This window comes from Pseudomonas sp., from assembly GCF_017744435.1.
Taxonomy (GTDB): Bacteria; Pseudomonadota; Gammaproteobacteria; order Pseudomonadales; family Pseudomonadaceae; genus Aquipseudomonas.
The window spans coordinates 1-56,605 of the sequence record NZ_JAGIBG010000020.1 but is presented as its reverse complement, the minus strand read 5'-3'; the positions used below and the strand labels follow the sequence as shown (position 1 = coordinate 56,605).

The window sequence follows — 56,605 nt, the reverse complement described above, 5'->3', positions numbered from 1 at the left end:
CCTGCCCGCGGGGCAGCTCAGCGACCGGCCATCGTGCCAACAGGGCCTTTTGCCTTTTCAACGAATTGACGGACAACCGTGCACTGCGGACGCCGTTATTGACCGTGTAGGTATCCCAGAACGCCGAGCGTACAACGGGTATCCCCCCCTCCTCCGGCGGTGCACCACCCAATAGTCGCGGTGGTGCCAACAACTCCCATTCACCTGATGCATTCAGCCGCACGGGCTGCAGTGATACAAACGCAAAAGGGTTGTCCGCCGGCACCACCAGCCAGATCGCCAGTTCGTGACTGTAGCGCACACGATAGGTCAGGCGATTGAGGGTGATCCAGCAGCTACCATCCGGACTGACCTGAATACCACGCAAACGGCCGCTGTGGGCCACCTCGCCAGCAGGCAAGGCATTACTTGCCCGGTCTTCCACCTCCAGGCTGGCCGACTCTACCGACTGCCATTCTTCAAGGTCGACGCCCACCTCATGAGGCGGGGCTTCAAAAGCCAGTGAAGCGAACATCGAGGTGAAACCGATATCCACCATATTGAAGGTCGCATACACACTTTCCAGCATCGCCGAGCGCAAGGCGCTCTTGCGTTCCTGCTCATCGGTGGCATGCACCGCAGTGTCCACGTCCAACCCGACCTTGGCGAGCGTGGCCCCGAGCAAGATCAGCGTCATTGGCCAACCGAAGGGGGCAAAACTGCCGAAGAGGTTGAGGAAGGCCGACAGATAGCCACTGTACATGGCCCTGCGCAGCCTGGCGTTGTCCTGCAGAAGCCTGCCATTACGCCGCAGCTCCGCGACAGCCTGGTCAGCCAGCCAGGCAAACAGCTCGCTGCCGAGCGCACGCTTGAACAGTGACAGCGCGACCAGCCCGGCCTCATCCGAACGGCTGTCGGCGATGCCTTGCAGATGCACTCTGATCAACTGGTTGGCCGACCGGTCACGAGGGTTGCTGTGCGCCACCATGGCGAAATTGTCCAACGTACCCGCGACCTGCAGCTGCGCGCGCAACCAAGCGGCCATCGCCAGCTCAGAGTCGAACCCTCTCAACGCTTCGTCTGCCCATGGCAGATAGGCGATGAACCGGCCGCCCGGTGCCTGCATCGAGAACAGGCAGCCCCGGTCTCCCTCGCCGAATGTGTATCGGCTCAAGATCAAGGCATGATCACCGCTTTGCCGCTGCAGCATGGCAAGGGAAGGCATGCTGATGTCAGCCAGCTCAGCTGACACCAGGGTGCGCAGATGCCGCGCGTCCTCGGCCGTGATCCGCCCTTTAAGCAAGGCGCCCGTCACTTGCCCAAGCAGGTTGACCTTAGCCAGTACACGAAACTGCTCGCCATTGGCTGACCAGAAACGCTCGATCGCCTCGCGGTAGAGCACTGCGAAGTCCAGCGCCCAGAGATCCTTCTGCACTTCGCTGCCGAGCATTCGCACTTCATGACGCTCATTGTAGGTCGCGGCATGTGGGCCCTGCAGGTAAAAGCCGCCTCGCTGATCGAGTTCATCGGCGGCGTCCTGGTAATACAGGTCGAACCGCTCAATCACCAGTTCGCTCATCACCATCGATTTCTGTGGCGGCCCGCTGTGCTGCCAGCCCGTGAAGCTGCGCGCATTTGAGCTTGAGCTGTTGAACTGGTGCCACCAGACGAACCGCGGGTCCATCTGTTTGCCGGTGTGCCTGCGCAGGATCCGTGCAGCCTGCTGACTGGCCAGATCATGCAGGTCAGGGAAGTTCGCGATAATCTGATCTATCAGCCCCACCAGCGGACGCGCGGCATCCAGTGCGCTCAGGCTGCGGATCATTCGTTCATTGACGGTATTCATGGCCCACTCCAGAACGTTGCAATCGGAGGCACATGCTGGTGCCCCTCAAGCAACGCGGAGTGGTATATGTGTGTCGTCGCCGCAGCGGGCGAGCAATCAGGGGTTCTGCGCCAGATGCCCTTGCGGGATGACCCGCTTGGCCTGCAGGTAGGCTTTGGACCAATAGCTGTTGGACAGGTAATCCAGGCGTACCGTACCGCCCGTGCGCGGCGCATGCACGAAGCGCCCTTCCCCTACGTAGATGCCGGCATGGCTGACCTGTGAACCGCCACCAGTGGCGAAGAACACCAGGTCACCCGACTGCAGTGAGTCGATGTTCACGGTCGGCGCGCGCATGACGATCATCTCGCGCGTCGAGCGCGGCAGGCTGATGCCCGCGGCATCGCGGTACACGTAGCCGATCAGGCCGCTGCAGTCGAACCCGGAATCCGGTGTATTGCCACCCCAGCGATACGGTGTGCCGACCAGGCCGATCGCGCGCATCAGCACGTCGTCAGCCAGCGGCGAGCCTTCGGGCTGGCTGTAGGTAATGCGGGGTTGGACCACTGGGGCCGGTGCCGGGGCACGGCTGGAGCAGGCAGCAAGCAATGCCACCAGAGAAAGGAATGCGAAGCGCGCCATCATCGCCATGGCCAGAACTTCCTGTCTGAGACCGAACGGCCGCAGCCGAAAAGAGTTGAGAATTTAGATTAGACGCTTTCTGTAAATGCGCACGGCGGCGAGCTTTTCAGCTACGCCGCCGCGGCAGGATATATCATTTTGATATCAGTTGCGCGCGATATTGGTAGTCGGCGCCATGGCCAAGGCACGCTTGGCTTCGATGAAGGTCTTGCTCCAGTAGCGATCACCGAGACTGTCGATGCGCACACCACCGCTGCGGCGGCTGCTGGAGTGGATGAACTGATTGTCACCCAGGTAGATGCCCGCATGGCTGACACGGCCACGGCCATTGGTGCTGAAGAACAGCAAATCGCCTGGCTTGAGCTTGTTGCGGGCCACCTTGGGCGCATCGACGTTGATCATTTCGCGGGTCGAGCGCGGCAGGTTCATGCCAGCCTCTTCGCGGAACAGGTAGCCGATGAAACCGCTGCAGTCGAAACCGGAGGCTTCCGAGGTACCACCGAAGCGGTAGCGGGTGCCGATCAGCGACATGCCACGCTCGAGGATGCTGTCAGCCAGCACCGGGAGCTGATAAGGCTTGCTGCTGGAGAAGGCCTCCAGGTCATCTTCAGTGGCCTGTTCTTCTTCGCCGAAAACGGACGAAGCCGAAGCCTTGACCTTGTTGGCCGATTGCGAGGCAATCGGAGTGTGATCCTGGGGCTGGGAATCCGGGCCGTGGGCCGCGCAGCCAAAAAGCAGGGTCACGAGTGCGAGTGGCACGAGGGGTGCGAAGCGCTTCAGCATGGGCACGACCGTGTCTGTAATCCTTTAGAAGGGTGAAACTATGCCCTCTATCATGGCCATTTGCAAATTTTATCGAAAAAGATGTGACTTTTTCGTTTTGCACCTCAGAGCCCAGTGTTTGCAGGCCTTACCAGCCGAGGGTTTCCTTCAGGAAGGGGATGGTCAGCTTGCGCTGAGCCTGCAATGAGGCTTGGTCGAGGCGCTCGAGCAGGTCGAACAGCGCGCTCATGCTGCGCGTGCCACGGGTCAGGATGAAATGGCCGACTTCGTCAGTCAGGTGCAGGCCGCGGCGCGAAGCACGCAGTTGCAGGGCTCGCAGCTTGTCTTCGTCGGACAGGCCGCGCATCTGGAAGACCAGCGCCAAAGTCAGGCGCGACTTGAGATCGGGCAGCTTGATCGGCAGTTCGCGAGGTGACGCGGAGGCCGCCAGCAACAGACGCCGGCCGCTGTCGCGCAAGCGGTTGAACAGATGGAACATCGCCTCTTCCCAGTCTGCCTTGCCAGCGATCACGTGCAGGTCGTCGATGCACACCAGTTCGTATTGAGCCAGATAATCGAGCAGCTCCACGCCGCGATCGAGCAATTGCGCCAGTGGCAAGTACACGGCGGGTTCGCCGCGCTGCTGGAAACGATGGGTGGCCGCCTGCAGCAGGTGACTGCGCCCCACGCCCTGCTTGCCCCACAGGTAGATGAGGCTCTCGGTCCAGCCGGCGTCGGCTTCGCATAACCGCTCGACATAGCCCAACGCCGCGGCATTGGCGCCCGGATAGTAGTTGATGAAGGTGGCGTCATCGCGCAGGCGCACACCCAGGGGCAACTGGATCGGTGGTTTCATGCTCGCGGGCGGTCGTCAGGACCGCAGGGGGCCTTTGGTGAACAATGTGCAAAGTCTATACCCGCATTGCAGGGCGCACAATCATGCAGGCGGATAGCGCAAGCAAAATCAACGAGTTGCGCCACATCGGAGGAGACGCAACTCGGCCCTCGGGTCACAAATCCGGGTCGACATCCCCGGCATACATGTCCGATTCCTTGTAAAGATCATGCACATGTCGCAGCAGGACCATGATCACCGCCGCCACCGGCAATGCCAGCAGCACGCCGGTAAAGCCGAACAGTTCGCCACCGGCCAGGATGGCGAAGATCACCGCCACCGGATGCAGGCCGATACGGTCACCCACCAGCAGCGGGGTCAGCACCATGCCCTCCAGCGCCTGCCCGACCATGAACACGGCAACGATGCCAAGCATCGGGTACAGGTCACCACCAAACTGGAACAACCCGGCCACCAGCGCCGCGCCGATGCCAATGATGAAACCCATGTACGGCACGATGGCCGCCAGCCCGGCGAGCATGCCGATCAGCAGGCCCAGTTCGAGCCCGACCAGCATCAGGCCGGCGGAATAGATGACGCCCAGCGCGAGCATCACCATCAGTTGGCCGCGAACGAACGCCCCCAGTACCTCATGGCATTCACCGGCCAGGCCCACCACCTGCGGTTCGCGCTGACGCGGCAGCAGGCCACGCAGCTTGGCCATCATCAGGTCCCAGTCACGCAGCAGATAGAAGCCCACTACCGGGATCAGCACCATGTTGGCCAGCCAGGCGATCAGCGCCAGGCTCGAGGCAGTGGCATGGGACAGCAGCATACCGACGATGTCGGTGGTCTGGCCCATGTGTGCGCCAATGGCAGCCTTTATCTTGTCGAACTTCCAGAAGCCATCGGCCAGGCCCAGGCGGCCCTGCACCCAGGGCAGTGCCACATGCTCGAGCCAGTCGAGCATCTGCGGCGCCAGCTCATACAGGCGCAGCAACTGTTTGGCCAGCAGCGGCACCAATACCAACAGCAAGGCCATCAGCACCAGGGTGAACAGGCCGAATACCACCACCACTCCCCAGGTACGCGACAGGCCAACGCGCTCCAGACGGTCGACCAGCGGGTCGGCCAGGTAGGCCAGCAAGATGCCGACCAGGAAGGGTGTGAGAATGTTGTGCAGGCTGTAGAGCAGCACGGCGATCAGCAGCGCAGCGCCCCAGCCGATCCAACGACGCATGTCAGTCATGGATGGCACCCCTTACCAACGGAATCGCAGGCCGTCGAACGGCTTGGCGGCGACAGGAGCGGGTGCGCCAGGCTGGCCCGGAGCAGCACCCGGGGCCGGAGCAGGAGTGGCCAGAGCCTGCTCAGGGGGCAGTTCCTGCAATTTGGCCAGGCCCAGCTGGGCACGTAGCTGCTCACGATTACCGGTGACCGCATAGGTCAAGGTGCCGCCTTCGGCCAGCTGCAGGCGTGGGCCGTAAGGCTCCAGTACGCGGCTCAGCTCGGCATAGCGTTGCAGGTTCATGCCTTGCACCTGCAATTGCAACTGGCTGCTGGCACCTGCCTTGATCACATAGCGCGGCGCCAGTCGGCTGCTGACCGCCAACATGACGGCGTCCGCCAGGGCCGCCTGGTCAGCGCCTTCGGCTTTGCCCTGCTCGCGCTGGTCGCCCAGCCACAGCTGCCATGTGCCTTGCCATTTGCCATCGGTTTCATGGGCATGCACCGCCAGCATGGCGTCGGCGCCGTAGCGCTCCGCAGCTTCGCGCAGCGGCGCCGGGTCATTGCCTTCAAGCTGCTTGGCATTGGCCACCAATTGCTCTTGCAGGTCGGCCAGCGGCAAGCGTAGCGGCAGGCCACGGTGCTGGGCAGCTCGACGCAGCGGCTGGGCGCTAGCCTGGCCGTCACCGACCAGGTTGCTGCCTTCGGCACTGTCATTGAGCCACCAGCCGAGGATGGAGGGCCGGTTACTGCCCCACAGCGCCAGGCCGGCCTTGCGCAAGGCACGCTCGGTGCTGCCAGGGTCGAACTCGACCAGCACCGATTCCGGCGGCCCGGCCTCGGTGCCGACCTGGTTGATGATCTGTTGCGGGTCCTTGCGCACGTCGGCCAACGCCGGGCTCTGCGCCGCCTTGGGGTCGCCAGTCAGGCGCAGCACCAGGGTATCGAAGGCCTTGGCAGTGGCTGCGGAACGGGCTTCGGCACCCTGCCCTTCGACCGGCTCGCGCACTTGATAGAGCCCGGAGACGGTTTCGGCCTGCGCAGTGAGGCAGGCCAGTGCAAGGCACCCAGCTGCCAGATAATTGAATAGTCGCATGGAGATTCCTGTCCGATTGCGCATGAAGCATGTGGCTTGCAGCTTATACAGAAGGAGGCCCATCAACCACCCACACACCTTTTTCAGCAATTTACCGCCCTGCCCGTCGGCCTGAGGATGGCCGCTGCACGGCAACCCTGATAAAATCGCGCGCCTTCACAGACCACTGACGTTTCAGGCAGCCGCCGCTTCACAGCCGGACTTGGCCGTCATGGTCGTTTTTACGAATCCCTCCCTCTTAAAGGCCTGGATCAATGAGCAAGCAACCCTCCCTGAGCTACAAGGACGCCGGTGTAGACATCGACGCCGGCGAAGCACTGGTCGAACGCATCAAGGGCGTGGCAAAACGCACCGCACGCCCTGAAGTCATGGGTGGCCTGGGTGGCTTCGGCGCCCTCTGCGAGATCCCGGCCGGCTACAAGCAGCCGGTGCTGGTCTCCGGCACCGACGGCGTCGGCACCAAGCTGCGCCTGGCACTGAACCTGAACAAGCACGACAGCATCGGCCAGGACCTGGTCGCCATGTGCGTCAACGACCTGGTGGTCTGCGGCGCCGAGCCGCTGTTCTTCCTCGACTACTACGCCACCGGCAAGCTGAATGTCGACGTGGCTGCCACCGTGGTCACCGGCATCGGCGCTGGCTGTGAACTGGCTGGCTGCTCCCTGGTCGGCGGCGAAACTGCCGAAATGCCGGGCATGTACGAAGGCGAAGACTACGACCTGGCCGGCTTCTGCGTCGGCGTCGTGGAAAAGGCCGAGATCATCGACGGCTCCAAGGTTGCCACCGGTGACGCGCTGATCGCCCTGCCGTCCTCCGGCCCGCACTCCAACGGCTACTCGCTGATCCGCAAGATCCTCGAAGTGTCCGGCACCGACATCGAGAACACCCAGCTCGACGGCAAGCCGCTGACCGACCTGCTGATGGCACCGACCCGCATCTACGTCAAGCCACTGCTGCAGTTGATCAAGAACACTGGCGCAGTCAAGGCCATGGCCCACATCACCGGTGGCGGCCTGCTGGACAACATCCCGCGCGTCCTGCCGAAGAATGCCCAGGCCGTGGTTGACGTGGCCAGCTGGCAGCGCCCGGCGGTGTTCGACTTCCTGCAGGAAAAAGGCAACGTCGACGAGCACGAGATGCACCGTGTGCTGAACTGCGGTGTCGGCATGGTCATCTGCGTGGCCCAGGATCAGGTCGAAGCGGCCCTGAACGAACTGCGCGCCGCCGGTGAGCAGCCTTGGGTCATCGGCCACATCGCCGAAGCCGCCGAAGGCGCCGCCCAGGTCGAACTGCAGAACCTCAAGGCACACTGATGCCGAGCAAGCCCTGCAATGTAGTGGTACTGCTGTCGGGTTCCGGCAGCAACCTGCAAGCCTTGATCGACAGTTGCCGTGCGCAGGACAGCCAAGTGCGCATCGCCGCGGTGGTCTCCAACCGCGCCGATGCCTATGGCCTGCAACGGGCCCAGGCGGTCGGTATCGACACCGTGGTGCTCGACCACACCCAGTTCGACGGCCGCGAAGCCTTCGATGCCGCGCTGATGGCGCGCATCGACGGCTTCACCCCGGACCTGGTGGTGCTGGCCGGCTTCATGCGCATCCTCAGTGGCGACTTCGTGCGCCACTACCAGGGCAGCCTGCTCAACATCCACCCGTCGTTGCTGCCCCGCTACAAGGGCCTGCATACCCACCGTCGGGCACTGGAGGCAGGCGACGCCGAGCATGGCTGCAGCGTACACTTCGTCACCGAGGAACTCGATGGCGGGCCTCTGGTCGTACAGGCTGTGGTACCGGTGCTGTCTGATGACACGGTGGAAAGCCTGGCCCAAAGGGTCCACCATCAGGAACACCAGATCTACCCGCTGGCGGTGCACTGGTTTGCCCAAGGGCGTTTGCGCCTGGGTGAACAGGGTGCGTTACTGGATGACCTGCCGCTGCCGGCCAGTGGTCACTTGATCCGACCCTAGGAGAACTTATGCGTCGCGCCCTGCTATTGGCTCTCACCGTGCTCGCCCTGCCCCTCCAGGCAGCTGACCTGAAGCCGTTCTCGGCAAGCTACACCGCAGACTGGAAGCAACTGCCCATGAGCGGCACCGCCGAGCGCAGCCTGGTCAAGAACAAGGACGGCAGCTGGAACCTTGATTTCAAGGCCTCCATGATGATCGCCAGCCTGACCGAGCAAAGCACCCTGCGCATGGACAACGACACCCTGCTGCCGCAGAAGTACCACTTCGAGCGCGGCGGCCTGGGCAAGGCCAAGACCGTCGACCTGACCTTCGACTGGAACGCCAAGAAGATCACCGGTACCGACCGCAAGGATGCCATCAACCTGCCGCTCAACCGCGGCGTGCTGGACAAGTCGTCCTACCAGCTGGCCCTGCAGCACGATGTGGCTGCCGGCAAGAAGAGCATGACCTACCAGGTGGTCGATGGCGACGAGATCGACAACTACGACTTCCGCGTGCTCGGCACCGAGAAAATCACCACCAAGACCGGCCAGGTCGAGGCGGTGAAGGTCGAGCGCGTGCGTGCCCCAGCCCAGAACAAGCGTGTCACCGAGCTGTGGTTCGCCAAGGACTGGGACTACCTGCTGGTGCAGTTGCGCCAGGTCGAGACCGATGGCAAAGAGTACGTGATCGTGCTGCAGAATGGCACGGTCGACGGCAAAACGGTGAAGGGTAACTGATCCGCTGCAGCCCGCAGTATCCGGAGCCCCGCCCTGTGCGGGGCTTCTTTTTGCCCTGCTTTCATGAAACTTGTTTCATGCCTGTTTTATTTACTTAGCCTGCTAACAAACTCTATAAAGGGGTTGTGCGACACAGTGTCGCAGTCAACTCAAAGCAGTGGAGTTTACCGATGACAGTCCAAGTAACCGAACGTGACGAATCGAGAATGTCCCACGAAGGCCTGGCCGCTGGCGTGCGGATCTGGGATGTGCACCAACAAGGCCAACTGGTAGGGATGTTCCACCAGGAACATGAAGCTCACCAGTACCGGGCAGAGCTCGAAGAGCTGGAAAACCAGCGCACCACGCAGTAACCCGAACCTTGATACAGTCTTCCAGTAAAAAACCCCGCCAAGGCGGGGTTTTTCGTGCTTACCACATCAGATCGTCTGGGATCTTGTAGGCTGCGTACGGATCGTCCTCGTCCGCTTCCTCGACATGGGTATTGAGCAGCAGAATGCGGCTCGGGTCGCGTTCCTGGATCTTCACCGCCGCCTCGCGCGGGATCACTTCGTAGCCGCCGGCATGCGACACGATGGCCAGCGCGCCGTTGCTCAGGCGGGTGCGCATCAGGGCGTTGACGGCAATGCGCTTGACCTTCTTGTCGTCGACGAAGTTGTAGTAGTCCTCGGTGGTCAGCTTGGGCAGGCGGGTGGCTTCGATCAACTGCTTGATCTGCGCCACGCGGGCCTTCTGCTCGGCCTTTTCCTGCTGCTGGCGATTCAGCTCCTGGTCACGTTTGGCCTTCTCGGCCATGGCTTCCTTGGCCATGCGCTGCTGGCTGTCGTCGACCTCGACCTGGCCTTTGTGCTCCATGCGCTTCTGTTTCTTTTCAGCTTTGTTGGTCTGCGAGACCTGTTTCTGGTTGACCAGACCGGCTTTGAGCAATTGGTCGCGAAGGGAAAGGCTCATGAATGTTCACTCACTTATGCAACAGCTCAGCCGCAGCTGGGCAGGTTCTTTTCCTGACGCTTGGCTTCACCCCAAAGGGCGTCCAGCTCGTCAAGGTTACAATGTTCAATCGGCCGGCCGCTGTCGCGCAATGCCTGTTCGATGAAGCGGAAACGCCGCTCGAACTTGCGGTTGGCGCGGCGCAGGGCGTTTTCCGGGTCTTGCTTGAGGTGGCGGGCCAGGTTTACGGCGGCAAACAGCAGGTCGCCGACTTCATCCTCGAGGGCGTCGGCGTCGTTGTCGGCCATGGCCTGCAACACTTCGTCGAGTTCCTCGCGCACCTTGTCCAGCACAGGCAGCGCCGCTGGCCAGTCGAAACCGACGGTGGCCGCGCGCTTCTGCAGTTTGGCCGCCCGCGACAGCGCCGGCAATGCCGTCGGTACGTCATCGAGCAGCGACAGTTGTTCAGGGGTGCTTTTCTCGGCACGCTCCTCGGCCTTGATCTCCTCCCAGCGTGACTTGACCTGGGCCTCGTTCAGGCTGGGGGTGTCCAGCGGCGCGTACAGCTCGCCCGTCGGGAATACGTGGGGGTGACGGCGGATCAGCTTGCGGGTGATGCTGTCGACCACGCCATCGAACTCGAAACGCCCTTCTTCCTGGGCCAGCTGGCTGTAGTAGACCACCTGGAACAACAGGTCGCCGAGCTCGCCCTGCAGGTGTTCGAAATCGCCGCGCTCGATGGTGTCGGCGACTTCGTAGGCCTCTTCGATGGTGTGCTGCACGATGCTCGCGTAGTTCTGCTTCAGGTCCCACGGGCAGCCGTACTGCGGGTCGCGCAGACGGGCCATGAGGTGCAGCAGGTCTTCGAGGGTGTAGGTCATGGTTAAGCAGGTCCTTCGGTGGTGCCTTCTTCGCGGGTAAGCCCGCTCCCACAAGATGGATGCAGGTTTCGAAATCTGCACCGTTCCTGTGGGAGCGGGTTTACCCGCGAAGCAGGCGCCGCGGCTTCAAGGGGTACGATTACGCCGCGTTTCGATGATGTTCGGCAACTGCGAAATCCTGCCCAGGAGGCGCCCCAGCGCATCCAGGCCCGGAATCTCGATGGTCAGCGACATCAGCGCGGTGTTGTCTTCCTTGTTCGAGCGGGTGTTGACCGCCAGCACGTTGATCTTCTCGTTGAGCAGAACCTGCGACACGTCGCGCAGCAACCCTGGGCGGTCGTAGGCGCGGATGACGATGTCGACCGGGTAGGTCTGCACCGGGATCGGCCCCCAACTGACCTGGATCATCCGCTCCGGCTCGCGCCCGGCCAGCTGCAGCGCCGAGGCGCAGTCCTGGCGGTGGATGCTGACGCCGCGGCCCTGGGTAATGTAGCCGACGATGGCATCGCCCGGCAGCGGCTGGCAGCAGCCGGCCATCTGCGTGAGCAGGTTGCCGACGCCCTGGATCTGGATGTCGCCACGCTTGCCGGTACGCGGGCCGGTAGGCTTGCGCGGCACCAGCTCAATCTGCTCGATGCGCTCGGGCTCAAGCAGTTGCTGGGCGGCGTTGACCAGGTGCGCCAGGCGCAGGTCACCGGCACCGAGCGAGGCAAACATGTCCTCGGCGGTCTTGACGTTGGTCTTCTCGGCCAGGCGTTCGAAGTCCACCTGCGGCAGGCCCAGGCGGCTGAGTTCGCGTTCGAGCAAGGTCTTGCCGGCAGCGACGTTCTGGTCACGCGCCTGCAGCTTGAACCAATGGACGATCTTGGCCCGGGCCCGCGAGGTGGTGACGTAGCCGAGGTTGGAGTTCAGCCAGTCACGGCTCGGGTTGCCGTGCTTGCTGGTGATGATCTCCACCTGCTCGCCGGTCTGCAGGCTGTAGTTGAGCGGCACGATGCGCCCGTTGATCTTGGCGCCACGGCAGTTGTGGCCGATCTCGGTGTGCACGCGGTAAGCGAAGTCCAGCGGCGTGGCACCCTTGGGCAGGTCGATGGCGTGGCCATCCGGTGTGAACACGTAGACCCGGTCGGGTTCGATATCGACCCGCAGCTGCTCGGCCAGGCCACCGATGTCGCCCAGCTCTTCATGCCATTCGAGCACCTGGCGCAGCCAGGAGATCTTCTCTTCGTAGTGGTTGGAGCTCGGCTTGACGTCGGTACCCTTGTAACGCCAGTGGGCGCAGACGCCGAGTTCGGCTTCCTCGTGCATGCCGTGGGTACGGATCTGCACTTCCAGCACCTTGCCCTCGGGGCCGATCACCGCAGTGTGCAGCGAGCGATAGCCGTTTTCCTTGGGGTTGGCGATGTAGTCGTCGAACTCCTTGGGGATGTGCCGCCACAGGGTGTGCACGATACCCAGCGCGGTATAGCAGTCACGCACCTCAGGCACCAGCACGCGCACCGCACGCACGTCGTAGATCTGGCTGAACTCCAGGCCTTTGCGCTGCATCTTGCGCCAGATCGAATAGATGTGTTTCGCCCGACCGCTGATATCGGCCTTGACCCCGGTGGCCAGCAATTCGTTCTGCAGCTGGTTCATCACGTCGCTGATGAAGCGCTCACGGTCCAGTCGGCGCTCGTGCAACAGCTTGGCGATCTGCTTGTACTGGTCAGGCTCCAGGTAGCGGAAGGACAGGTCTTCCAGCTCCCATTTGATGTGGCCGATGCCCAGCCGGTGGGCCAGCGGCGCATAGATGTCGAACACCTCGCGCGCCACGCGCAGGCGCTTTTCGTCATCAGCGGACTTCACCGCCCGGATCGCACAGGTACGCTCGGCCAGCTTGATCAGCGCCACGCGTACGTCGTCGACCATGGCCACGAGCATCTTGCGCAGGTTCTCGACCTGCGCCTGCGAGCCCAGCACCAGCGACTGGCGCGGGCTGAGACTGGCGCTGATGGCGGCCATGCGCAGCACGCCGTCGATCAGCTTGGACACCACCGGGCCAAAGCGCTGACCGACTTCGGCCAGGGTCACCTTGCCTTCACGGACCGAGCGATAGATCACCGCCGCGACCAACGAATCCTGGTCGAGCTTGAGGTCGGCGAGGATTTCAGCGATTTCCAGACCGGCCTGATAACTGGACGTTCCATCGGCCCACGAATGCTTGGCAGGGTTGCCCTTCTTTTCGATTTCCTGGGTGAACTCGCAGGCTTCTTTCAGCGCCACGCGATCCAGTGCCGAATCGACGCTCACCACATGATCCAGCCATGCTTCGAGATTGATACTGCCGTCCGTGTTGACCGGCTGGTGCACTCTCACCTGTACCATCTTTGTTTTACCTTTCCATACAGCGCACCACACGGGTGCGCTGGCTATCACCGTGCAGCTTCGCGTCCGTGGAAGCCGCACCAAGGGGCCAGCCTGCTAGCCCGCTTCGAATAACGCCATGGCTTCGACATGCGCCGTCTGAGGAAACATGTCGAGAATCCCGGCCCTTTTTAACCGGTACCCCTGGCCGACCAGCACCTGGGCGTCTCGCGCCAGCGTGGCCGGGTTGCACGATACATACACCAAGCGCTTGGCGTTGAGGCGGGCGATACCTTGCACCACCTCGTATGCACCGTCGCGCGGTGGATCCAAGAGTACCGCAGAAAAGCCCTCGGCGGCCCATCCGGCGCCTGCCAAAGGCTGCGATAAATCGGCCTGAAAAAACGCGGCGTTATGCACATCGTTGTTCCGGGCATTGGCCGCGGCCCGATCGACCATGGCCTGTACACCTTCCACCGCCACCACTTCACGTGCCTGACGCGCCAGCGGCAGGGCGAAGTTGCCCAGGCCGCAGAACAGGTCCAGCACACGCTCGTCAGCTTGCGGTGCGAGCCAGGCCAGGGCCTGCTCGATCATTGCCGTGTTGACCTGGGCGTTGACCTGGACGAAATCGCCCGGGCGCCAGGCCAGTTCCAGTTGCCAGGGTGCCAGGGCAAAGCCCAGTTTCGCCTCGGCATCCACAGGGGCCGGCTCACCTTCGCCCTGCAGCCAGAGCTGGGCCTTGGCCTCGTCACAGAATGCCTGCAAGCGCGCCAGGTCGTCCGCCGGCAGCGGCGCCACATGGCGCACGAGCACGGCTTCGGCGGTACCACTGAACAGCTCCACATGGCCGATCGCCTGCGGTTTGCCCAGCGAGCGCAGCACGGTCGGCAAGTGGCGAAGAATAGATTGCAAAGGCTGTACCAGCACGGCGCAGTCATCGATGGAGACAATTTCCTGGCTGGCTTCGGCGCGGAAGCCGACATCCAGGTGCTTTGCCTTCACGTCCCAGCGCACGGCCACCCGCGCCCGGCGCCGGTAGCCGAATTCCGGCCCGCTCAGGGGCGCGGCCCATTCTTCGGGCTGCACGCCGGCTACCCGTTGCAGCTGTTCGGCCAGGGTGCGCTGCTTGAGCGCCAGCTGGGCGTCGTGCGGCAGGTGCTGCAGGTTGCAGCCGCCGCACCGCTCGTAGTGCCGGCACGGTGCCTGACGGCGTTCGGGGCTGGCTTGCAGCACACGCTCCAGGCGCGCCTCGACGACCTTGCCGCGAGCATTGAGCACCCGCGCCTCGACCGCTTCACCGGCCAACGCGCCACTGACGAACCAGGTGCGCCCCTCCAGGAAGGCGATGCCGCGGCCGTCACCGGCCAGGCGCTCGATATCCAGGCGCTGCTTCTTGCCCACGGGGACCTGGGGCGTACGGTTGCCGCCGGCCGGCTGGAAGCGCAGGCCGCTGTTGCTTTTCTTCTTGGACATTTAGCTCGGGTCAAACAGGCCGGTGGACAGATAACGGTCGCCGCGGTCACAGATGATCGCGACCATCACGGCGTTTTCCACTTCGCGGGACAGGCGCAGCATGGCTGCCACCGCACCACCGGAAGACACGCCACAGAAAATGCCCTCTTCGCGCGCGAGGCGGCGAGTGGTGTCCTCGGCCTCCTGCTGGGACATGTCCATCACGCGGTCGACGCGGGTGGCATCGAAAATCTTTGGCAGATACTCCTCGGGCCAGCGACGGATCCCCGGAATGGCCGAGCCCTCCATCGGTTGCAGGCCAACGATTTGCACGTTGGGGTTCTGTTCCTTGAGGTACTGCGAGCAGCCCATGATGGTACCGGTGGTCCCCATGGAACTGACGAAATGGGTAATGGTGCCCTGGGTCTGCTGCCAGATTTCCGGGCCGGTGCTGGTGTAGTGGGCGATCGGGTTGTCGCCGTTGGCGAACTGGTCGAGGACCAGGCCGCGGCCCTCGGCCTGCAACTTCTCGGCGAGGTCGCGGGCACCTTCCATGCCCTCTTCCTTGGTTACCAGAATCAGCTCGGCGCCGTAGGCGGTCATGGCTGCCTTGCGTTCGGCGGTGGAGTTGTCGGGCATGATCAGGATCATCTTGTAACCCTTGATCGCCGCCGCCATCGCCAGAGCGATGCCGGTATTGCCGGAGGTGGCTTCGATCAGGGTGTCGCCTGGCTTGATCTGGCCGCGCAGTTCGGCGCGGGTGATCATCGACAGTGCCGGACGGTCCTTCACCGAGCCGGCGGGATTGTTACCTTCGAGCTTGAGCAGGAGGGTATTGCTGGTTTCGCCAGCGATGCGCTGCAGGCGAACCAGGGGCGTATTGCCGACGCAATCGGCGATGGTTGGGTACTGCAAGGTCATGGCGTATTTCACAATCCGGACGGCAGGGGTGCCTATCATACCGGCAAACACTTCCCGGCCATATCACGCAATCTGTGGTCGCTATAGCTACAAGCTATAAGCGGTAAGCTACGAGCAGCTTATCGCTGTCTCTGTTGGCGCGGGCTTGTCCCGCGAAGGGGCCGGCACATGAAGCGGCAGCCTCATGCACAGCCGCAGCCCGCGCTTGCCATTCTCCGCCCACAAGGTCCCGCCCTGACGCTGGATCGCACTGCGGGCAATGCTCAGCCCCAGGCCAAATCCGCCATCCCCCGGTCGTGAGCCATCGAGTCGGGAGAACGGTGCAAAGATCCGCTCCAGGTCTTCATCGGCCACACCCCCGCCCTCATCCTCCAGCCACAAACGCCAATACCCGCCCTCGCGCTGCCCACCCAACCGCACCAGGCCGTTTTCCGGCGAATGGCGGATGGCGTTGCGCAGCATGTTCTCCACGGCCTGGGCCAGGTGGTTGAGGTTGCCCTGCACCCAGCAATTGCCCGGCAGCTCGCAGCGCAACCGCTCGGCCGACCAGCCGCTTTCATAGCTGGCGTCCTCGGCCAGCAGGTCCCACAGCGCCTGAACCTGGATCGGCTCAAGGTTCATCGGCGTACGCTCGGCATCCTGCCAAGCCAGCTGCAGCGTGTTCTCGACCAGCTGTTGCATGCAGTCCACCTCACGCCCCAGGCGCTCACGCAGGCGCGCAAGGTCGGTCTCGCCGTCGCAGGCCACACGCAGGCGGCTGAGCGGAGTACGCATTTCGTGGGACAGGTCTCGCAGCAGTTGCTGCTGCATCACCACAGTGCCTTGAAGTCGCTCGGCCATCTGATCGAAGGCTCGGGCCAGCTCGCCCAGCTCGTCGTGGCGGGCTGTGGTACGGGAATCCAGGCGTGCCGAAAGCTGGTCGGCGCGCCAGGCATTGGCCTGCTCGCGCAGTTGATTGAGCGGGACGATCAGCATGCGGTACAGGCCGACGCACAGCAGCAAGGTGAACAGGCCGGGAATGATGCCATTGGTGACGACCTGCCAGGCAAACCGATATTGGCCAGGATTGAGCCGTTGCGGCAGCTCGATCACCAGCATGCCCTGCTCCGGCGCACCGGGGAACGGAAGGCGCAACCAAGGCTGGTCGACGCTGCGCCGGCTCATCGGCCAGTCGACGCCCCGCAGACGGGTGAGCCGCTGCATGATCTCGGGGCCGAGAATGGCGCTGTCCATTGGCCGCAGATTCAGGTCGAGCACACCGATCCAGACATGCTCACGCTGGTGCATCGCCGCCACCCAGCGGTCCAGCCCTTCACGCCCGCCGCCGCGCCAGGCCTTTTCCGCCTCGCTGGCATAGTCGCGCAGTACCTGGCGGGCCGACGGGTCAAGAAAGGCGTTCTGGGTCTCCATATGACGGCCCCAGGTGTAGCTGAGGCCGATCATCAGCAGGCAGAACCCCACCAGCAGAATGGCCAGCTTCCAGAACAGCGAGTGGCGATCGAGCATGGCTTACTCCGCTTCGCCAGCACTGAGCACGTAGCCTTTGCCCCACACAGTGCGGATCTGCCGCTCGTGGTAATCGATACCCTTGAGCTTGCGGCGAATCTGGCTGATGTGCATGTCGAGGCTACGGTCATGCCGCGAGTAGCCGCGCTGCAGCACCTGCTGATAAAGGAAGGGCTTGCTCAGCACTTCATCGACATTACGGTAAAGGATGTCGAACAGGCGGAATTCGCTCGGCGTCATGCCGGCCGGCTGACCGCCCAGGCTGACGTCGCACAGGTCCTCGTCGAAGTACAACTCGTCTCCGGCGACCTCCAGCGGCGGCTGATGACGTCGCTCAAGGGCGACCCGACGCAGTATCGCCTCGATCCGCACTTGCAGCTCGGCCATGCTGAAGGGCTTGGGCAGATAATCGTCGGCACCACGCTGGAAGCCGCTGATGCGGTCGGCCTCGGCGCCCAACGCCGACATCAGGATCACTGGCGTGGCGCTATGCTGGCGCAGCCGGGCCAGGGCATCCAGGCCATTGAGGCCAGGCAGCAGGATATCCATCAGTACCACGTCAAAGCGTTGCCGACCGGCCGCCTCCAGGCCATCCAGGCCATTGCGGCACCAGGTGACCTGGAAGCCGCCCCGCTGCAGCTCTTCGTGCAGGTACGCACCCAGGACCAGATCGTCCTCGATCGCCAGGATGCGGGAGGTGTAATTAGCTACAGGATTCATTGGCAACTGCCATCCATTCTCAGTTGCGCAATTATTGTGCATGCTCTCCTTCCAGGCAACCGCCCTGCGACCAATGCCTTGGCCAGGCAACGAAATGACATTCAATGGGTGCATTAGCGCAGCCAGCGGAGTAACTTTCCGCTTTGTTCCGTCGCTGCGACGACGGCGTCCAGGCACATCACAGGAGGCGAGTGTGCTCGATCGTTTGGGAATCAGAAGCCGGGTGCTGCTGCTGGCACTGCTGCCGGCCAGCCTGATGGCACTGGTGCTGGGCAGCTATTTCACCTGGCTGCAGCAGGACCAGTTGCGCACCCAGTTGCTGCAGCGCGGCAAGATGCTCGCCGAGCAGCTGGCACCGCTGGCCGCACCGGCCCTGGCACGGCAGGCACCCGCCCAGCTGGAGCGCATCGCCGCGCAGACCCTGGAGCAGGCCGACGTGCGCGCCGTGGCATTCCTCGCCCCCGACCGCAGCCGCCTGGCCCATGCCGGGCCGAGCATGATCAACCAGGCCCCCAGCGGCGGCACCGGCACCCAGTTGCTGCAGCGCACCGGCAACGACGCCACCCGTTACCTGATGCCGGTGTTCGGCCACCACCGCGACCTGGCCACCGATGCCGTACCGGCCGAGGCCGAGCGCCTGCTGGGCTGGGTCGAGATCGAGCTGTCCCACGACGGCACGTTGTTGCGCGGCTACCGCAACCTGTTCACCAGCGTGTTGCTGATCCTCGCCTGCCTGGCCCTCAGTGGCCTGCTGGCGATGCGCATGAGCCGCACCATCAATGACCCGATCGCACGCATCAAGCGTGCGGTCAACCAGCTCAAGGACGGCCACCTCGACGAACGCCTGCCGGCCATGGGCAGCCATGAACTGGACGAACTGGCCCGCGGCATCAACCGCATGGCCGAAACCCTGCACGGCGCCCACGAGGAGCTGCAGCACAGCATCGACCAGGCCACCGAGGACGTGCGCCAGAACCTGGAAACCATCGAGATCCAGAACATCGAATTGGACATGGCGCGCAAGGAGGCCCTGGAGGCCAGCCGCATCAAGTCGGAGTTCCTGGCCAACATGAGCCACGAGATCCGCACGCCGCTCAATGGCATCCTCGGCTTCACCCACCTGCTGCAGAAGAGCGAGATGACCCCGCGGCAGCTGGACTACCTGAGCACCATCGAGAAGTCCGCCGACAACTTGCTGGGGATCATCAACGAGATCCTCGACTTCTCCAAGATCGAGGCCGGCAAACTGGTGCTCGACAGTATCCCGTTCAACTTGCGCGACCTGGTCCAGGACACCTTGACCATCCTCGCCCCCGCCGCCCACGCCAAACAGCTCGAACTGCTCAGCCTGATCTACCGCGACACGCCAACGTCGCTGATCGGCGACCCGTTGCGGCTGAAACAGATCCTCACCAACCTGGTGAGCAACGCGATCAAGTTCACCCGCGAAGGCACCATCGTCGTCAGGGCCATGCTCGAGGACGAACAGGATGACTGCGCCCAGCTGCGCATCAGCGTGCAGGACACCGGCATAGGCCTGTCGCCCCAAGACGTGCGCACCCTGTTCCAGGCGTTCAGCCAGGCCGACAACTCGCTGGCCCGCCAGCCCGGCGGTACCGGCCTGGGGTTGGTGATTTCCAAGCGCCTGATCGAGCAGATGGGCGGCGAGATTGGCGTCGACAGTACACCGGGTGAAGGCTCGCAGTTCTGGATCAGCTTGAGCCTGCCCAAGGCCCACGACGACATCGAGGAGCAACCGCTGCAACCATTGCTGGGGCGCAGAGCGGCCATTGTCGACGGCCATGAGCTGGCCCGCCAGGCCCTGGAGCACCAGCTCGAGGACTGTGGCCTGAGCGTCAGCCTGTTCGCCTCCTATGATCAGTTGCTGCAGGGTGTGCAGGCGGGCTTCCAGGCCGGCTTGCCTTTCGAGTTCGCGGTACTTGGCGCCAACCTCGGCACACTTTCGCCGGAGCAGCTCGGTCAGTACAACCAGCAGCTGGAGCGTTTGCACTGCCAGTGCGTGGTGCTGTGCCCGACCACCGAGCAGGCGCTGTACCACCCCTTCCTGCCTAACGGTCATGGTCAGTTGCTGTCCAAACCGACCTGCACGCGCAAATTGCGCCGCCTGCTGCAGGAGCTGGTGCAACCACGCCGGCCGCTGGCCGAACCGGCACTGGCCAGCAGCGGCCAACGCCTGGCGAAGATACTGTGCGTCGACGACAATGCCGCCAACCTGCTGCTGGTGCAGACGCTGCTCGAAGACCTGGGCGCCGAAGTGCTGGCAGTCGACAACGGCCATGCCGCCGTGCAGGCGGTTCAGGCCGAGCCTTTCGACCTGGTGCTGATGGACGTGCAGATGCCCGGCATGGACGGACGGGCCTGCACCGAGCAGATCCGCCTGTGGGAAAAGACCCAGAGCGGCAGCCCGCTGCCGATCGTCGCCCTGACGGCCCATGCCATGGCCAACGAGAAACGTGCCTTGTTGCACAGCGGCATGGACGATTACCTGACCAAGCCGATCAGCGAGCGACAGTTGGCCCAGGTGGTCATGAAATGGACCGGGCTGAGCCTGGGCGCGTCGCCACTGGAGCATGCCAACGAGCCGCATGGCGACAACCATGAGCTGCCGGTGCTGGACCCGGACGAAGGCTTGCGCCTGGCCGCCGGCAAGCCAGACCTGGCTGCCGACATGCTGGCCATGCTGCTGGCGTCGCTGGAAAGCGACCGCCAGGCGATTCGCGCTGCGCGTGAAGCGGATGACCCGTCGACATTGATCGAGCAGGTGCACCGGCTCAACGGCGCCTCGCGCTATTGCGGCGTGCCCCAGCTGCGCGCGGCGTGTCAGCGCAGCGAGACCCTGCTCAAGCAGGACAGCCCGCAGGCACAGCAGGCGCTGGATGAGCTGGATGCGGCCATCTACCGCCTGGCTGCGCAGGCCTTGTAGGAGCGGCCTTGCCGGGGCGCTCCTACACAAAGCCTGCATTATCAATCAGCAAATACGAGGCCTCACCATGCGCGTTCTGTTGTTCAGCAGCCAGCACTACGACCAGGAAAGCTTCACCCAGGCCGCCCAAGGCAGCGCCCTTGACCTGCACTTCCAGCCCACCCGCCTGACCCTCGACACCGCCCCTCTGGCCCAGGGCCACGAGGTCGTCTGCGCCTTCATCAACGACGAACTCGACGCCCAGGTACTGCAGCGCCTGGCCACTGGCGGCACGCGGCTGATCGCCCTGCGCTCGGCCGGCTACAACCATGTCGACCTGGCCGCCGCTCAGCGCCTTGGCCTGGCGGTGGTGCGCGTGCCGGCCTATTCACCGCATGCCGTGGCCGAGCACGCCGTAGCCCTGATCCTGGCGCTCAATCGCCGCCTGCACCGGGCCTACAACCGCACCCGCGAAGGCGACTTCACCCTCCACGGGCTGACCGGCTTCGACCTGCATGGCAAGACCGTCGGCGTGGTCGGCACCGGCCAGATTGGCGCGGCCTTCGCCCGTATCATGGCCGGCTTCGGCTGCCAGCTGCTGGCGTATGACCCCTACCCCAACCCAGAGCTGCTGGCCCTGGGGGCCCGCTACCTGGACCTGCCCGATCTGCTGCGCGAAGCGCGAATCATCAGCCTGCACTGCCCGCTGACCGAGCACACCCGGCACCTGATCAATGCGCAAAGCCTGAACCAGTTGCAGCCAGGCGCCATGCTGATCAACACCGGCCGCGGTGCGCTGGTCGACACGCCGGCGCTGATCGATGCCCTGAAAAGCGGCCAGCTCGGCTATCTGGGCCTGGATGTGTATGAAGAGGAAGCCCAGCTGTTTTTCGAGGACCGTTCCGACCTGCCGCTGCAGGATGATGTGCTGGCGCGGTTGCTGACCTTCCCCAACGTGATCATCACCGCACACCAGGCATTCCTGACCCGCGAAGCACTGGACGCCATCGCCGCCACCACCCTGGACAACATCATCCGCTGGGCGGCGGGTAATCCGCAGAATCTGGTCACCGGTTGATGCTAGGATACGCGGCATTTCTGGAGGACCCATGGTCGAGCACGATTTCCGCTACACCCTTTTCAACCCGCAACACACCTTGATCGAGTGCCGCGCCCTGGTTCCGGGCCGTTACCAGGTGACCGGCAACGGTGGCTCGATGCACAAGGGCGACGTCCTGATCGTGACCCTCAAGGGCAGCAAGGACCTGGCCATGCGCCTGACCGTGGAAAGCGTGCGCCACCTGATCAACCCACGCGGCCAGTGGGTTGCCGTGGCCAGCGGCCCGGTGTTCAACGAGCTGGAAATTCTCACCTGGAAGGTCGAGTGCGACAGCTGCGACGCGGTGCTGGACTTCGAGTTCGCCGTCGACGCCAAACTTGGCAAGGCAGCCCGTCAGCCGGCTGCCAGCGCCCGTATCGCCGAACTGGGCTGGGCCAGCCGTAGCGACAAGCACCTGTGCCCGCGTTGCCAGGAGAGCGCCGAGTGAAGAATCTGCTGACCGGTGTGCTGATTGCCACCGGCCTGCTCGGCTGTGCTGCCGAACCTTCGAAGCTGCAGCAGGAGCGCAGCTACGTACTGGAGTGGATCGGCGAGCGTCCGCTGATCGACTATAGCCACCTGACCCTGACCCTGGCCAGCGATGGCCGCGCCTACGGCAATGCCGGCTGCAACCACTGGTTTGCGCCGTATACGCTGGACGGTGAGCACCTGAGCTTCGGCAAGGTCGGCAAGACCCGTAAACTGTGTGCCCCGGCGTTGATGGAGCAGGAAAAACGCTTCTTGCAGGCGCTGGAGACCGTACAGCGCTGGGATGTGTCGCCGGTCGAGCAGATGCGCTTCTGGCCGGCCGAAGGCAAGCCACTGCGCTTCTGGCCTGAAGAAGGCTGAAAATGTTTGGGGCCGCATTGCGGCCCCAAATGCATCAGGCGCCTTTGAGCGCCTTGATCTTGGCCTGCAGCCCTTCCAGGGTCTGCTCGCCCAGCAATTGCTCACGCACCTTGCCCTTGTCATCGATGATGTAGGTCACCGGCAGCGCCTCGCTGCGTGGCAGGTCATAACGCTCGGCCGGGTCCTGCGCCAGCACGGTGAAACCGATGCCCAAGGCCTCCGCGGCCTGCTTCAGTTCCGGGCCCTGCAGGCCATCGAAGTTCACCCCGACCACCTTGATGCCATCGGCCGCCCATTGCTTGGCGGCCTGGTTCAGTTCAGGTACCTCGGTACGGCATGGGCCACACCATTCGGCCCAGTAATTGAGCACTACCCAGTGCCCGTCGATCTGTTCCGCCTTTACTGCCTTACCATCTTGGTCCACGCCGTAATCGGCACCGCAACCACCGAGCAACAGGCTCGCGGTGATGGCCAGTACTGCTGCCAGACGCCTTGCCATGGGTCAATCCTTCTCGAAGTTTCAAGCAAATAGGTCAGTCGCTGCGGTTAGAATAGCCGCCACACCCAGCTGGATGCGACCCGACATGACTGACTTGACGCTCTATCATAACCCGCGCTGCTCGAAATCCCGCGGCGCGCTGGAACTGCTTGAACAACGTGGCCTGGCACCGACCATCGTGCGCTACCTGGAAACCCCGCCAGACGCAGCCACCCTCAAGGCCCTGCTCGGCAAGCTGGGTATCGCCCCGCGCCAGCTGCTGCGCAGCGGCGAAGACGAATACAAGGCCCTGGACCTGGGCAACCTGGTGCTGACCGACGCGCAACTGATCGACGCCATGGTCCAGCACCCCAAGCTGATTGAACGCCCCATCCTGATCGCCGGTGACAAGGCCGTGATCGGCCGCCCGCCAGAGAAGGTGCTGGAGATCCTGCCGTGAGTGCGCCTTACATCCTGGTGCTGTATTACAGCCGTCACGGCTCGACCAGCGAAATGGCCCGGCACATCGCCCGCGGCATCGAGCTGGCCGGCATGGAAGCGCGCTTGCGCACAGTGCCGGCGATTTCCACCGAGTGCGAAGCGGTGGCCCCAGACATCCCGGCCAGCGGCGCGCTGTACGCCACCCTCGACGACCTGCGTCACTGCGCCGGCCTGGTGCTGGGCAGCCCGACCCGCTTCGGCAACATGGCCGCACCGCTGAAGTACTTCCTCGATGGCACCAGTAGCCTGTGGCTGGGTGGCGAACTGGTCGGCAAACCGGCTGGCGTGTTCACCTCCACCGCCAGCCTGCACGGCGGCCAGGAGACCACCCTGCTGTCGATGATGCTGCCGCTGATGCACCACGGCATGCTGGTGATGGGCCTGCCTTACAGTGAATCGGCACTGCTGGAGACCCGCGGTGGCGGCACTCCCTACGGCGCCAGCCACCATGCCGGTGCCGATGGCAAGCGCGAGCTGGACCAGCACGAGATCGCTTTGTGCCGCGCCCTTGGTCAACGCCTGGCGACCACCGCCAAGGCCCTGGAGGCCGCGCGTGGCTAAAAAGCCCAAGGTATTGCCAGCACTCGAATGGCTGGCACCGCGGCTGCGCCTGACGCGGGCGTTGAGCCTGGCCTGTTTCTTTGGCCTGATCGCGCTGCTGGTGGTGAACAACCTGTGGTTCGCCAACCTGCATGGGGCGCGGGTCGAAGTGATCCTGGCGATCGAACTGGTGCCTCTGCTGCTGTTGCTGCCGGGCATGCTGATGGGCAGTGCCCGGGCGCATGCCTGGACCTGCTTCGTGGTGAATATCTATTTCATCAAGGGCGTGCTGGCGGCGTTCGACCCGGCGCGTGCAGTGTTTGGCTGGGTGGAAGTGCTGGTGAGCCTGGGGTTGTTCATTGCCGGGCTGCTGTATGTGCGCTGGAAATTCCAGTTCGAACGGCGCATGGCGGGCGAAGGGAGTTAACTTCTTCGCGGGCACGCCCGCTCCCACAGGGACTGCGGTGCACTTGAGGCCTGAGCTGTACTTGTGGGAGCGGGCATGCCCGCGAAGAAGGCAACACTGATCTCAATGGTTGACGGTATGCGCCAGCATCACCGACAACTGGCACAGCGGCCGCCCGCTCTCTGCGTGCCATTGATTGAACGCTTGCTGCACCAGGGCCAGGTCACGCTGGCTGGTCGGCTGCTTGTCGATCACCTTCTGTGCAATCAACGCCGCCGCCATGTCTTCGGTAGGGATGAAGGTATCCTTGCCGACCATGCGCAGGAAGCGCGGCGCCGACAACCCGCCCAGCTGGTTACCGTGCTTGGCCAGGTACTTCCACAGCCCGACGATGTCGCTCTCCGGCCAGTCGGCAATGAACGCGCCGAAGCTACCCTTCTCCTTCGCCACATCGAGGATCATCTGCGCATTGCGCGGCACGCTCTTGAGCTTGCCCAGGTGACGGATGATGCGCTCGTCGTGCATCAACCGCTCCAGGTGCTCGGCGCCCATCAGCACCACCTTTTCCGGGTCGAAGCCGAAGAACACTTGCTCGAACGCTGGCCACTTGGCATCCACCAGGCTGTGCTTGAGCCCGGCGCGGAACACGCGCAGGGCCAGGGTCGACAGGTAGCGGTCGTCAGCGATGTCGCGCAGCTGCGCTGGCGTGCGCGGCTGCGGCAGGAAGGCTTCCAGCGCCTCGGCCGAGCCAAAGCGGTTCAGGCAGTACGCGTACAGCCACTGGTAATCGCGCATGGCCTCAGATGTTTACCACGTCGAGGAAACGCGGTGTGGCGTTCTCGTCGATCTTCAGGCTGGTGAAATCGAACAGGTTGCGGTCGGCCAGCTGCGACGGCGCCACGTTCTGCATGGCGCGGAAGATGCTTTCGGTGCGGCCCGGGTGCTTGCGCTCCCATTCCACCAGCATGTCCTTGACCACCTGGCGCTGCAGGTTCTCCTGCGAGCCGCAGAGGTTGCACGGGATGATCGGGAATTCCTTCATGTCCGAGTAGGCCTGGATGTCCTTCTCGCTGCAGTAGGCCAGCGGGCGGATCACCACGTTGCGGCCGTCGTCGGCGCGCAGCTTCGGCGGCATGCCCTTGAGCGCGCCGTTGAAGAACATGTTGAGGAAGAAGGTTTCGACGATGTCGTCGCGGTGGTGCCCCAGGGCCATCTTGGTCGCACCGATTTCATCGGCGAAGGTGTAAAGGGTGCCACGGCGCAGGCGCGAGCACAGCGAGCAGGTGGTCTTGCCCTCGGGCACCAGCTCCTTGACCACCGAGTAGGTGTCCTTCTCGACAATGTGGTACTCGACGCCCAGCTCCTTGAGGTAGGCCGGCAGCACATGTTCGGGGAAGCCCGGCTGCTTCTGGTCCATGTTCACCGCGACGATCTCGAACTTGATCGGTGCCACCTTCTGCAGGTGCAACAGAACGTCGAGCATGGTGTAGCTGTCCTTGCCGCCAGACAGGCAGACCATGACCTTGTCGCCCTCTTCGATCATGTTGTAGTCGGTGATGGCTTCGCCAGCGAGACGACGCAGGCGTTTTTGCAGTTTGTTCTGGTTGACCGAGAGGGTGCCCATAGCGCTTGGATCCGCGAGGTGTGACAAAAGCCGGCTATTTTACGCACAAACCACGCGCACCTGTAGGGATTCCGATAAAGACTTCAAGGGAATCAACAACGGCCCTGACAGCGCAATTTGCTCTAAAAAGCACGGTTTGTGCAGGGATTGGCTTCCTATACTGCGACATAAGGCCACATTACCGTTCTGCTTCGGTGTCCTGGCCTCGGGCCGCTTGCGCTCCATGTGGGGGGCGATTGGCAACATTGAGAGGAGTGACCGGCATGATTCATCACGTTGTGGGGCTGTTTACCCATCCCGACCAGGAATGGCGGGAGATTCGTGGCGAAGAAGAAAGCATCAGCCACATGTACCTGACTCATACACTCATCTTGGCGGCGATTCCCGCCATTTCGGCCTTTATCGGCACAACCCAGGTGGGCTGGGTGATCGGCGGCAGACCGGCGGTGATGCTGACCATGGACAGCGCGATCTGGATGAGCATCATGTCCTACGTGGCGATGCTCGCCGGGGTGGCGGTGATGGGTGCCTTCATCCACTGGATGGCCCGTACCTACGATGCCAACCCGTCCATGGCGCAATGCATCGCCTTTGCCACCTATACCGCCACCCCGCTGTTCCTAGGTGGCCTGGCGGCGCTCTATCCGCACCTGTGGCTGGGCATGCTGGTGGGGACCGCTGCCATTTGCTACACCGTGTACCTGCTGTATGTCGGCTTGCCGACGTTCATGAACATACCGTCAGATGAAGGCTTCCTGTTCTCCAGCTCCGTGCTGGCAGTGGGCCTCGTGGTGCTGGTGGCGATCATGGCTGCAACCGTGATCATCTGGGGTTTGGGCGTGGGGCCCGTGTACACCAACTAGATCAGATCCAGCCAACATAGGGCATCAAGCCAGGGGCCGCCGCAAGGCGGCCTTTGTCTTTATCACGATGCCTGCCTGCTGACCGGTGGCTCGGCAACCGCGACAGGCATCCGGCATAATGCCCGGTCAGGAGAACCACCCCGCCATGCCCGAGCTGCTCAAACAACGCGTCGAAACCTGTTACCAGCAAGCCGAAGCCTTCTTCAAACGCCCCTTCCCGCGCCCGGAAGTCAGCTTCAAGCTGCGCGGCCAGAAGGCCGGCGTCGCCCATTTGCACGAGAACCTGCTGCGCTTCAACCTGCAGCTGTATCGCGAGAACCAGGACGACTTCCTACGCCAGACCGTGGCCCATGAAGTGGCGCACCTGGTGGCCCACCAACTGTTTGGTGACCGCATCCAGGCCCATGGCGAGGAGTGGCAGCTGATCATGCGCGGGGTGTATGAACTGCCGCCGAATCGCTGCCACAACTATGCAGTGCAGCGGCGGGTGGTGACCCGCTACATCTACCGCTGCCCATGCCCGGAGGGTGATTTCCCGTTTACCGCGCAGCGGCACAAGCTGGTGCGCCAGGGGCGGCGCTACTTGTGCCGGCGCTGCCGGGGGATATTGGTGTACAGCGGCGAAACCCGCGTCGAATAGGCAGGCACAAGAAAGGCGACCCAAGGGTCGCCTTCTTTTTTACCGCGTCAGGATCAACGCACCGGGGTTTCTGCAACGCCCAGGTCATCGGTAGGTACCGACAACTCCAGCGGCGCGCCACCGGAAGCCAGCTCGGAGGCCAGCTTGTCGTCGTCCATCTCCTTCACCCACTTGGCCACGACCACGGTGGCCACGGCGTTGCCGACCAGGTTGGTCAGTGCGCGGGCTTCGGACATGAAGCGGTCGATACCGAGGATCAGCGCCAGGCCGGCAACCGGCAGGTGGCCGACGGCCGACAGGGTGGCAGCCAGCACGATGAAGCCCGAACCGGTCACGCCGGCAGCACCTTTGGACGCCACCAGCAGCACCAGCAGCAGGGTGATCTGGTGGGTGATGTCCATGTGGGTGTCGGTGGCCTGGGCGATGAACACCGCGGCCATGGTCAGGTAGATCGAGGTACCGTCGAGGTTGAACGAATAACCGGTCGGGATCACCAGGCCGACGACCGACTTCTTGGCACCCAGGCGCTCCATCTTGGCCAGCATGCGCGGCAGGGCCGATTCCGAGGAGGAAGTGCCCAGCACGATCATCAGCTCTTCACGGATGTAGCGGATCAGCTTGAGCACACTGAAACCGTGAGCGCGGCAGATACCGCCCAGCACCACCAGCACGAACAGCAGGCAGGTGATATAGAAGCAGGCCATCAGGTAGCCCAGTTGCACCAGCGAACCCACGCCGTACTGGCCGATGGTGAACGCCATGGCGCCGAAGGCACCGACCGGGGCCAGCTTCATGATCATGTTGATGATGTTGAACATCACATGGGCGAAGCGATCGATCAGGTCCAGCACCGGCTTGCCGTAGCTGCCCAGGCGGTGCAGGGCGAAACCGAAGATCACCGAGAACATCAGCACTTGCAGGATGTCGCCGTTGGCGAAGGCACCCACCACGGTGTTGGGGATGATGTTGAGCAGGAAGCCGACGGTGGTCTGCTGTGCGCCGGCGGCGGCGTAGGCGGCCACGCTGCTGGCGTTCAGGGTGCTGACGTCGATGTGCATGCCCGCGCCCGGCTGGACCACGTTGACGACAACGAGGCCGATGATCAGGGCGATGGTGGAGACGATTTCAAAGTACAACAGCGCGTAGCCGCCAGTCTTGCCGACCGACTTCATGCTCTGCATGCCGGCGATGCCGCTGACCACGGTACAGAAGATGATGGGCGCGATGACCATCTTGATCAGTTTGACGAAACCATCACCCAAAGGCTTAAGGGCGACGCCGGTTTCGGGGTAGAAGTGGCCGAGCAGGATGCCGATGGTGATGGCGACCAACACCTGGACATACAGGGATTTGTACAGCGGCTGACGTGTCGTCATGGCTCATTTTTCCTCAAGTGTGCCGGCTTCACCCTTCCCAGGGTGTGCAAGCACCTGAATCGCTAACCCTCCTGCACCTGGAGGGATTTGTCGTTGTGTTCGAGCTGCCTGGGCAGGCCTCTGCCAGTGAGATAGCAAGGGCGATGCCAAAATGCCCATCTTGGGTGCAGCGCTAATGTTTACGGGCTGTAAATGCCCAACGACGGGGCGAATTTTCTGAGGAAAGGTGGCGGATTTCCGCCCGGTGGCGGGAAATGTACAAAGGAAATGGCGGGAATCCGCCCGAGTCGCTAATGCCTGTGCCGGCCCTTTCGCGGCTAAGGCCACACAGGGATAGCACCAGGCTCAAATACGGTGAGGTCCCTGTGGGAGCGGCTTTAGCCGCGAAAGGGCCGGCATTGCAACCGATCAATCAAGGTGCAACGTGATGCAGAAGACGGCCCCGCCCAACGTGGATTCATCAAGGGTCAGCTCGGCGTCATAGCTGTCGACGATATCTTTGACCACCGCCAGGCCAATGCCCTGCCCCGGGTGCTGCCGGTCCAGCCGTTCACCGCGCTCGAGAATCCGCTCACGCTGGTCAGCCGGTACCCCGGGGCCGTCGTCCTCGATGCACAGTGTCAGCGTGCCGGGCGCCTCCCGCAGGCTCACCCGCACGTGCCCCAGGCTCAGCCGGTAGGCGTTCTCCAGCAGATTGCCCAGCAGCTCCAGCAACGCGCCCTGCTCCATCGGCACATGCGCCTGCGCAGGCACATCCAGCTCGACCTCGACCCGCTTGTCGCGATAGACCTTGGTCAAGGTGCTGCACAAGCTCTCCAGCACCGGCAGCAGCAGCACGCTGTGGCGCACCAGGCCGCTCTTGCGCAGGCTGGCGCGCTGAAGCTGGTAATCGATCTGCTGGCTCATGCGCTCGATCTGGCTCTGCAGCACCCGCGCCTGCTCGCGCTCGCCGGCACGCTGCTGCATGCTCTCGCCCACGCCCTGCAATACTGCCAGCGGGGTCTTCAGGCTGTGCGCCAGGTCGCCCAACGAATCGCGGTAACGGGTGCGTTGTTCGCGCTCGCTACTCAACAAGCGGTTCAACGAGCGGGTCAGGCGCAGCAGTTCACGCGGGTGCTCACCACTGAGGCCATCACGTGCACCAGACTCCACCTCATCCAGCTCAGTGCTCAACCGGCGCAGCGAACGCAGCCCCCAGGTCAGGCCGGCCCAGAGCAGCGCCAGCAGGGCCAGCAAGGCCGCGCCAAAGCCCAGGTAGAGCTTTTCGCGCAGGCCATTGAGCGTGGCCTTGTATTCACTCACCGGCTGCAGTGCCACGATGCTGTAGGCCGCGCTCTGGCCGCCGAGCAGCTTGATCTCGACGTCATAGACGAAAAACTCTTCGCCATCGTTCTGATGGATACGGGCGAACTCATTGCCACGCCCGTCGTAGCGCGGGCGGTAATTGATGTGCCGGTCGGCGGTGGCGCGCGAATGCCAGACCAGGTTGCCGTCACGGTCGAAGATGTAGCCCAGCAGGCCGGTGTACGGCAGGTTGTAGCGCTCGTCCGGCAGCAATTCGGGCATCTGCAACTGGCCGTGCTCGATGCGCGCGGCGGATATCAGCGTGGTCACATCCGAAGCCAGGCGCTGCTCGATCGATTCCTTCAGGGCCAGGCTGAAAGCCTTCTGCAAGGCAGGCAGCAGCCCCAGCATGAACAGCAGCGCCAGCACTGCCGCCGCGAGCATCAGCCGCACCCGCAGCGAGCGGATCATCGGCAGCGCTCGGTGAACAAGTAGCCGAGGCCGCGCACCGTGTCGATCGGCTTGAAACCACTCTCGCCCTCGAGCTTGCGGCGCAGGCGGCCGACCAGCACCTCGATGACGTTGGGGTCACGCTCCTCGTCGCCGGGATAGAGCTGCTCCATCAGGCGGTCCTTGGCCACCACTTGCTGGTGATGACGCATGAGGTACTCGAGGATGCGGTACTCGTAGGCCGTCAGTGCCAGCGGCTGCTCATCCAGGGTTGCCTGTTTGCGATTGAGGTCCAGCACCAGGGGGCCGGCGGCGATGGTCGACTGGGTGAAACCGCTGGAGCGACGCAGCAAGGCGTTCAGGCGCGCTTCGAGTTCCTCGAACTGGAACGGCTTGACCAGATAGTCGTCGGCACCGGCAGCCAGGCCTTCGACCTTGTCCTGCCAGTTGCCACGGGCGGTGAGAATGAGGATGGGAAAGGTCTTGCCCTGGCTGCGCAGGCGGCCGATCAGCTCGAGACCGCTGATGCCAGGCAGGCCCAGGTCGACGATGGCCAGGTCGAAATGGAAGTGTTCGACCTGGTACAGCGCTTCTTCGGCATTGGCCACGGCTTCGACCACATGGCCGCTTTCACCCAGGCGTGTGAGGAGGTGGTGCCGCAGCAGGGCTTCGTCCTCGACCACCAGCAATTTCATTCAAGACTCCTCTTTAATGTGTTGCCTGTGCTGGCCTCTTCGCGGCGGTTCGACGCCTCGATAAACCCGCTCCCACAGCGATCGCACAATCTTCGAAACTTGTGCAGTCCCTGTGGGAGCGGGTTCACCCGCGAAAGGGCCAGTACAGGATAACCCGGCTCGCTGGTCAGAACTTGTAGGTTGCCGCCAGATAGGTCTGTGCACTGCTGGTCAGGCGCAAGGTGCCTTCCTTTGGCCCACCACTGGCGCCCACTTCGGTCTCTGCGTTGGTACGCAGATAACGGTACCCCAGCTCCATCGAAGCATTGTCGGTGATCTCCTGAATCACCCCGGCCTGCAGCCCTACTGCATAACCGTAGTCGGTATCACGGCTGGCCCCCGGCGAATCCTGGGTCAGCTTGGTCATGCCCAGGCTGCCGCCGCCGAACAGCTTGGTGGTGTCCCCCACCGGCAGGAGCAGGTCGTAGCTGCCGAGCAGGTTTTCCTGGCGCAGCTTGTAGCCGCTGTGGTCACCGGAAACGTTGTCGTAAGTCAGGTAGTAGCGGGCCTGATCATTGATCTTGCCCAGGCGCACGCCCCAGGTATCGTCCTTACCAATGATGCCATCGGCGTTCAGGTGGTCGGTATTGCTCTGCAGCAGGCCGGACTTGCGCACCTTGTCGCTGGTCTGACCATAAGTCAGGCTGGCGAAGTTCTCTTCCGCAGCCTGGGCATTGGTGATGCCAGCGGCACAGACAGCCATGGCGGCGAGCAGGGAGTTGAAGGTTTTCATGGCACGGTACTCCAGATAAAGGCAGTGTTGCGGTCTGGAAGCTAGAGTAAGCAGGGTGCCCTGAACCACGGCTGAACCCTGGCTGAACCGCGGCTGAACGATCTGTTGGCAAAACAAGGAGTAGTGAACATGCGTGCCCTGCTGGCCCTGACCCTGATGTGCAGCGCCGCCCTCGCCCAAGCGGCGGTGCAGACCCGCGAGATCCGTTACCAAGATGCTGACGGCACCGCGCTGATCGGCTATTACGCCTACGACGACGCCGTGAAGGGCGAGCGCCCGGGTGTGCTGGTGGTGCACGAATGGTGGGGGCTGAACGATTATGCAAAACGCCGGGCCCGCGACCTTGCCGGGCTGGGCTACAGCGCGCTGGCCATCGACATGTATGGCGAAGGCAAGCACACCGAGCACCCGCAGGACGCCCAGGCGTTCATGGCCGAGGCGATGAAGGACCCCAAAGCAGCTGCCAGGCGCTTCGACGCCGGGCTCGAGCTGCTGAAGAAACAACCCTACACCGACAAGCACAAGCTCGGCGCAGTGGGTTATTGCTTTGGCGGCAAGGTGGTACTGGATGCCGCGCGCCGGGGCGCGAGGCTGGATGGCGTGGTGAGTTTCCACGGCGCGCTGGCCACCCAGACACCGGTCACCGAGCCTGGCGTGGTGCGGGCCTACCTGCTGGTCGAACACGGTGCGGACGACAGCATGGTCACCCCGCAGCAGGTGGACGCCTTCAAGAAAGAGATGGATGCGGCCAAGGTCAACTACCAGTTCGTCAGCATTCCGGGCGCCAAGCATGGGTTCACCAACCCGGATGCGGATCGCCTGAGCCATGGCGATCACGGTGGGCCTGACATTGGCTACAACGAGGCGGCAGACAAGAGCTCCTGGGCAGACATGCAGGCGTTCTTCAAGCAGGTGTTCAAGTAAAAGATCGCCGGGGCTGCTTAGCAGGACTCATGGCTGGCACAATAGTCGCCATGAACACACTCCCCGCCTGCTGCGCCCCGCTCCAGCATCACTGGCCCCTGCCCCGCCCGCTGCCCGGCGCGGTGCTGGTCAGCTGCGCCTTCGACCCTGCCCTTCTGGCCGCCGATGACTTCCAGCGCGCTGGCATCGTGCCCAGCGCCAGCCTGCAACGCTCGGTGGCCAAGCGCCAGGCCGAGTACCTGGCCGGCCGTGTCTGCGCCCGCGCCGCACTGCAGCGCCTGGATGGCCGCGACTACATCCCCGGCACCCATGAGGACCGCTCGCCAATCTGGCCCGCAGGTATCCACGGCTCGATCACCCATGGCAAAGGCTGGGCCGCCGCCGTGGTCGCTGCCGATGGCGCCTGCCGCAGCCTGGGCCTGGACCAGGAAGCGCTGCTGGAGGATGAGCGCGCCGAGCGGCTGATGGGCGAGATCCTGACGCCTGCCGAACGCGAGCGCCTGGACCGTAGCCAGCTGGGCCTGACGGTCACCCTGACCTTCTCGCTCAAGGAAAGCCTGTTCAAGGCGCTCTACCCACTGACCCGGCAGCGCTTCTATTTCGAGCACGCCGAGGTGCTGGAATGGTCCGGCGATGGCCTGGCGCGCCTGCGCCTGCTCACCGACCTGTCACCCGAGTGGCGACACGGCGCCGAAGTGGAAGGCCAGTTCTGCCTGCAGGATGGCCACCTGCTCAGCCTGATCAGCGTCTGAGCCCTACTGCGGCGCCTGCTCACGCGGCCAGTTGAGGCTGAAGCAGGCCCCGCCCAGCGCCTCGCTGCGCCCAACCGTGGCGCGGCCGGCATGCCAGTAGATGATCCGCCGCACGATCGACAGGCCCAGGCCATGCCCGCCGGAAGCACGGGTGCGGCTGTCGTCGAGCCGGGTGAAGGGGGTGAAGATGCGATCCCAGACACCCTCGGGGATGCCCGGGCCATCGTCTTCCACATCGATGCGGCAACGCTGCTGGCCCAGCTGGTAGCTCAGGCGTACTTCACTGCCAGCATGGCGCAGGGCATTGCTCACCAGGTTCTGCAGCGCACGATGCAGGTAACGCGGCTCGGCCTCGACCCAGCAGCCGTCGCTGGTCTGGCACGCCCCACGCAACAAACGGACCTTGCTGTTGAGCGGCGCCAGCTCTTCGATCACCCGGTCGAACAAGGCATCCAGTTCGACACGCTGGAATTTCAGCGCCGGCGCGCCCTGTTCCAGGCGTGCGTAGGTCAGCATCTCGTCGACCAGCTTGTCGAGGTCCTGGATATCGCCATCCATGCCGGCCAGGTGCTTGGCGCGGGCCTGCTCGGTGGTTGCGCTTTCGATCATCTCCAGGCCAAAACGCAGGCGTGCCACCGGCGTGCGCAGTTCGTGGGACACCGCGCGCACCAGCTCACGCTGCATGTTCAGCGAACGCTGCAGGTGCTCGGCCATGCCATTGAACGCAGCGGCCAGGCGCCCAACCGAATCGGCGTCACCGGCCGGCACACGGGTGTCCAGGCTGCCTTGGGCGATGCGTGTGGCGGCGATTTCCATGCCCGACACGCGCCGTTCCAGCTGGCGCACCAGCAGGTACACCACCAGGCCGATCAGGCACAGGCCGAGGAAGGCTATGAGGATCAGCAACTGCGGCGGATAAGGGTTGAGCTGATACAGCGGGCCGATCTCCAGCACCAGTGGAGAACCCGGCAGGCCGGCGAACACGCGGATGGAATCGCCATCGCGGCCCAGCGCCATCACCGTGTCCCCCTCCTCTACCCGGCGCCGCTGATCATCGTCCAGGCCGACCCGCTCGATACGTTGCAAGGCGACGCCGAAGCCGAAGCCCTTGCTCCGGGTTATCTCTGCCAGGCGTTGCTGTTGCTCGGTCACCGGGTAGCGCACCAGCTCATCGGCCAGCAGATAGAGCGTGGCACGCGCCAGCTGCTCGCTGACCTGCTTGACCTGAGCCACCAGCAACAGGTCTTCCTGGCCGATCTTGCGCAGCACCTGGGCGGCGTGCGGCCCGGTCTTCTCCACCACCACCAGGCCACGGTACAGGCGGGCGCGCTGGCCGCCATCCAACGTGCGCGCCGACATCGGCTGCAGTTCGAGCGGCACACCCAGCAAACGCCCCCACATCAACAACGAGCGCTTGCGCTCGGTTTCGTTCTGCTGCGCCAGGTTATCGGCCATCAGGCTGAACGTGCCCTGGGCCAGTCGCTCGCGATGCTGCGCCGCGCGCACTTCGTTGACCAGGTGCAGGCTGAGCGCGCCGAGCAATGCCACCAGCACCAGTACGGCGAGCATGCCGCCGTAGATGCGCAGGAAGATCGAGCGGTTCATGGGGCATCGCCGACGAACAGGTAACCCTTGCTGCGCAGCGTCTTGATCAGTCGCGGGTGGATCGGGTCGTCGCCGATCTTGGGGCGAATCCGGGAAATGCGCACATCGATGGAGCGGTCCTGGCCGTCGTAGCCGACACCGCGCAAGGCGGTGAAGATCTGTTCGCGCGTCAGCACCCGCCCGGCATTGCTGGCCAGCAGCCAGAGCAGGTCGAATTCAGCGCCGGTGAGGTCGATCTGCTGCGCGTCGAGCCAGGCTTCGCGCAGGCGATTGTCGATGCGCAGCGGGCCGAAGGCCAGGTCGTGGCGCTTGGTCTCAGGGCTTTCGCTGCGCCGCAGCAGGGCCTGGATCCGCGCCAGCAGCAAGCGCGGCCGCACCGGCTTGCACACGTAGTCGTCGGCCCCCAGGTCCAGGCCCTGGACCTGATCGAGTTCGTCGCTACGGGCCGTCAGCATCAGAATCGGGCCGGTGTACTGGCCACGCACGCGGCGGCAGATGCTCAGGCCGTCTTCGCCAGGGAGCATCAGGTCGAGGATCACCAGGTCCGGCTGGCTGTCGACAATGCGGCGCGCGGCGCGGGCGCCATCGCCTTCCACGGCGACCTCGTAGCCGTTGGCCTGCAAGTATTCGGCAGTGAGCTCGGCCAGGCGCTGGTCGTCTTCGACGATGAGGATTCGGTTGCTGGGTTGGTCCATGGCCCCTGCCTTTGAATTGTTGTTTTTCTGTCGGTACCGGCCTTTAACCAAAAGGCAACATCAGCCCCGGATACTACGTGCCGCCCGCCGGCACTGCCAACCTGCCCGGCGGCAGCCTCGACTGAACCGTTTTTTGTGCTAGGGTTTGCGCCCGAAAAATTCTGCCTGGGGGCAGCGACCGAGAGAAAAATAGTGCACGCCACTTGGCACTAGGCCTACAGCGATTACCCACTATTCACTCACAAAGTACGCACAAGTTATCCACAGGCGGTCGCCTTGCAAAGACCCCTGTACCGCATTATCTTGTATCCCCAGCACAGCAAACCACTAGATGTTGGGTTTCAGTCACCAACGCCAAGCATGAGTCAGCAGAAAAATTCAAGCGATTTTTCTGGCAGAACTCGTCGTGGTTTCATCGATCCAACCGCTCCTAGCGGATACTGAACAGCCTGCTCTGGCTTACCCCAGGGCATTTGACTTCGGCCAGGGAGCGGCAAGGTTCTTGCCCCCATTTCCTGATCTGTCCCGAAGTCGGTACGCCCGAGCGGGTGGATGCGCGTGCATGACGCATCCTCGCCAAGGCCATCGAGCAAGTGGACGGAACGGTGGGCGCCCAGAAGGCGCCTGAACACTATAGAAACTGTGGAGACACCCACCCATGCAAACCGACACAACTCGCGAGAACCCGCAGGCCAAGGCGCCGCAGGCCGCCGATTCCAACCAGGATCTGGCCGCCACCGCTCCGGGCCAACTGCGCGTGATCAAGCGCAACGGCACTGTCGTCCCTTACACCGACGACAAGATCACCGTGGCCATCACCAAGGCGTTCCTCGCAGTTGAAGGCGGCACCGCCGCTGCCTCGTCGCGCATCCACGACACCGTCGCGCGCCTGACCGAGCAGGTCACTGCCACGTTCAAGCGTCGCATGCCATCGGGTGGCACCATCCATATCGAAGAAATCCAGGACCAGGTCGAACTGGCCCTGATGCGTGCCGGCGAGCAGAAGGTCGCCCGTGACTACGTGATCTACCGCGACCAGCGCGCCAAGGAGCGTGCCACCCGCGCCCACACCGACGCCGTGGTCGAGCCGCACCCAAGCATCCGCATCACCCTGGCCGACGGCAGCCTGGCGCCGCTGGACATGGCGCGCCTGAACACCATCATCAGCGAAGCCTGCGAAGGCCTGGCCGAAGTCGATGGCGACCTGATCCAGCGCGAAACCCTGAAGAACCTGTACGACGGCGTGGCCATCAAGGACGTCAACACCGCCCTGGTGATGACCGCCCGTACCCTGGTCGAGCGTGAGCCGAACTACTCGTTCGTCACCGCCCGCCTGCTGATGGACACCCTGCGCGCCGAAGGCCTGGGCTTCCTCAACGTCGCCGACAGCGCCACCCACCACGAGATGGCCGACCTGTACGCCAAGGCCCTGCCGGCCTACGTCGCCAAAGGTATCGAGTTCGAGCTGCTGAACCCGGCACTGGCCGACTTCGACCTGGAAAAACTGGGCAAGGCGATCAACCACGAGCGCGACCAGCAGTTCACCTACCTGGGCCTGCAGACCCTGTACGACCGCTACTTCATCCACAAGGATGGCGTGCGCTTCGAGCTGCCGCAGGTGTTCTTCATGCGTGTGGCCATGGGCCTGGCGCTGGAAGAGAAAGACAAAGAAGCCCGTGCGATCGAGTTCTACAACCTGCTCTCGTCGTTCGACTACATGGCTTCGACCCCGACCCTGTTCAACGCCGGTACCCTGCGTCCACAGCTGTCGAGCTGCTACCTGACCACCGTGCCGGACGACCTGTCGGGCATCTACCACGCGATCCACGACAACGCCATGCTGTCGAAATTCGCCGGTGGCCTGGGCAACGACTGGACCCCTGTGCGTGCACTGGGTTCCTACATCAAGGGCACCAACGGCAAATCCCAGGGCGTCGTGCCGTTCCTGAAAGTGGTCAACGACACCGCCGTCGCCGTGAACCAGGGTGGCAAGCGCAAAGGCGCCGTGTGTGCCTACCTGGAAACCTGGCACCTGGACATCGAAGAATTCATCGAGCTGCGCAAGAACACTGGTGATGACCGTCGTCGTACCCACGATATGAACACCGCCAACTGGATCCCTGACCTGTTCATGAAGCGCGTCTTCGATGACGGCAAGTGGACCCTGTTCTCGCCATCGGAAGTGCCGGATCTGCACGACCTGACCGGCAAGGCCTTCGAAGAGCGCTACGAGTACTACGAAGCCCTGACCGAGTACAACAAGATCAAGGTGTTCAAGACCATCCAGGCCAAAGACCTGTGGCGCAAGATGCTGTCGATGCTGTTCGAGACCGGCCACCCGTGGCTGACCTTCAAGGACCCGTGCAACCTGCGTTCGCCGCAGCAGCACGTGGGCGTGGTCCACAGCTCGAACCTGTGCACCGAGATCACCCTGAACACCAACAAGGACGAGATCGCGGTCTGCAACCTGGGCTCGATCAACCTGCCGAACCACATCGTCGACGGCAAGCTGGACACCGCCAAGCTGCAACGCACCGTGAACACCGCCGTGCGCATGCTCGACAACGTGATCGACATCAACTACTACTCGGTGCCGCAAGCGCGTAACTCGAACTTCAAGCACCGCCCGGTCGGCCTGGGCATCATGGGCTTCCAGGACGCGCTGTACCTGCAGCACATCCCGTACGGCTCCGACGCTGCCGTCGAGTTCGCCGACAAGTCGATGGAAGCGGTCAGCTACTACGCGATCCAGGCTTCCTGCGACCTGGCCGACGAGCGTGGCGCCTACGAGACCTTCCAGGGTTCGCTGTGGTCCAAGGGCATCCTGCCGCTGGATTCGCAACAGATCCTGATCGAAGCCCGTGGCCAGAAGTACATCGACGTCAACCTGGAAGAGTCGCTGGACTGGGCGCCGGTCCGTGCCCGCGTGCAGAAAGGCATTCGTAACTCGAACATCATGGCCATCGCGCCAACCGCGACCATCGCCAACATCACTGGCGTGTCGCAGTCGATCGAGCCGACCTACCAGAACCTGTACGTGAAATCGAACCTGTCGGGCGAATTCACCGTGATCAACCCGTACCTGGTGCGCGACCTGAAGGCCCGCGGCCTGTGGGACTCGGTGATGATCAACGACCTGAAGTACTACGACGGTTCGGTGCAGCAGATCGAGCGTATCCCGCAAGAGCTGAAAGACCTGTACGCCACTGCGTTCGAAGTCGAGACCAAGTGGATCGTCGACGCCGCCTCCCGTCGCCAGAAGTGGATCGATCAGGCTCAGTCGCTGAACCTGTACATCGCCGGCGCCTCGGGCAAGAAGCTGGACGTGACCTACCGCATGGCTTGGTACCGTGGTCTGAAGACCACCTACTACCTCCGTGCCCTGGCCGCGACCAGCACCGAGAAGTCGACCATCAACACCGGCAAGCTCAACGCCGTTTCCAGCGGCGGCGACAGCGCCCCGATCCAGGCAGCCGGCCCAGCGCCAGTGCCGAAGGCCTGCGCGATCGACGAGCCTGACTGCGAAGCCTGCCAGTAAGGCCTGATGCCGCGCGGGGTGCCCAATGGGTGCCCCTCGCGGCATTTTTGTATCCGCAAAATGGCTCGCTGAAACGCTGCCCTTGTAGGAGCGGCCTTGTGTCGCGAAAGGGCTGCGCAGCAGCCCCAGCAAACTCTGCTCAACCGCGAGATTGCCGGGGCCGCTAGGCGGCCCTTTCGCGACACAAGGCCGCTCCTACAAGGGTGACTCAAGCCCATCATCTTGTGCCGCAATAATAAATAGCCACAACATGTAGTGCTTCTCACTATTTGCCGCTAAACTCCTTCCCCGTAGAAGACGACACGAGATTCCTTGAACGGACGCGCACAGAACCGGTCGAAAATTTACCCTCGCCCGCAAGACATGCGCCCCGATCAAAAGCGAATTCCGGTATACTCCGCCCCCTCTGAAAAGGGCACCCATTCAAGTCCCTGGCCCCTCCCCGAGGCCTGGCCAGGCACGAACCAGATGTAACGAGAGTCAGCCTCTCGAGCTGTCCATTCGCCGTAACGGCCTTGCGTCAGGCATCACATTCTTAAAATCCAACCGGTTGCCCCAGGGCAGCCCTCAAGCAGGAGCCAATCACCATGCTGAGCTGGGACGAATTCGACAAGGAAGACGGCGAAGTAGCCGCCAAAGGCAACACCCCTGCGCAGGCCACTGCCGCCGCCACCCTCGACAAGCTCGACAGCGCCGGCGGTGCCGCCGCCCTGGAAGCCCGTGCCGCCACCGCCGCCGACTCCGACGCGGTGAAGCGCGCCAAGGCCGCCCTCGACGCCCTCGACATCGCCGAAGGCCTGGCCGAGCTGGAAGGCTCCTCGGCCCGCGTTGCCGTTGACGAAAAGCGCATGATCAACTGCCGCGCCGACCTCAACCAGCTGGTACCGTTCAAGTACGACTGGGCCTGGCAGAAGTACCTCGACGGCTGCGCCAACCACTGGATGCCGCAAGAGGTCAACATGACCGCCGACATCGCCCTGTGGAAGAGCATGGACGGCCTGACCGAAGACGAGCGCCGCATCGTCATGCGCAACCTCGGCTTCTTCTCCACCGCCGACTCCCTGGTTGCCAACAACCTGGCCCTGGCCGTGTACCGCCTGATCACCAACCCGGAGTGCCGCCAGTACATCCTGCGCCAGGCCTTCGAAGAGGCGATCCACACCCACGCCTACCAGTACTGCATCGAGTCGCTGGGCATGGATGAAGGCGAGATCTTCAACATGTACCACGAGATCCCGTCGGTCGCGAAGAAAGCCGCCTGGGGCCTGAAGTACACCCGCGCCATCTCCGACCCGGAATTCAACACCGGTACCGTCGAGACCGACAAAGAGCTGCTGCGCAACCTCATCGCCTACTACTGCGTCCTGGAAGGCATCTTCTTCTACTGCGGCTTCACCCAGATCCTGTCGATGGGCCGCCGCAACAAGATGACCGGCGTCGCCGAGCAGTTCCAGTACATCCTGCGTGACGAGTCGATGCACCTGAACTTCGGTATCGACGTGATCAACCAGATCAAGATCGAGAACCCGCACCTGTGGGATGCGGCAATGAAGGAAGAAGCGACCCAGATGATCCTGCAAGGGACCCAGCTGGAAATCGAATACGCCCGTGACACCATGCCACGCGGCGTACTGGGCATGAACGCAGCGATGATGGAGGACTACCTCAAGTTCATCGCCAACCGTCGCCTGACCCAGATTGGCCTGAAGGAAGAGTACCCAGGGACTACCAACCCGTTCCCGTGGATGAGCGAGATCATGGACTTGAAGAAAGAGAAGAACTTCTTCGAGACGCGTGTGATCGAGTATCAGACTGGCGGTGCGTTGAGCTGGGACTGATTGTCCGGGCTGAGTATCGAGAAGGCTGCCGAATGGCAGCCTTTTTTGTTGCCGCGCATTTGGCACCAGCGCCTGAAGACACCAGGGCTGTATTGAAAAAGCCCCCAGGCCTGTATCTGTTGCCGCCCCCCGCCGCCCTTCACCATCGCTGACTCCCCCGGCTGGCTGAAGGAACCCGCATCATGGCTGCTCTACTGTTGCAGATGACCCCCATAGGGCTGGTAATCACCCTGATCCTGCTGCTGCGCCGCCCGCCGGTGCAGGCGGCGCTGGCCGGGGTTGCCGGGGTGTTGCTGCTGTGGGGGCTGGGCGCCGCGCAGCCGTTATCGACAGCCGTGTCGGCGAGCATCCTGCAAGACACCCTGATCCTGTTCTTCAGCACCGCCTGCGTCATCATCCCTGGCCTGGCATTCGTCATCCTGGTCGAGCGTGCGGGCGCGCCGCAGGCGATCGGGGCCTGGGTGCGCGAGCTTGGCTGGACACCGCCGGCACAGGTGATCTTCATCCTGCTGGGGCTGGCACCGCTGCTGGAGGCGATGACCGGCTTCGGGGTCTCGCTGATCGCCACCGTACCGCTGCTGATGGGCCTGTTTTCACGGCAGATCGGCATGAAGATGGCGTTGGCGGGCATGGTGATCATGCCATGGGGCACATTGGGGCTGGCCACGGTGATCGGGGCACTGCTGGCGCACGTGCCTGCAGCGGAACTGGGCAACCATTCGGCACTGGTCAGTGCGCCGGTATTCCTCTGCCTGGCAGCCGTGGCCCTGGGGCTGGCCGGCGTTCGCAGCGCACGGGCCTGGGTAGGGCTGACGGTGATTGCAATGCTGTTCAGTGCGGTGTTGTATGCAAGCAACCGCTGGGTCGGGCCAGAGGTGTCGGGGGTGCTGGCCGGCCTGACGGTGGCCTGCGTGGGGCTGGGCATTTCGTATGCGCGTCGCGGGGGGCTGGCGCGCTGGCCACAGGCGGCTTGGCCATACTTGGCACTGCTCGGGGTGATCATCACATCGCGCGGGCTGTTCCTGGTCACGGGCTGGGATGGGTTGTGGGTGGTCCAGGGTGCGTCGGTGTCCTGGAAGCCGCTGGCATCGCCGGGACTTGCGCTACTGTTGGTGACCGTGATGATGGTCGCTCGGCAGCGGTCGGCATTCACTTGGAATGTTCTGTTCACCCGGGCACGCTTTCCAGTGGCGACCATCTTCCTGTTCCTGCTGCTCTCCCAAGTGATGGTCAAGGCAGGTTTCCTGATCGAGGCACAGCGTGCCCTGCAGGCGCTGTCGGGCGTATGGCAGGTCTCCACGGTCTCACTCCTGGCGGGGCTGGCTGGGTATGTCACCGGGTCGAACGTTGGCGGCAACACACTGGTGATGCCGTCCATCGCAGCCTTGGCCAGCGCTCACGGGCCATGGCTGGCGGCCATGGTCAACAGTGCCGCCGGGCACGGGGCCCTGGGGTCGTTGTCGATCCTCTCGCTGATCACCGGGCTGGCGGGCGCCAGCCGTGAAGAGGAACACGGGCTGATTCGCTTCGCCTTCGCCCTGGTGCTGCTGAATATCGTGGTGGTTGCTGCATCCGGTGGGCTTTTGCTCTACCTTTCGGGAGCCTTCACCTGACCCGACGCGAGCCCCCATGGAACGGAACCCCAGGCCCGACAAACGCTGGCACACCCTCAAGGACTGGCTATTGCGCCAGATCGAAAGCGGCGACTGGCCGGCCGGTACGCAACTACCCTCGGTGCGTGAACTGGCACGCATGTTCGGCAGCAGTATCGCCACCGTGCAACGCGCACTGGCGGAGCTGGAGAGCAATGCCTACGTGCAGGCCACGCCCAGGGTCGGCTACTTTGTCGCCAAGGGCGCCACGGGGGCTCGGCAGTTCGATCTCGCCAGTGTCAGCGTCAACGTCAATCACGCCGTGGTTGCCATGCTCGCTCAAGCGGCCACACACACCAGCCTGTCGTTGAGCTCTGCCGTTCTGCACGACGAGCTGACGCCCGAGGTGCTATTGAACAAATGCCTGGCGACGCTGGCCAGCAAGCCCGATGCATCGCTGGCGGGCCTGATCGCCCCGCCCGGCCTCGCTTCACTGCGCAGGCGTATTGCCGGCCTGATGCTGACCCGCGGCGTGGCGTGCGGCCCGGACGATATCCTGGTGACCTCGGGCGACACCGTGGCCCTGGAACTGGCCCTGGCGGCTGTCGCCGACAGCGGGGCAATCGTGGCCATCGAGACTCCCACCTACTACGGCATTCTGCAAACCATCGAGCGCCTGGGGATGCGTGCCCTGCCCATCCGCACCCATGCCGACAGCGGCATGGACCTCGATCACCTGGAACACGCGCTGGCGCAGAAGAAGGTCGATGTGATCTTCCTCAACCCGACGCTACAGAACCCGCGCGTCTTCATCATGCCCAACGCGGCGCGGGCGCGGCTTTCGCAACTGGCTCAGGCGGCGCAGGTGCCGATCATCGAAGACGACCTGTTTTTCGACCTGGTACCCGAACACCTGCGCCCGCAGGCCATCAAGCACTATGACAAGACAGGGCAGACCCTCTACTGCTCATCGTTCTCCAAGACTGTTGCACCTGGTTATCGGCTTGGCTGGTGCGTGGCGGGGCGCTATCGGGATGCAATACTGGCCCAGATGTTTTCACGCAATCTCGCGGTGTCGAGCCTGGCGCAACGGGTACTGGACGCGTTCATCGGGCGCGGCTACATGGAAACCCACTGCGCGAAGCTCAGGGAACGTCTGGCCGCGCAGACAGCGACGATGGCAGCTCGGGTTCTCTCGCAGTTTCCTGCAGGGACGCGCTACATCCCACCGCAGGGCGGCTTCATCCACTGGCTCGAGTTGCCCGCCGGGACAGACATGGCTGCGTTGCAGCGGCTTGCCGGCGAACGTGGGTGCCATGTTGCCGGGAGCGGGATGTTCCATGCCGATGGGCAGTGCGGCAACGGGCTGCGACTGTGCCTTGGGCGGGTGATCACGCCCGAAGTGATACAGGGGCTGGAGGTACTGGCGCAGACCGCTCGGCAGCTGGCCGTGAAACAAGGTTGCTAGGGCGAGGCAACGGCCTCGAAACCTGAAAGATGGCTGGGGGCGCGCCGCGCCCCCTTTCGCGGCGCAAGGCCGCTCCCACAGTGGATCGTGCCAGGGCTTCAGGCGGTGACCCGGGCCGGCTCTGCTTCGAGCAGGTTGTGCAGGGTATTGAGGAACAGGTCGAAGCTCATGATGCCGTTTGCGGCAGTGGACAGCACGGTCTTGCCGCTCTCGTCCCTGATCACCACCAGTTCGGTCCAGGCGCTGAGGTCTATGCTGCGCAGGCTGGCCATGGGCACCTTGCTGCCTTCGACCTCAAGGGCATCGCGGGTGACCAGGATAGGTTGGGTGGTGACGTTGAGGAAGTTGCCGCTGACGCGCTTGCTCCATACCTGGCCCGTGCCGATGTAATTGAACTGCACGGCACCGCCCTGCTCCAGCGTAGCCATGGCCTGCGGCAGCCGTTCGTTCAGGTGCAGCTCACGCACCAGGTCGATGAAACCGTACAAGTCCTTGAGATGGGCATTGACGCGGCGGAATGCTTCACTGTCGTTGCGACGGTACGCCAGGTTGTTGATCAGGCCGGCGACTGCCGTCTGGCCCGAGGCGAACAGGTACAGGTCGTTCATCTCGCTGAAAGGCACGTAGTCGCGCTCGCTGCCAATGATCTGGCAGATACCTTTCTCGTACACCTCATAGCGTGCGACGCGAAGCTTCTTCTGCCACAGGGCCAAGGCGAACATCACCCCGCCAAGCACCACCAGTAAGGCGAAGGTGCCGTAGAAAAGGTTCTTGGGGCCGTTGAAATTCTGAATACTGGCAACACTCAGGTAGCCGATGAAAGCGGCCAGGCCGAGGAAAATACTGCCCAGAATGAACATGCAGAAGATCAGTGCCTTGCCGTAGCCATAGCTGCCGAGCAGCTTGCCGCTGGACGTGGCTGGGGTGGGTTGCATGGTAGAGCCTCCTTGCTTGTGGAATTAAACGTCATGTCTCTGCTGGCCATGAGACATGCCTTGTTGCAATTTGTTCAGCAGTTATCGGAATCCGGCCCCAGTCGAATACCGCAAAGATGCTGCGACTGACGCTGTCGCAACCCCATCAATGTGCTCGCCGTCATAGTATGACTTTAAATTCATCCAAGTCCTTGAACTAGAGCCTTCGCCGGTGATTCTTCACTTGACGGCGTGAATTTATTGAGTCCGCTAGCGTTGACAGTTGATTTTCAGCTTGATAAAAAACGCCGCAGTTGTACGACAACACATAACAAAAACAACAGCAGCGGACCCATCCCATGTCGAAAATCTGCCAGACAACCCTCCCCTTTGCGCTGGTTGGCGCCAGCCTGCTCGGCGGCATGCCGGGCACCAGCCTCGCCCAGGGCTTCGTCGAAGACAGCAAGGCCGTGCTGGGCCTGCGCAACTTCTACATCAACCGCAACTTCACCAACCCCAGCAACCCTCAGAGCAAGGCCGAAGAGTGGACCCAGAGCTTCATTCTCGATGCCCGCTCCGGCTTCACCGAGGGGCCAGTGGGGTTCGGCGCGGACGTGCTGGGGCTGTGGTCGCTGAAGCTCGATGGCGGTGGCGGCACTTATGGCACGGCGCTGCTGCCGCGCCATGACGATGGCAAGCCTGCAGATGACTACGGCCGACTGGCGGTGGCAGGCAAGGCGCGTATCTCCAAGACCGAGCTGAAGATCGGCGAATGGATGCCGGTGCTGCCTATCCTGCGCTCGGACGATGGCCGCTCGCTGCCGCAGACCTTTCGCGGCGGCCAGGTGACCTCCAACGAAATTGCCGGGCTGACCCTGTATGGCGGCCAGTTCCGCGGCAACAGCCCGCGCAACGACGCGAGCATGGAAGACATGAGTTACGGCGGCGGCGTGTCGGACCGCTTCAATTTTGTTGGCGGCGAGTACAAGTTCAACCAGGACCGCACCCTGGTCGGGCTGTGGAACGCGGTGCTCAAGGATGTCTACGAGCAGCAGTACCTGCAGCTGAGCCACAGCCAGCCGCTGGGCGCCTGGACCCTCGGCGCCAACCTGGGCTACTTCCACGGTGGCGAGGACGGCTCGGAACGCGCCGGCAAGCTGGACAACAAGACCTACTCGGGCATGTTCTCGGCCAAGTACGGCGGCAACACCTTCTGGGTCGGGCTGCAGAAAGTCGATGGCGATACCTGGATGCGGGTCAACGGCACCAGCGGCGGAACCCTGGCCAACGACAGCTACAACTCCAGTTTCGACAATGCCGAAGAGCGCTCGTGGCAGGTGCGCCATGACTTCAACTTCGTGACGCTCGGGGTGCCGGGGCTGACCTTGATGAACCGCTATATCAGTGGCCGCGATGTGCACACCGGGGCGGTGACCGATGGCAAGGAGTGGGTGCGCGAGTCGGAACTGGCCTATGTGATCCAGAGCGGGCCGTTCAAGGACCTGAGCGTGAAGTGGCGCAACTCGACCATTCGCCGCGACTACAGCAACAACGAGTTCGATGAGAACCGGTTGATCGTCAACTATCCCCTGTCGTTGCTGTGATCGCATGGCACGGGCTTCGCCCGTGTTCGCGGCTAAAGCCGCTCCCACAGGTACAGCGATGTCCTGAGGCACGGCGCGATCCCTGTGGGAGCGGCTTTAGCCGCGAAGAGGCCCGAGAGAGTCACACAAGCAGCATTGACAACCCCGGAAATCGCTGCCGATAATCAGCACAGTCATACGACAACTTACAACAATCACAAGTAGAGCCGCCATGACCACCACCCCCTTCAAGCGCCTGCTGCTCACCGGAGCCGCAGGCGGCCTGGGCAAGGTGCTTCGCCAACGCCTCAATGGCTGCGCCGAAGTCCTGCGCCTTTCCGACATCGCGCCGATGGCCCCCGCCGCCGGCCCCCATGAAGAAGTGATCCCCTGTGACCTGGCCGACAAGGCTGCGGTCCATGCCCTGGTCGAAGGCGTCGACGCCATCGTCCACTTCGGTGGCGTGTCCACCGAGCATGCTTTCGAAGACATCCTCGGCCCCAACATCTGCGGTGTGTTCCACATCTACGAAGCCGCACGCAAGCACGGGGTCAGGCGCATCATCTTCGCCAGCTCCAACCACGTGATCGGCTTCTACCGCCAGGACCAGCCAATCGACGCCCATGCCCTGCGCCGGCCCGACAGCTACTACGGCTTGTCCAAGTGCTATGGCGAGGATGTCGCCAGCTTCTACTTCGACCGCTACGGCATCGAGACCGTCAGCATCCGCATCGGCTCGTCGTTCGACGAACCACAGAACCCACGCATGCTCAGCACCTGGCTGAGCTACGACGACCTCACCCAGCTGATCGAGCGCGGCCTGTTCACCGCCGATGTCGGCCACACCGTGGTCTATGGCGCCTCCGACAACCGTACCGTGTGGTGGGACAACCGCCATGCCGCGCACCTGGGCTACCAGCCCAAGGACACCTCGGAAGTGTTCCGCGCCGCAGTAGAGGCCAAACCCGCGCCTGCTGCCGACGACCCAAGCATGGTCTACCAGGGTGGCGCCTTCGTCGCTGCCGGCCCATTCAGCTGACACCGCCCTGCCAGGAGGCTCCAGCATGCACTGCGAACTGATCGTCGACGCCCGCAACGGCACCGGTGAAAGCCCGGTGTGGCACCCCAGCGAACAGGCCCTGTACTGGGTCGACATCCCGGCCCGCCAGCTGCACCGCTGGCAGGACGGCGCCCATCAGGTCTGGCAGGGCGACGAGATGCTCGCCTGCATCGCCCGCACCGAGCAGGGTTGGGTCGCCGGCATGGAAAGCGGCATCTTCCAGCTGCAGCCCCAGCCCGACGGCAGCCTCGACAGCCGCCTGTTCGCCGCAGTCGAACACCCGCAACACGGCATGCGCTTCAACGATGGCCGCTGCGACCGCCAGGGCCGTTTCTGGGCCGGCAGCATGTCCATGGACATGCAGCAAGGCGCCCACGTCGGCGCGCTGTACCGGGTCGACGGCGAAGGCCAGCTGCACCAGCAGCTCAAGGACATGATCGTGCCCAACGGCCTGGCCTTCAGCCCGGACGGCACGCGCATGTACCTGTCCGATTCGCACCCCAACGTGCAGAAGATCTGGACTTTCGATTACGACATCGACAGTGGCACGCCGCACAACCAGCGGCTGTTCGTCGACATGCGCGCCTTCCCCGGCCGCCCCGACGGCGCCGCCATCGACACAGACGGCTGCTACTGGATCTGCGGCAACGACGCCGGGCAGATCCACCGTTTCACCCCAGATGGTCGCCTCGACCGTTCGCTCAGCGTGCCGGTGAAGAAACCGGCGATGTGCGCCTTCGGCGGCGCCAACCTCGACACCTTGTTCGTCACCTCGATCCGCCCTGCAGGCAGCGATCTCAGCGACCAGCCCCTGGCTGGTGGCGTGTTCGCCCTGCGCCCCGGCGTCCAAGGCCTGGAGGAACCTGCCTGGCACGGCTGAACGCGACCTGCACAACCCTGCAGCACCCAACACTCACGCGCGAAACCAGATAATAAAAAACACGGAGTTTCACCATGACCTTCAAACGCAAGCTGCTTCTTGCCGTACTCCCGTTCGCTTTCAGCCTGTCGTTGCCGGCCTCGGCACTCGACATCAAGTTCGCCGAGATCCACCCGGCCGGTTATCCGACCGTGGTCGCCGAACAGAACATGGGCAAGAAGCTCGAACAGGCCAGCAATGGCGAAATCACCTTCAAGATGTTCGCCGGCGGCGTGCTCGGCTCGGAGAAGGAAGTGATCGAGCAGGCGCAGATCGGTGCCGTGCAGATGACCCGCGTCAGCCTCGGCATCGTCGGCCCGGTAGTACCGGACGTGAACGTGTTCAACATGCCGTTCGTGTTCCGTGACCATGAACACATGCGCAAGGTCATCGACGGCGACATCGGCCAGGAGATCCTCGACAAGATCACCAACTCCGAATTCAACCTGGTGGCGCTGGCGTGGATGGACGGCGGCTCGCGCAGCCTCTACACCAAGAAACCGGTGCGCAGCCTTGAAGACCTCAAAGGCATGAAGATTCGTGTACAGGGCAACCCGCTGTTCATCGACATGATGAACGCCATGGGCGGCAACGGCATCGCCATGGACACCGGCGAGATCTTCAGCGCTTTGCAGACCGGGGTGATCGACGGCGCCGAGAACAACCCGCCGACCCTGCTCGAACACAACCACTACCAGAGCGCCAAGTACTTCACCCTGACCAACCACCTGATCCTGCCGGAGCCGGTGGTGATGTCCAAGACCACCTGGAACAAGCTCACGTCCGAGCAGCAGGCGCTGGTGAAGAAACTCGCCCGCGAAGCGCAGATGGAAGAACGCGCGCTGTGGGACGCCAAGTCCGCCGCCAGCGAAGAGAAGCTCAAGGCCGCCGGCGTCGAGTTCATCAGCGTCGACACCAAGCCGTTCTACGACGCCACCGCCCCGGTGCGCGAGAAGTACGGTGCGCAGTACGCCGACCTGATGAAGCGTATCGACGCGGTCCAGTAATCCCGGCCCTCCTCCCAAGATGACCTCGGCAGTGCGACGCCCGTCGCCCTGCCGCTTTGGTGATGCCTATGAAAATGCTTTTCCTGAGCGTCAACGACACCCTTTACCGCGCCTGCATCTGGGTCGCCGGGCTGTCGATCCTGACCATGTCGCTGATCATTCCCTGGGGCATCTTTGCCCGCTACGTGCTCGGCACCGGCTCCAGCTGGCCGGAGCCAGTGTCGATCCTGCTGATGGTGCTGTTCACCTTCATCGGCGCGGCCGCCAGCTACCGCGCTGGCGCGCACATGGCCGTGGCGATGGTCACCGACCGCCTGCCGGAACCGCTGCGCCGGCTGGTGGCGGTGTTCACCCAGCTGTTGATGGTCGGCGTCTGTGTGTTCATGACCTGGTACGGCTTCAAGCTGTGCGTCACCACCTGGAACCAGTACATGGCCTCGCTGCCCAGTGTGCGGGTGGGCATGAGCTACGCGCCGATCCCGGTTGGTGGTGTGCTGACGCTGATCTTCGTGCTGGAAAAACTCCTGCTGGGCGACCAGAGCCAGCGCAAGGTGGTGCGGTTCGACCTGGTGGACGAAAACGAGGGGGCGGCGTAAATGGATGCGTTCATTCTGTTGGGCAGTTTCATTGCGCTGATCCTGCTGGGCATGCCGGTGGCCTATGCCCTGGGCCTGTCGGCGCTGATCGGTGCGTGGTACATCGACATCCCGCTGCAGGCGATGATGATCCAGGTGGCCAGTGGGGTTAACAAGTTCTCGCTACTGGCCATTCCGTTCTTCGTACTGGCCGGCGCGATCATGGCCGAGGGCGGCATGTCGCGGCGCCTGGTGGCGTTCGCCGGGGTGCTGGTGGGCTTCGTGCGTGGCGGGCTGTCGCTGGTGAACATCACCGCGTCGACCTTCTTCGGCGCCATCTCCGGCTCGTCGGTGGCCGACACCGCGTCGGTGGGCTCGGTGCTGATCCCGGAAATGGAACGCAAGGGCTACCCGCGCGAGTTCTCCACCGCCGTGACCGTCAGCGGCTCGGTGCAGGCGCTGCTGACCCCGCCCAGCCACAACTCGGTGCTGTACTCGCTGGCGGCTGGCGGCACGGTGTCGATCGCTTCGCTGTTCATGGCCGGGGTGATGCCCGGGCTGCTGCTGAGCGCGGTGATGATGGGCCTGTGCCTGATCTTCGCCAAGAAGCGCAACTACCCCAAGGGCGAGGTGATCCCGCTGCGCGAGGCGCTGAAGATTGCCGGTGAAGCGCTGTGGGGCCTGATGGCCATGGTGATCATCCTCGGCGGCATTCTGTCGGGCGTGTTCACCGCGACCGAGTCAGCTGCCGTGGCCGTGGTGTGGTCGTTCTTCGTGACCATGTTCATCTACCGCGACTACAAGTGGCGCGACCTGCCCAAGCTGATGCACCGCACGGTGCGGACCATCTCGATCGTGATGATCCTGATCGCCTTCGCCGCCAGCTTCGGCTACGTGATGACCCTGATGCAGATCCCGTCGAAGATCACCACGGCGTTCCTGACCCTGTCGGACAACCGCTACGTGATCCTGATGTGCATCAATTTCATGCTCCTGCTGCTGGGCACGGTGATGGACATGGCGCCGCTGATCCTGATCCTCACGCCGATCCTGTTGCCGGTGATTACCGGTATCGGCGTGGACCCGGTGCACTTCGGCATGATCATGCTGGTCAACCTGGGGATCGGGCTGATTACTCCGCCGGTAGGAGCGGTGCTGTTCGTCGGGTCGGCGATTGGCAAGGTCAGCATCGAGGCCACGGTGAAGGCGCTGCTGCCGTTCTACGTGGCGCTGTTCCTGGTGCTGATGGCGGTGACCTATATTCCGGCCATCTCGCTGTGGCTGCCGAGCGTCGTCCTGTAATCGCAATGGGGGCCGCTTTGCGTGCCCGCGAATGGGCTGCAAAGCAGCCCCTGGATTTCCCATGCAAACGGATCCTGCACATGGCTGTCTCCTCTTCTGCTGCAACCCTCTTCCCGCGCAAACTGGCCATCGCCCTCCTGGCCCTGCTGGCCTGCTCGTTCGCCGGCAACCACATCGCCGCACGCATCGCCTTCGACGACGACACCGGCGTGCTGCTGGCCATTCTCTGCCGCTCGGGCATCACCTTCCTGGTGCTGGCCAGCCTGGTGCTGTGGCAGCGCCAGCCGCTGGGCCTGCCTTCCGGCACACGGCGCTGGCAGCTGCTGCTGGGCCTGCTGATCGCGACCCAGAGCCTGTGCCTGTATTCGGCAGTGGCACGCATTCCGGTGGCCCTGGCGCTACTGGTGGGCAACACCTTCCCCATGCTCCTGGCGCTGCTGACCTGGGCACTGGGCGGTACCCGCCCGAGCGGGCGCACGCTGTTGTTCATGGGGCTGATCCTGTGTGGCCTTGTGCTGGCGCTGGATGTACCGGCACGCCTGGCCAACGGTGGCGACGCCAACCCGCACTGGGCCTTGGGTGTGGGCCTGGCGTTCTGCGCCGCTTGTGTGTTCGCCTGTGCCCTGTGGATCACCGACCACAAGCTGGCCGCCGTACGCGGCCCGGTGCGCAGCCTGCTGACCTTGCTGATCGTGTTCACCAGCATGCTGGTCGCCGGCATCAGCGGCGTGATGCCGGCCGGCTTGTCGTTGCCGGGCAGCGCCAGCGGCTGGATGGCGCTGGCCAGCCTGGTGGTGTTGTATGGCGTGGCCTTCACTTTGCTGTTCGTCTGCGTGCCCAAGCTGAACATGGCGCAGAACGCACCGGTAATGAACGTCGAACCTATTGCCACGCTGCTGCTGGGCTGGGCGTTGCTCGGCCAGCAACTCAGTGGCATGCAATTGCTTGGCGGTGCCGTGGTGGTGTGCGGCATCGTCCTGTTGACTTACCGGAGGCCTTGATGAGCGTCCCCCTGCTGCACCTGCAAGACCGCCTTACCCGCCTGAGCATCGCCCCCGAGCTGGGTGCCAGCTTGGTCAACTGGCAGGCCAGCGCCACCGGCCAGGCGCTGCTGCGCCCTGCCGACGAAGCCGCCCTGGCCAGCGGCAGCCCGCGGCGCCTGGGCTGCTACCCGCTGGCGCCGTGGTCCAACCGCATCGCCGAGGGCGGCTTCCAGCGCCCTGATGGCTGGCTGGCCCTGGCACCGAACACCGGGCATGACCCCTACCCGATCCACGGCAGTGGCTGGCAGCAACCCTGGCAGGTGGAGCAGCACAGCGAGCACCACGCACGCCTGAGCCTCGACAGCACAATGCCGTTCGCCTACCGGGCAACGCTTGATGTGCACCTGCACGAGGGCTGCCTGAGCCTCGACCTGCAGGTGACGCATCTGGATTCGGCGGCTACCTGGTATGGCCTGGGGCTGCATCCCTACTTTCCGCGCCATGCCGATACAAGGCTACAGGCTGAGGCGCGCAGCGTGTGGTTGGCGGAGAATGGCGCGCTGCCGTCACGGCAAGCAGAGATACCTGATCACTGGAGTTTCACCACCTCACGGACACTGCCGACAACGGTGGTCGACCATGCCTTCAGCGAATGGCCCGGCAACTGTGTGATCGAGCAACCGAGCGCGGGGTATCGGCTGGTGTGCAGCGCCAGCGGGGCTGAGCACTTTCTGTTGTTCTGCCCGCATGGGCAGCCGTTCTTCTGTTTCGAGCCGGTGAGCCACCCGATCAATGCGCATCATCTGCCGGGACGACCGGGGCTGAGACTGTTGCAGAGAGGCGAAGCAACCAGCCTGGGACTCAGGATGCAGTATCAGGCGTTGTGACTGCGCTGCCTGAGACAGGGGCTGCTATGCAGCCCCAGGATTTCATGCCTTACGCCAATGCCTCAGTCGACGCTGCCAATGGCCGTTGCGAAGCAGCCCCATTCACCTCGCGTGCGACCTTCCACACCAGCACCGCCGCCACGATATCGAACGCCGCCAGCACTACGAACAGCGGACTGTAGCCAATCTGCGTGACCAGGATGCCAAACACCAGGGTAAACAGCGCCGCCCCCAGGTAACCACACATCCCGCCCATGCCGGTCGCAGTCGCCACCTGGTCCTTGCTGAAGGAATCCGAGGTAATCGAGTACAGCGCACCCGACAAGGTCTGGTGGGCAAAGCCGCCAATGCACAGCAGCAGGATCGCCGTGTACGGGCTTTCCACCAGGCCGATGCAGGCCGGGCCGATCATGCAGCTGGCGCCGAACACCAGCACCATCTTGCGCGAGGTGAACAGCGACACCTTGAAGTAACGATGGAACATCGGGCTCAAGTACCCCCCGAGCACACAGCCGATATCGGCAGCAAGGAACGGCAACCAGGCGAACATCGCCACTTCCTTGATGTTCATGTGCCGCTCGGTCATCAGGTACAGCGGAATCCAGGCGTTGAAGGTCTGCCAGGCAGGCTCGGAGAGGATGCGTGCCGAGGCGATGGCGTAGAAGTTGCGGGTCTTGAAAATGCGCTTCCAGGCCCCCTTCTCACGCTGCTCGGCTTTGAAGTGGGCTTCCTGGCCGGACAGGATGTAGTCACGCTCATCGTCGCTCAGGCGCTTCTGATCGCGCGGATGCTTGTACAGCAGCATCCACAGCAAGGTCCAAAGCACTCCGGACACACCGACGATGACGAACGCCAGCTGCCAGCCACTGTGCAGGATCGCCCAGACCACCAGCGGTGGCGCCAGCAGTGCACCCAGCGATGAACCGATGTTGAACCAGCCGATGGCGACCGAGCGTTCCTTGGCCGGGAACCATTCAGTGGTGGCCTTGACCCCGGCCGGCAAGCCGGCGGCCTCGGTCATGCCCAGCAACCCACGCAGGAACGCCATACTCTGCCAACCGCTGGCCAGGGCGGCCCCCGCACAGGCCAGCGACCAGGCCAGGGCGAACACGGCAAAGCCCAGTTTGGTACCGATGAAATCGATGAGCCAGCCGGCGATCGGCTGCATGAGCGCATAGCACATCTGCCAGGTCGCGACGATCTTGGCGTATTGCTCGGTGGTGATGGAGAGGTCGGTCATCAGCGTGGGGGCTGCCACCGAGAGGGTGTTGCGGGCGAGGTAGTTGACGACGAGCCCGGCCGTGACAAGGCTGACCATCCACCAGCGGATGCCTTTGATCTTCATTGTTCACCTGAATCTTGTTTTTAGAGTGACGGGTGATCTGCCCCATGCGCCGGCAGGGCGAAATGAGACAAATTGTTTCAGGCGAAGATTGCCACGTCATAGGTCGTCGTACAACAACAATTATTCCTGATCGCCCAAAAGGGAAACCTCGCATTTATCCTCAGGGGAATCCAGCCACGTTGTACGACCTCAATGATCAATCCAGCTGCCGAGTCCGCAGGTCCTGCGCCAGCATGTCGATGAACGCACGCACCTTGGCCGAGCCGTACTTGCTCTCGCGGTGCAAGACATGGATCGGCCATGGCGCCTCTTCATACTCGGCGAGAATGACCTGCAACTGGCCGCTGGCCAGTTCATCGACCACCTGATACGACAGCAGCCGGGCGATGCCCAACCCGCCCACTGCCGCAGCGATAGCACCATCGTTGCTGGTGACCGTCAGCCGCGGCTTCATGCGCACCAGGGTCGGTTCGTCGGCCAGGCCGAAGCGCCAGCCGGCGCGCGGCGAGAGGTTGGTGGTGGCGATCACTGCATGGTCCGGCAAGTCCGACGGATGCTGCGGCTCGCCCATGCGTGCGAGGTAGTCGGGTGATGCGCACAGCATCCGCCGCACCCGGCCTACGCGCAGTGCCTTGAGGCCGGAGTCAGGCAGCGGCCCGATGCGCACGGCCACATCCATGCCCTCCTCGACCATGTTCACCACGCGGTCGAGGAAGTACGCCGACACATCGACCTCGGGGTATTGCTGCAGGTAACGCACGATGCAAGGCATGACGAACTTCTTGCCGAACAGGATCGGCGCGGTGATCGCCAGCTCACCTTTGGGCGTGGCGTTGATACCGGCCGCGGCTTCGTTGGCTTCATGGATGCTGGCGAGGATATGCCGGGTGTCTTCCAGGTAGCGGCTGCCCGCCTCGGTCAGGCGCACGCTGCGGGTGGTGCGCAGCAGCAGCTTGACGCCGATCTGTTCTTCGAGGGCGCTGACGGCACGGGTGACGGCGGCGGGTGAGATGTCCAGGCGACGGGCAGCAGCGGCGAAGCTTTCCAGCTCGCCGACAGCGACGAATACCTTCATCAGGTGGATCTGGTCCATGCGGGTTCCTGGGCATCTGGGGTGCGGGGATTATCGGCTATTTGCGTTGCCTGTGCGGGCCTCTTCGCGGCTAAAGCCGCTCCCACAGGGACCGCACAGTTTTCAAAACCTGTGATATCCCAGTGGGAGCGGCTTTAGCCGCGAAGAGGCCCGCACAGGCAACGCAAATAGCCGATAATCCCCGCACCCCAGATGCCCAGGAACCCGCATGGACC

At 63.5% G+C, this 56,605-nt stretch carries 52 protein-coding genes (1 of these 52 cut by a window edge); 27 read left to right on the top strand and 25 right to left on the bottom strand.

From position 1 onward, the window contains the following. From J7573_RS15390 to J7573_RS15365, 6 genes are all read right to left on the bottom strand, one after another. A protein-coding gene (locus tag J7573_RS15390) for a DUF6543 domain-containing protein (protein ID WP_294336727.1) crosses the window boundary here: on the bottom strand, positions 1-1,825 show its 5' portion. The gene continues 722 nt to the left of window position 1, outside the view; 1,825 of the gene's 2,547 nt are visible here — the first part of the coding sequence; the start codon lies at positions 1,823-1,825; the stop codon falls past the left edge of the window. Between the two features lie 96 nt (positions 1,826-1,921). Then, positions 1,922-2,455, bottom strand: a complete 534-nt coding sequence (locus J7573_RS15385; RefSeq protein WP_294336725.1) for an NlpC/P60 family protein — start codon at positions 2,453-2,455, stop codon at positions 1,922-1,924. Between the two features lie 135 nt (positions 2,456-2,590). Continuing rightward, positions 2,591-3,229, bottom strand: coding sequence for a C40 family peptidase (locus tag J7573_RS15380; RefSeq protein ID WP_294336723.1), 639 nt, complete (start codon positions 3,227-3,229; stop codon positions 2,591-2,593). 127 nt (positions 3,230-3,356) lie between these two features. Then, positions 3,357-4,064 (bottom strand): DnaA regulatory inactivator Hda, encoded by a 708-nt coding sequence (hda, locus tag J7573_RS15375; RefSeq protein WP_008092169.1) that lies wholly within the window; start codon positions 4,062-4,064, stop codon positions 3,357-3,359. A gap of 154 nt (positions 4,065-4,218) precedes the next feature. Continuing rightward, a complete protein-coding gene (locus tag J7573_RS15370) occupies positions 4,219-5,292 on the bottom strand; it encodes an AI-2E family transporter (RefSeq protein WP_294336719.1) in 1,074 nt (357 codons plus the stop codon). Positions 5,293-5,304: 12 nt separating this feature from the next. Beyond that, positions 5,305-6,366: a DUF2066 domain-containing protein gene (locus tag J7573_RS15365; RefSeq protein WP_294336718.1), complete on the bottom strand. Its 1,062-nt coding sequence runs from the start codon at positions 6,364-6,366 to the stop codon at positions 5,305-5,307. 254 nt (positions 6,367-6,620) lie between these two features. On the opposite strand from J7573_RS15365, the gene purM reads away from it, so the two are divergent. The 4 genes from purM (at position 6,621) to J7573_RS15345 (ending at position 9,404) form a co-directional block, all read left to right on the top strand. Continuing rightward, positions 6,621-7,679 (top strand): phosphoribosylformylglycinamidine cyclo-ligase, encoded by a 1,059-nt coding sequence (gene purM, locus J7573_RS15360; protein ID WP_027918086.1) that lies wholly within the window; start codon positions 6,621-6,623, stop codon positions 7,677-7,679. Next, a complete protein-coding gene (gene purN, locus J7573_RS15355) occupies positions 7,679-8,332 on the top strand; it encodes a phosphoribosylglycinamide formyltransferase (protein WP_294336715.1) in 654 nt (217 codons plus the stop codon). Before purM ends, purN begins: the two co-directional genes overlap by 1 nt. An 8-nt stretch (positions 8,333-8,340) precedes the next feature. Continuing rightward, complete coding sequence (locus tag J7573_RS15350) at positions 8,341-9,051, top strand: DUF3108 domain-containing protein (protein ID WP_294336712.1); 711 nt, start codon at positions 8,341-8,343, stop codon at positions 9,049-9,051. A gap of 170 nt (positions 9,052-9,221) precedes the next feature. Beyond that, complete coding sequence (locus tag J7573_RS15345; protein ID WP_294336708.1) at positions 9,222-9,404, top strand: hypothetical protein; 183 nt, start codon at positions 9,222-9,224, stop codon at positions 9,402-9,404. 58 nt (positions 9,405-9,462) lie between these two features. On the opposite strand, the gene J7573_RS15340 is transcribed toward J7573_RS15345, so the two are convergent. The 7 genes from J7573_RS15340 to J7573_RS15310 all read right to left on the bottom strand — a co-directional run bounded on the left by J7573_RS15340 (position 9,463) and on the right by J7573_RS15310 (position 17,810). Beyond that, on the bottom strand, positions 9,463-10,002 hold the full coding sequence (locus tag J7573_RS15340) for a DUF2058 domain-containing protein (RefSeq protein WP_294336705.1): 540 nt from the start codon (positions 10,000-10,002) through the stop codon (positions 9,463-9,465). A 26-nt stretch (positions 10,003-10,028) separates the two neighbouring features. After that, a complete protein-coding gene (gene mazG, locus J7573_RS15335) occupies positions 10,029-10,862 on the bottom strand; it encodes a nucleoside triphosphate pyrophosphohydrolase (protein WP_294336702.1) in 834 nt (277 codons plus the stop codon). A gap of 126 nt (positions 10,863-10,988) precedes the next feature. Then, complete coding sequence (gene relA / locus J7573_RS15330; RefSeq protein ID WP_079226867.1) at positions 10,989-13,229, bottom strand: GTP diphosphokinase; 2,241 nt, start codon at positions 13,227-13,229, stop codon at positions 10,989-10,991. Between the two features lie 96 nt (positions 13,230-13,325). Continuing rightward, on the bottom strand, positions 13,326-14,684 hold the full coding sequence (rlmD, locus tag J7573_RS15325; protein WP_159409203.1) for a 23S rRNA (uracil(1939)-C(5))-methyltransferase RlmD: 1,359 nt from the start codon (positions 14,682-14,684) through the stop codon (positions 13,326-13,328). Continuing rightward, the gene (gene cysM / locus J7573_RS15320; protein ID WP_103449500.1) at positions 14,685-15,584 is read right to left on the bottom strand and encodes a cysteine synthase CysM; all 900 of its coding nucleotides are present in this window, start codon (positions 15,582-15,584) and stop codon (positions 14,685-14,687) included. A gap of 108 nt (positions 15,585-15,692) precedes the next feature. Then, the gene (locus tag J7573_RS15315; RefSeq protein WP_294336695.1) at positions 15,693-17,090 is read right to left on the bottom strand and encodes a sensor histidine kinase; all 1,398 of its coding nucleotides are present in this window, start codon (positions 17,088-17,090) and stop codon (positions 15,693-15,695) included. A 3-nt stretch (positions 17,091-17,093) separates the two neighbouring features. After that, positions 17,094-17,810, bottom strand: a complete 717-nt coding sequence (locus tag J7573_RS15310) for a response regulator transcription factor (protein ID WP_294336693.1) — start codon at positions 17,808-17,810, stop codon at positions 17,094-17,096. 193 nt (positions 17,811-18,003) lie between these two features. Between J7573_RS15310 and J7573_RS15305 the strand changes: the two genes are divergently transcribed. From J7573_RS15305 to J7573_RS15290, 4 genes are all read left to right on the top strand, one after another. After that, a complete protein-coding gene (locus J7573_RS15305) occupies positions 18,004-20,754 on the top strand; it encodes a response regulator (protein ID WP_294336688.1) in 2,751 nt (916 codons plus the stop codon). 67 nt (positions 20,755-20,821) lie between these two features. After that, a complete protein-coding gene (locus tag J7573_RS15300; protein WP_294336686.1) occupies positions 20,822-21,811 on the top strand; it encodes a 2-hydroxyacid dehydrogenase in 990 nt (329 codons plus the stop codon). A gap of 31 nt (positions 21,812-21,842) precedes the next feature. Next, positions 21,843-22,280: a hypothetical protein gene (locus tag J7573_RS15295; RefSeq protein WP_294336684.1), complete on the top strand. Its 438-nt coding sequence runs from the start codon at positions 21,843-21,845 to the stop codon at positions 22,278-22,280. Beyond that, entirely contained in the window at positions 22,277-22,681 is a 405-nt protein-coding gene (locus J7573_RS15290) for an META domain-containing protein (protein WP_110638815.1), read from the top strand. Before J7573_RS15295 ends, J7573_RS15290 begins: the two co-directional genes overlap by 4 nt. Before the next feature lie 34 nt (positions 22,682-22,715). Here J7573_RS15290 and J7573_RS15285 read toward each other — a convergent pair whose 3' ends face one another. Continuing rightward, positions 22,716-23,180, bottom strand: coding sequence for a TlpA disulfide reductase family protein (locus J7573_RS15285; RefSeq protein WP_294336681.1), 465 nt, complete (start codon positions 23,178-23,180; stop codon positions 22,716-22,718). An 85-nt stretch (positions 23,181-23,265) separates the two neighbouring features. Here J7573_RS15285 and arsC point away from each other — a divergent pair, with 85 nt between their 5' ends. Genes arsC through J7573_RS15270 form a run of 3 tightly spaced genes read left to right on the top strand, consistent with a single transcriptional unit; the run spans position 23,266 to position 24,627 of the window. Next, positions 23,266-23,619 carry an arsenate reductase (glutaredoxin) gene (arsC, locus tag J7573_RS15280; protein WP_294336677.1) on the top strand — a complete coding sequence of 118 codons (354 nt, stop codon included), beginning with the start codon at positions 23,266-23,268 and terminating at the stop codon, positions 23,617-23,619. Beyond that, positions 23,616-24,221 carry an NAD(P)H:quinone oxidoreductase gene (wrbA, locus tag J7573_RS15275; protein ID WP_016501124.1) on the top strand — a complete coding sequence of 202 codons (606 nt, stop codon included), beginning with the start codon at positions 23,616-23,618 and terminating at the stop codon, positions 24,219-24,221. The genes arsC and wrbA overlap by 4 nt, the downstream gene beginning before the upstream one ends. Continuing rightward, positions 24,214-24,627 (top strand): DUF2069 domain-containing protein, encoded by a 414-nt coding sequence (locus J7573_RS15270; protein WP_294336642.1) that lies wholly within the window; start codon positions 24,214-24,216, stop codon positions 24,625-24,627. The genes wrbA and J7573_RS15270 overlap by 8 nt, the downstream gene beginning before the upstream one ends. A 102-nt stretch (positions 24,628-24,729) precedes the next feature. On the opposite strand, the gene J7573_RS15265 is transcribed toward J7573_RS15270, so the two are convergent. Both J7573_RS15265 and ttcA read right to left on the bottom strand, forming a co-directional pair. Next, positions 24,730-25,401 carry a DNA-3-methyladenine glycosylase I gene (locus J7573_RS15265; RefSeq protein WP_294336640.1) on the bottom strand — a complete coding sequence of 224 codons (672 nt, stop codon included), beginning with the start codon at positions 25,399-25,401 and terminating at the stop codon, positions 24,730-24,732. A 4-nt stretch (positions 25,402-25,405) separates the two neighbouring features. Continuing rightward, the gene (gene ttcA, locus J7573_RS15260) at positions 25,406-26,230 is read right to left on the bottom strand and encodes a tRNA 2-thiocytidine(32) synthetase TtcA (RefSeq protein WP_294336639.1); all 825 of its coding nucleotides are present in this window, start codon (positions 26,228-26,230) and stop codon (positions 25,406-25,408) included. A 263-nt stretch (positions 26,231-26,493) separates the two neighbouring features. On the opposite strand from ttcA, the gene J7573_RS15255 reads away from it, so the two are divergent. Beyond that, the gene (locus tag J7573_RS15255) at positions 26,494-27,093 is read left to right on the top strand and encodes a Yip1 family protein (RefSeq protein ID WP_054885573.1); all 600 of its coding nucleotides are present in this window, start codon (positions 26,494-26,496) and stop codon (positions 27,091-27,093) included. A 145-nt stretch (positions 27,094-27,238) separates the two neighbouring features. Further along, a complete protein-coding gene (locus tag J7573_RS15250) occupies positions 27,239-27,733 on the top strand; it encodes a SprT family zinc-dependent metalloprotease (protein ID WP_110638820.1) in 495 nt (164 codons plus the stop codon). Between the two features lie 53 nt (positions 27,734-27,786). Here J7573_RS15250 and J7573_RS15245 read toward each other — a convergent pair whose 3' ends face one another. The 4 genes from J7573_RS15245 to J7573_RS15230 form a co-directional block, all read right to left on the bottom strand. Beyond that, entirely contained in the window at positions 27,787-29,109 is a 1,323-nt protein-coding gene (locus J7573_RS15245) for a dicarboxylate/amino acid:cation symporter (protein ID WP_060509215.1), read from the bottom strand. A gap of 408 nt (positions 29,110-29,517) precedes the next feature. Then, entirely contained in the window at positions 29,518-30,864 is a 1,347-nt protein-coding gene (locus J7573_RS15240) for an ATP-binding protein (RefSeq protein ID WP_294336631.1), read from the bottom strand. Continuing rightward, a complete protein-coding gene (locus J7573_RS15235) occupies positions 30,861-31,538 on the bottom strand; it encodes a response regulator transcription factor (protein ID WP_294336628.1) in 678 nt (225 codons plus the stop codon). Before J7573_RS15235 ends, J7573_RS15240 begins: the two co-directional genes overlap by 4 nt. 166 nt (positions 31,539-31,704) lie before the next feature. Then, positions 31,705-32,310 (bottom strand): outer membrane beta-barrel protein, encoded by a 606-nt coding sequence (locus tag J7573_RS15230; protein WP_294336627.1) that lies wholly within the window; start codon positions 32,308-32,310, stop codon positions 31,705-31,707. A gap of 129 nt (positions 32,311-32,439) precedes the next feature. On the opposite strand from J7573_RS15230, the gene J7573_RS15225 reads away from it, so the two are divergent. Beyond that, on the top strand, positions 32,440-33,234 hold the full coding sequence (locus J7573_RS15225; protein ID WP_294336625.1) for a dienelactone hydrolase family protein: 795 nt from the start codon (positions 32,440-32,442) through the stop codon (positions 33,232-33,234). 50 nt (positions 33,235-33,284) lie between these two features. After that, positions 33,285-33,986, top strand: coding sequence for a 4'-phosphopantetheinyl transferase superfamily protein (locus tag J7573_RS15220; protein ID WP_294336622.1), 702 nt, complete (start codon positions 33,285-33,287; stop codon positions 33,984-33,986). Between the two features lie 3 nt (positions 33,987-33,989). On the opposite strand, the gene J7573_RS15215 is transcribed toward J7573_RS15220, so the two are convergent. Continuing rightward, on the bottom strand, positions 33,990-35,591 hold the full coding sequence (locus J7573_RS15215) for an ATP-binding protein (RefSeq protein WP_294336620.1): 1,602 nt from the start codon (positions 35,589-35,591) through the stop codon (positions 33,990-33,992). Continuing rightward, a complete protein-coding gene (locus J7573_RS15210) occupies positions 35,588-36,286 on the bottom strand; it encodes a response regulator transcription factor (RefSeq protein ID WP_294336618.1) in 699 nt (232 codons plus the stop codon). The genes J7573_RS15215 and J7573_RS15210 overlap by 4 nt, the downstream gene beginning before the upstream one ends. Before the next feature lie 658 nt (positions 36,287-36,944). Between J7573_RS15210 and J7573_RS15205 the strand changes: the two genes are divergently transcribed. From J7573_RS15205 to J7573_RS15190, 4 genes are all read left to right on the top strand, one after another. Next, the gene (locus J7573_RS15205) at positions 36,945-39,824 is read left to right on the top strand and encodes a ribonucleoside-diphosphate reductase subunit alpha (protein ID WP_103449482.1); all 2,880 of its coding nucleotides are present in this window, start codon (positions 36,945-36,947) and stop codon (positions 39,822-39,824) included. A gap of 587 nt (positions 39,825-40,411) precedes the next feature. Continuing rightward, positions 40,412-41,662 (top strand): ribonucleotide-diphosphate reductase subunit beta, encoded by a 1,251-nt coding sequence (locus J7573_RS15200; protein WP_027918055.1) that lies wholly within the window; start codon positions 40,412-40,414, stop codon positions 41,660-41,662. 182 nt (positions 41,663-41,844) lie between these two features. Next, positions 41,845-43,275 carry an L-lactate permease gene (locus J7573_RS15195; protein WP_294336608.1) on the top strand — a complete coding sequence of 477 codons (1,431 nt, stop codon included), beginning with the start codon at positions 41,845-41,847 and terminating at the stop codon, positions 43,273-43,275. A gap of 16 nt (positions 43,276-43,291) precedes the next feature. Continuing rightward, on the top strand, positions 43,292-44,722 hold the full coding sequence (locus tag J7573_RS15190) for a PLP-dependent aminotransferase family protein (RefSeq protein WP_294336606.1): 1,431 nt from the start codon (positions 43,292-43,294) through the stop codon (positions 44,720-44,722). A 98-nt stretch (positions 44,723-44,820) separates the two neighbouring features. Here J7573_RS15190 and J7573_RS15185 read toward each other — a convergent pair whose 3' ends face one another. Continuing rightward, positions 44,821-45,657, bottom strand: a complete 837-nt coding sequence (locus J7573_RS15185) for a hypothetical protein (protein WP_294336603.1) — start codon at positions 45,655-45,657, stop codon at positions 44,821-44,823. A gap of 338 nt (positions 45,658-45,995) precedes the next feature. Between J7573_RS15185 and J7573_RS15180 the strand changes: the two genes are divergently transcribed. From J7573_RS15180 to J7573_RS15145, 8 genes are all read left to right on the top strand, one after another. Next, complete coding sequence (locus J7573_RS15180) at positions 45,996-47,240, top strand: OprD family porin (RefSeq protein ID WP_294336601.1); 1,245 nt, start codon at positions 45,996-45,998, stop codon at positions 47,238-47,240. 211 nt (positions 47,241-47,451) lie between these two features. After that, positions 47,452-48,258: an NAD(P)-dependent oxidoreductase gene (locus tag J7573_RS15175; RefSeq protein ID WP_294336600.1), complete on the top strand. Its 807-nt coding sequence runs from the start codon at positions 47,452-47,454 to the stop codon at positions 48,256-48,258. Positions 48,259-48,283: 25 nt separating this feature from the next. Beyond that, positions 48,284-49,159, top strand: coding sequence for an SMP-30/gluconolactonase/LRE family protein (locus J7573_RS15170; RefSeq protein ID WP_294336597.1), 876 nt, complete (start codon positions 48,284-48,286; stop codon positions 49,157-49,159). A gap of 74 nt (positions 49,160-49,233) precedes the next feature. Then, entirely contained in the window at positions 49,234-50,205 is a 972-nt protein-coding gene (locus J7573_RS15165; RefSeq protein ID WP_294336595.1) for a TRAP transporter substrate-binding protein, read from the top strand. A 68-nt stretch (positions 50,206-50,273) separates the two neighbouring features. After that, positions 50,274-50,801, top strand: a complete 528-nt coding sequence (locus tag J7573_RS15160) for a TRAP transporter small permease (protein ID WP_294336594.1) — start codon at positions 50,274-50,276, stop codon at positions 50,799-50,801. Further along, positions 50,802-52,082 (top strand): TRAP transporter large permease, encoded by a 1,281-nt coding sequence (locus J7573_RS15155; RefSeq protein WP_294336592.1) that lies wholly within the window; start codon positions 50,802-50,804, stop codon positions 52,080-52,082. It begins immediately after the preceding gene. 80 nt (positions 52,083-52,162) lie between these two features. After that, positions 52,163-53,083 (top strand): DMT family transporter, encoded by a 921-nt coding sequence (locus tag J7573_RS15150; RefSeq protein WP_294336590.1) that lies wholly within the window; start codon positions 52,163-52,165, stop codon positions 53,081-53,083. Continuing rightward, on the top strand, positions 53,083-53,952 hold the full coding sequence (locus J7573_RS15145) for an aldose 1-epimerase (protein ID WP_294336588.1): 870 nt from the start codon (positions 53,083-53,085) through the stop codon (positions 53,950-53,952). Before J7573_RS15150 ends, J7573_RS15145 begins: the two co-directional genes overlap by 1 nt. A gap of 49 nt (positions 53,953-54,001) precedes the next feature. Here the strand turns inward: J7573_RS15145 and J7573_RS15140 are convergent, their stop codons facing one another. After that, positions 54,002-55,297, bottom strand: coding sequence for an MFS transporter (locus J7573_RS15140; RefSeq protein WP_294336586.1), 1,296 nt, complete (start codon positions 55,295-55,297; stop codon positions 54,002-54,004). A 196-nt stretch (positions 55,298-55,493) separates the two neighbouring features. Next, complete coding sequence (locus tag J7573_RS15135; protein WP_294336585.1) at positions 55,494-56,390, bottom strand: LysR family transcriptional regulator; 897 nt, start codon at positions 56,388-56,390, stop codon at positions 55,494-55,496. Positions 56,391-56,605: the final 215 nt, after the last annotated feature.

What these genes read in the sequence shown, in the direction of transcription:
- J7573_RS15385 (WP_294336725.1), bottom strand. Translation starts at nt 2,455, where the DNA reads ATGGCGATGATGGCGCGCTTCGCATTCCTTTCTCTGGTGGCATTGCTT.
- J7573_RS15380 (WP_294336723.1), bottom strand. Translation starts at nt 3,229, where the DNA reads ATGCTGAAGCGCTTCGCACCCCTCGTGCCACTCGCACTCGTGACCCTG.
- hda (WP_008092169.1), bottom strand. Translation starts at nt 4,064, where the DNA reads ATGAAACCACCGATCCAGTTGCCCCTGGGTGTGCGCCTGCGCGATGAC.
- J7573_RS15370 (WP_294336719.1), bottom strand. Translation starts at nt 5,292, where the DNA reads ATGACTGACATGCGTCGTTGGATCGGCTGGGGCGCTGCGCTGCTGATC.
- J7573_RS15365 (WP_294336718.1), bottom strand. Translation starts at nt 6,366, where the DNA reads ATGCGACTATTCAATTATCTGGCAGCTGGGTGCCTTGCACTGGCCTGC.
- purM (WP_027918086.1), top strand. Translation starts at nt 6,621, where the DNA reads ATGAGCAAGCAACCCTCCCTGAGCTACAAGGACGCCGGTGTAGACATC.
- purN (WP_294336715.1), top strand. Translation starts at nt 7,679, where the DNA reads ATGCCGAGCAAGCCCTGCAATGTAGTGGTACTGCTGTCGGGTTCCGGC.
- J7573_RS15350 (WP_294336712.1), top strand. Translation starts at nt 8,341, where the DNA reads ATGCGTCGCGCCCTGCTATTGGCTCTCACCGTGCTCGCCCTGCCCCTC.
- J7573_RS15345 (WP_294336708.1), top strand. Translation starts at nt 9,222, where the DNA reads ATGACAGTCCAAGTAACCGAACGTGACGAATCGAGAATGTCCCACGAA.
- J7573_RS15340 (WP_294336705.1), bottom strand. Translation starts at nt 10,002, where the DNA reads ATGAGCCTTTCCCTTCGCGACCAATTGCTCAAAGCCGGTCTGGTCAAC.
- mazG (WP_294336702.1), bottom strand. Translation starts at nt 10,862, where the DNA reads ATGACCTACACCCTCGAAGACCTGCTGCACCTCATGGCCCGTCTGCGC.
- relA (WP_079226867.1), bottom strand. Translation starts at nt 13,229, where the DNA reads ATGGTACAGGTGAGAGTGCACCAGCCGGTCAACACGGACGGCAGTATC.
- rlmD (WP_159409203.1), bottom strand. Translation starts at nt 14,684, where the DNA reads ATGTCCAAGAAGAAAAGCAACAGCGGCCTGCGCTTCCAGCCGGCCGGC.
- cysM (WP_103449500.1), bottom strand. Translation starts at nt 15,584, where the DNA reads ATGACCTTGCAGTACCCAACCATCGCCGATTGCGTCGGCAATACGCCC.
- J7573_RS15315 (WP_294336695.1), bottom strand. Translation starts at nt 17,090, where the DNA reads ATGCTCGATCGCCACTCGCTGTTCTGGAAGCTGGCCATTCTGCTGGTG.
- J7573_RS15310 (WP_294336693.1), bottom strand. Translation starts at nt 17,810, where the DNA reads ATGAATCCTGTAGCTAATTACACCTCCCGCATCCTGGCGATCGAGGAC.
- J7573_RS15300 (WP_294336686.1), top strand. Translation starts at nt 20,822, where the DNA reads ATGCGCGTTCTGTTGTTCAGCAGCCAGCACTACGACCAGGAAAGCTTC.
- J7573_RS15295 (WP_294336684.1), top strand. Translation starts at nt 21,843, where the DNA reads ATGGTCGAGCACGATTTCCGCTACACCCTTTTCAACCCGCAACACACC.
- J7573_RS15285 (WP_294336681.1), bottom strand. Translation starts at nt 23,180, where the DNA reads ATGGCAAGGCGTCTGGCAGCAGTACTGGCCATCACCGCGAGCCTGTTG.
- arsC (WP_294336677.1), top strand. Translation starts at nt 23,266, where the DNA reads ATGACTGACTTGACGCTCTATCATAACCCGCGCTGCTCGAAATCCCGC.
- J7573_RS15265 (WP_294336640.1), bottom strand. Translation starts at nt 25,401, where the DNA reads ATGCGCGATTACCAGTGGCTGTACGCGTACTGCCTGAACCGCTTTGGC.
- ttcA (WP_294336639.1), bottom strand. Translation starts at nt 26,230, where the DNA reads ATGGGCACCCTCTCGGTCAACCAGAACAAACTGCAAAAACGCCTGCGT.
- J7573_RS15255 (WP_054885573.1), top strand. Translation starts at nt 26,494, where the DNA reads ATGATTCATCACGTTGTGGGGCTGTTTACCCATCCCGACCAGGAATGG.
- J7573_RS15250 (WP_110638820.1), top strand. Translation starts at nt 27,239, where the DNA reads ATGCCCGAGCTGCTCAAACAACGCGTCGAAACCTGTTACCAGCAAGCC.
- J7573_RS15245 (WP_060509215.1), bottom strand. Translation starts at nt 29,109, where the DNA reads ATGACGACACGTCAGCCGCTGTACAAATCCCTGTATGTCCAGGTGTTG.
- J7573_RS15240 (WP_294336631.1), bottom strand. Translation starts at nt 30,864, where the DNA reads ATGATCCGCTCGCTGCGGGTGCGGCTGATGCTCGCGGCGGCAGTGCTG.
- J7573_RS15235 (WP_294336628.1), bottom strand. Translation starts at nt 31,538, where the DNA reads ATGAAATTGCTGGTGGTCGAGGACGAAGCCCTGCTGCGGCACCACCTC.
- J7573_RS15230 (WP_294336627.1), bottom strand. Translation starts at nt 32,310, where the DNA reads ATGAAAACCTTCAACTCCCTGCTCGCCGCCATGGCTGTCTGTGCCGCT.
- J7573_RS15225 (WP_294336625.1), top strand. Translation starts at nt 32,440, where the DNA reads ATGCGTGCCCTGCTGGCCCTGACCCTGATGTGCAGCGCCGCCCTCGCC.
- J7573_RS15220 (WP_294336622.1), top strand. Translation starts at nt 33,285, where the DNA reads ATGAACACACTCCCCGCCTGCTGCGCCCCGCTCCAGCATCACTGGCCC.
- J7573_RS15215 (WP_294336620.1), bottom strand. Translation starts at nt 35,591, where the DNA reads ATGAACCGCTCGATCTTCCTGCGCATCTACGGCGGCATGCTCGCCGTA.
- J7573_RS15210 (WP_294336618.1), bottom strand. Translation starts at nt 36,286, where the DNA reads ATGGACCAACCCAGCAACCGAATCCTCATCGTCGAAGACGACCAGCGC.
- J7573_RS15205 (WP_103449482.1), top strand. Translation starts at nt 36,945, where the DNA reads ATGCAAACCGACACAACTCGCGAGAACCCGCAGGCCAAGGCGCCGCAG.
- J7573_RS15200 (WP_027918055.1), top strand. Translation starts at nt 40,412, where the DNA reads ATGCTGAGCTGGGACGAATTCGACAAGGAAGACGGCGAAGTAGCCGCC.
- J7573_RS15195 (WP_294336608.1), top strand. Translation starts at nt 41,845, where the DNA reads ATGGCTGCTCTACTGTTGCAGATGACCCCCATAGGGCTGGTAATCACC.
- J7573_RS15190 (WP_294336606.1), top strand. Translation starts at nt 43,292, where the DNA reads ATGGAACGGAACCCCAGGCCCGACAAACGCTGGCACACCCTCAAGGAC.
- J7573_RS15185 (WP_294336603.1), bottom strand. Translation starts at nt 45,657, where the DNA reads ATGCAACCCACCCCAGCCACGTCCAGCGGCAAGCTGCTCGGCAGCTAT.
- J7573_RS15180 (WP_294336601.1), top strand. Translation starts at nt 45,996, where the DNA reads ATGTCGAAAATCTGCCAGACAACCCTCCCCTTTGCGCTGGTTGGCGCC.
- J7573_RS15175 (WP_294336600.1), top strand. Translation starts at nt 47,452, where the DNA reads ATGACCACCACCCCCTTCAAGCGCCTGCTGCTCACCGGAGCCGCAGGC.
- J7573_RS15170 (WP_294336597.1), top strand. Translation starts at nt 48,284, where the DNA reads ATGCACTGCGAACTGATCGTCGACGCCCGCAACGGCACCGGTGAAAGC.
- J7573_RS15165 (WP_294336595.1), top strand. Translation starts at nt 49,234, where the DNA reads ATGACCTTCAAACGCAAGCTGCTTCTTGCCGTACTCCCGTTCGCTTTC.
- J7573_RS15160 (WP_294336594.1), top strand. Translation starts at nt 50,274, where the DNA reads ATGAAAATGCTTTTCCTGAGCGTCAACGACACCCTTTACCGCGCCTGC.
- J7573_RS15155 (WP_294336592.1), top strand. Translation starts at nt 50,802, where the DNA reads ATGGATGCGTTCATTCTGTTGGGCAGTTTCATTGCGCTGATCCTGCTG.
- J7573_RS15150 (WP_294336590.1), top strand. Translation starts at nt 52,163, where the DNA reads ATGGCTGTCTCCTCTTCTGCTGCAACCCTCTTCCCGCGCAAACTGGCC.
- J7573_RS15145 (WP_294336588.1), top strand. Translation starts at nt 53,083, where the DNA reads ATGAGCGTCCCCCTGCTGCACCTGCAAGACCGCCTTACCCGCCTGAGC.
- J7573_RS15140 (WP_294336586.1), bottom strand. Translation starts at nt 55,297, where the DNA reads ATGAAGATCAAAGGCATCCGCTGGTGGATGGTCAGCCTTGTCACGGCC.
- J7573_RS15135 (WP_294336585.1), bottom strand. Translation starts at nt 56,390, where the DNA reads ATGGACCAGATCCACCTGATGAAGGTATTCGTCGCTGTCGGCGAGCTG.